Origin of the sequence: Nostoc sp., assembly GCF_036917815.1 — a bacterium.
GTDB lineage: Bacteria > Cyanobacteriota > Cyanobacteriia > Cyanobacteriales > Nostocaceae > Nostoc.
In genome coordinates this window covers 1-57,671 of the sequence record NZ_JBALEK010000023.1, presented here as the reverse complement: position 1 = coordinate 57,671, position 57,671 = coordinate 1, and the positions used below count along the sequence as shown (strand labels likewise).

Sequence of the window (57,671 nt, the reverse complement as noted above, 5' to 3'; positions counted from 1 at the left end):
GACAGCATGGGTAGACTGAGTATGGAATAAGGCTAAAAACGTTGTTGCCAACACAGCAATGAAATATTGTCTTGACTGCATTTTTATCTCCTTGACATAGTGATTCACCGCACAACGATAGTCTTGTATGCGTTCAAAATAAATCGAAATTCCAACTAAAATTCAGTTCTCTAATGGATGAGGTAAAACTCAAGAGGGGGTGTAAAAATCTTACCCACCCAAACATCTTCTATTTTGATAATCTCAGATGGTAGGTAATTATTTATTGGCTGCTTTCGCATTGGCATTAAAGAGATAATTCCATCCCCCCAACTAGCTTGCTCCCAGGCAGGATAAGGATTTTCATATATGACATTAATCGAGTATGTACCAGATTTAAAATTGCCATACCACCAATAGGTAGCATCTTTTCTCAAAAATGCGAACTTCAGTTCATTTTCAAACCATTCAAAATATCCTTCCACTAAGAAAGTTATGCTTTCTCTAGGCATCAGTAATTTAAAATCAGAGAATTCTGGAGATGCAGCTGTGTTAGCATTAGGTCCAAATTGTGACACTTTTTGCTTATTTTTTTGGAGGAATTCTGGAAGCGCTGCGAAGAGTAAGAAATTACGAGGATTTGCCGTATTATTAGTAATCTGAATGCCAAACTGAATCTGAGTTTTAGTATCAGCCAGCTTTGGTGGAATTCGCAGTACACGCTCAGGCATCACCGTTTCAAATTGAATTCCATCTATTTGAACGGTATTATCATTGTTTGATTTAAAAAATGACATATAGGCTACCCTCTCAACTTCTACTTTTTCACGCGCCATCACACTGATTGGTGCATGGCTTAATACTATTATTCCAAAAAACATTTTATTAGTAATACGAATACCAAGCTCTACAGGAGTATAGACACCACGCTTGGCTTCTGGGATGGTTAATACCCTCTGTGATACCACAGTTTCAAACCCGACATTATCCACTTCAACGGCATTAATCTCATTCGATTCAAAAGATGTCATTTTGGCTACCCTCTCTATTTCCAGATTTTCATACGCCGTCAAATTTATTGGCGTATGGCTTAATGCCATTGTCCTGAAAAAGAATGATGATTTGTTGTGAAATACAGATTTTTCAGAAATATTTGTGTCCTTTGCTTCATCTCACCAAGGCAACAACATTAATATTCTCTTAAATGCAGGGCAATCACTTTCTCGAAAAGCTTTATAGAAATGTTATTTGTTTGAGGATTCACAAATGGATAGTAGATGCATAACATAAATTAAATTTTTCGAGGAGGCAAAACTATTCATTGCTGTACTTCGGCGCTACAGCTAATCAGAAAGCATTAAGATAAATATAGGCTCATTTTTGAGTAGCTTATAACCCTAAATTTACTGAATTATTAAAACAGCCTCTACTGACTTAGAAGACGAAACTTTATGAAGTTAATCTAAAGTAACTGAGAACGAAAGAGTTTAATTTAAAGATTAAGCCGAGCATTAAGGATACATTTAGTTTGTTGCAGAAATGTTGAAATGTATAAGGTCGTCTGATTATCTTGGAGAGTCTTCATGAAGATAGCCGCGACTACGTAAGAGATATGCTCAGACTTAGCTAGTGGAAAGGTTTGTAGTACTGTAGGGTGCGTTAGGATGAAATCCGTAACGCACCATTCGTAAGGATTTGGTGCGTTACGCTGTCGCTAACACACCCTACATATCTTTTTGAAAATAAAATAGTAGTCCTATATAGCAATCCTAAATCATTCGTGAACAACGAGATCCCCGACTTCTCTAAGAAGTCGGGGATCTGAGTCTTGTGATTTTCACAAATCAGATAGGATTGCTATAGTTAAAAAACATTAAGAAAAATGTATTATATTTTTTAGGATGTCATAACCCAATATTTACTAGATTGTTAAAAAAAGTATCTACTGAATTAATACATAAATTTTTATCGGAAATCCATGAACTACTTATGAAGTAAATGTCCTCCGAAAAACATCAATTATTAAAATAATATAAAGATGAGAAACTTCCAAAGATTATGAATACATTAAACTTGTTTTATAAATCGTTAATAACTTTCTTAATTAAAACTTGTGTGATTACATTTATCCAAAAAGCAAAAAAGCCACTCCCGCGCAATAAGAGTGAGCAGCAGTGGCTCTCAGTAGCTTGTGTGTAAGGAGTTTTACGAATGTTTACACCCAGGCTTTCCTGACTGGAGTAAACATCAAGTTTTACGCTTTGTCTTTTGACAGCGATCGCAACTTCACGTAAAGTGCCGCACTAGAGGAGTGCTGAGTACTGAGCAAAGAAGAAAAGAATTTCTGATTACTTCTTCAAAATCTTTATTCTGACACTCAAAACTCATGACTCAGGGCTTTTTTATGGTAGATTTATTGCTGATCGCGATCGTGGGATTCCTGGGGAGTTTTGGACATTGCTTTGGGATGTGTGGCCCCCTAACGGTGGCGTTTTCTCTGTCTCATCAGCCGAAACAGACATCACCCTTAGAAAAGTCTGAAACTTGGCAACAGCAATTAAAATTTCATATCCTGCTAAACCTGGGGCGGATGTTGAGCTATGCTCTAGTCGGTGGTGGTATTGGGGCGCTAGGTTCGGTATTGCTGCAAGGTGGACAGCTAGCGGGTGTTGGTAGCGACTTCCGGCGCTGGATGGCAATTGTAACTGGTGTGATGCTGATTTGGTTTGGCTTAGGACAAGTAAAGCCCGATTTGCTGCCGCGCATTCCCGTGTTACATCCCCTATTGCAAGGTACTTTACACGATCGCCTCAGCACCGGAATGGTTAAGCTTTCCTTAAAAACTAAATGGTGGACACCAATGCTTTTAGGGATGACTTGGGGTTTAATGCCCTGTGGTTTCCTCTATGCTGCCCAAATTAAAGCTGCTGAAACGGGCAATTTATGGATGGGTGGGGCAACGATGCTAGCTTTTGGCTTGGGAACCCTGCCGACGATGCTAGGTGTAGGCGTTTCCACATCTTTGGTAAGTAAAGACAGGCGCAGTCAGTTGTTTCGATTAGGGGGTTGGGTGACGCTCACCATTGGCGCTATCACCTTGTTGCGGACTGGTGACACAATGGTAGATTACACCGGACACGCCGCTTTATTTTGCTTAATTTTGGCGTTAATTGCGCGTCCCATTAGTGGCTTGTGGGCATCACCACTGCGTTACCGCCGCGCCTTGGGAGTGGGATCTTTTGTGCTTTCTGTGGTTCACACCGCCCACATGATAGAACACTCATTGCAATGGAATTTTGCCGCCTTTGATTTTATGCCGCCAGAATTTCAGTGGGGTATGGCTGCGGGTGCTGTAGCATTGGTATTAATGTCCCCCGCCGCTTTTACGAGTTGGGAATCCTTGCAGAAATCTTGGGGTAAGCGTTGGCGACAGATTCATCTATTGGGTGTGCCAGCCTTGCTCTTGAGTGTCATTCATACTGTGTTGATTGGTTCCCATTACTTGGGTTCCTTGCAATCAACTTGGGGAAATAAATTAGCGGTAGTACTGATGGGAATTGTGACCCTCAGTGTTTTGCTAGTACGTTCGCGCTTTTTTTGGTCAAAGTTAGCCGTAGAAAAGTTTTATGTTCCCCCAACCAAATCACGGTAAATCATCTTTGTTTTCTGGCTCCATTTCAACGAGTCAAAAACAGAGGCATTACCTATTTAAAGGCATTTCTTGGCACAGTCAAGGAACAATAAAGTATTTATTATTCCTGAGTTGCTTAGTTATATCAATAACTAATCTTAACCCTGCTTTTGCTCATAAGGTGGAAGTAGCTGGAGATGTCGGTGGTACCCTCCACATTGAACCAAATGATAATCCCCGTGCCGGAGAACCCTCCCAAGCCTGGTTTGCACTTACCCGCAGAGGTGGAAAGGTGATTCCCCTGTCACAGTGTAATTGTCAGTTGGCTGTTTATGCCGAACCTTATGCAGCCGGAGAGCCTGCACTGCTAGAACCAGAGTTAAAACCTGTGGCAACTGAACGCTATCAAGGCATCCCAGGTGCGGAAATTGTCTTTCCCAAACCAGGTATTTATGAGTTGCAACTAAATGGTAAACCAATCTCTGGGGCAAGATTCAAACCCTTTCAGTTCAAATTTGAAGTTACTGTGGCAGGAGGATCTACACAAGATACACAAAACCAGCGAGATGTCAATGGCAATTTAGTAGATGGTGAATCTCAGAAATTACCACTTTGGGCGATCGCACTGCCAATCTTCGGATTTATCGCCATCTTAGTTGTAGTACTGCGAAGTATGAGAGGAGAGAGGGAGTAGGGAGTGGGGAGATGAGGGAGAAATCAATTCAAAATTCAAAATTCAAAATTAAAGAATTTATTTCTGCCTCCTGCCTCCTCTTTCCCATTCCCTAGTCCCAATTCCCCATTCCCTCCTACTTATGTCGCTTTTGATGCCACTGCCACGCATGAGCGACAATATCTTGGATAGATGGATACTGAGGTTGCCAGCCTAAGATTGTTCTGGCTTTCTCGCTGGTGCCAATGAGAATTGGGGGATCGCCAGGACGGCGATCGCGTTCCTCGATTGGGATACTAACTCCAGTCACTTCCTCGGCTGCTGCAATGACTTCTCTGACGGAGAAGCCGCTACCATTACCCAAATTGAAAACTTCGCTATCGCCACCTTTTAATAAATATTCCAATCCCAAAATGTGGGCATCTGCTAAGTCGTTAACGTGAATATAATCGCGAATACAAGTACCATCGGGTGTGGGGTAATCGGTGCCAAAAATTGAGATAGATTCTCGTTTACCTAAAGCTGTCATCAGCACCAAAGGAATCAAATGGGTTTCTGGGTTGTGATCTTCGCCCAGTAAGCCACTGGGATTAGCACCAGCAGCATTGAAATAGCGGAAACGCACTGACTGGAAACCGTAAGCAACATCAAAATCAGAAAGAATCCTCTCTACTATTAGCTTTGTAGCGCCATAAGGATTAATCGGATTTTGGGGATGGGTTTCGGGAATGGGTACAAATTCCGGTACCCCGTAAGTGGCACAGGTAGAAGAAAAGACAAATTTCTTCACAGATGCCGTCAGCATTGCTTCTAACAGGGTCAAAGTACCAACAACGTTATTGCGGTAATATTTAGCTGGGTCAGTCACTGATTCTCCTACGTAGGCGTAAGCAGAAAAGTGCATGACAGCCGCAATATCGTGGGTTTTAAATAGGTGATCTAGCAAGGCGCGATCGCCTGTATCCCCGACAATCAGTTCTACCTGTAAAACCTTTTCTACCAGGTCACGATGCCCATAAACCAGATTATCAAGTATAACAACGTTATAACCCGCTTGCTTCAAAGCAAGCACCGTATGGGAACCAATATATCCAGCTCCCCCCGTTACCAAAATGCTAGGCTTTTCAGGCGACATAGTTTTTCCTTTTGAGTGGATTACTCAATTAATTTAGTTTACCGGTGCCACATTACTCTTCTGGAAAATTATAAATAATAGACGCAGTGTTAAAAATTTGAACTAAAATCACTACGACGGTAGTCTTTGGGTGTGAGGTTTGAGGTATTTTAAGTCAAACAGTGCGATTACAATTTGACAATAAAATAAATCTATTTCCCGAAACCTCTAGGTTGACCCTTACGGGTGACGCTCCTAGCGTCGCTACAGCTAAGATGTCGCTAGTTGTTTTATACAGGGAAATCATGCAACGCAGTTCCTCCTGGGGAGCCAATGTGTTACCGGGGTTCTCCCGGTTGTTAGCACAAAGGCAACCACAGGAGAACCAGGTGGCGTCGAAACCCCAATTAAAGCGGACTGCCTCACCACCACACTGGCTCATTGCACCAGAAAATTTGAGAGTTAACCTATGTTTCTATTGTTAAGCCGGGTACTGCTGTGGCTGCTGATTGGCACTATCGTATATTCTCTGTTCCAGCGATTTTATCCCTCTGGAACTTTTGTAGGGCGAACAATCTTAGTCGTTATTTTGGTAATCGTAGCCCTATCATTTCTTAACCCCAGTGAACCAGCTGTGGCCTCGTTATGGAGGATGCTGTCTTTTCCACTTAAGCCTCTAGGAGCCTCTGTTTTGCTGATGATTTTGGCAGCTCAGAAAATCAAAGGAGGTGGGATCGAGAAACCAGGAGGATTCTTGATCGGTTGGGCACTGACAATTTTGCTGTTGGCAAGTACGCCAGCAGTCGCTTATTTCCTTTATAGAGCGCCTTTAGGAGCAATGGCAGGTAATACCCCTGTAGCAACTGCTGCACCAACATCTGGGACACTCGTGGCATTAGGGCAACAAACTACTGCACTGGGTATCTCAGATGTGACTGGCGATCGCATTCTTTCTTATAATTTGAATGTGCCTCCTTACCTATTACAAGTAAGTTCTCCAGCTATTCGCACAGGCGGTTTACGACTTGAAGACTTTGTACCAAACGCGGATACGTTGCAATTTACAACAAGAACTTGGGAAAGTTATCTCGCTTACCTTTACAACTTCTTGCGTGTTCAACGGTAATAAGGCAAGGCAACTTTAATGAGTTCGTAGTCAGCGCTTGAGCGCTCAAACCAAGGACTAAAGTCCTTACCCATTGGGTGACGCTCGATGACTCGCTAACGCCCTTGGCGTGTCGTAGACAAGACTCGCCAAGATTCCGCTATCGTTAGTAGCTCATGGGGGAAACCCCCGCTCGTGGACTCGCTAATGCGACGCTATCGCCCTTGGCATCTCCCCTTCTCCCAAAGGGAGAGGCTAGCGCCAAGGGAGAAGACCGCGCTAACTCACTACGAACTTATTTCTTCATTAAACTTGCTGTGGTGGACTACTAGTAACGAATGGCAATAACTAACTATCCAGTTGAAAGAGGTAACAAAAGCTGAATTTACAAGGGATATTCCCTCCGCATAGCTGCCTTGTTGGAGTAGCAGTTAATCTAGGATGATAAAGTTGCAAAATTGCTTGAATGGCAAAATCTCGACGACTCGCTAAACTCAGTGCTTACTTACGACCCCATTGGCGGGAGGCGTCTTTAGGCATTCTCGCTTTGTTGTCTGTCAATGCACTAGGCGTTTATATCCCTTGGTTGATTCGTGCTGGTGTTGATAAACTCTCGACAACCTTCAGTTGGAACCAAATACTACATTATGTAGTGATTATTGTCTTGCTCAGTTCGGCGATGTGGCTAATGCGGATGGCATCACGCATTTGGCTATTTGGAGTTGGGCGGCAGGTAGAATTTGATCTGAAACAACGAATTTTTGAACACTTACTCAAGCTGGAGCCGGCTTATTTTGCTAGTAATACTGCTGGCGATTTGATTAGTCGGGCTACCAGTGATGTGGACAATATCAAGCGGTTATTGGGTTTTGCGGTTTTGAGTTTGGCAAATACGGTGTTTGCCTACGCCCTGACACTGCCAGTCATGCTGGCAATTAGTGCGGATCTCACAGTAGCAGCTCTGGCAGTGTACCCTTTTATGCTCTTGTTGGTAAGTCTGTTTAGTACTCGCTTACGCAAACAACAAGCAGCAGTCCAAGAGCAACTCTCTGACATCAGCGAACTCATCCAAGAGGATATCAGTGGCATTGCCTTAATTAAAATCTATGCCCAAGAAGCAAACGAGCGTCGAGCCTTCGCCAAGAAAAATCAGCAGCTATTGACTGCTAACTTAGAATTGGCAAAAAGCCGAAATACACTTTTTCCGCTAATTGGCGGGCTAGCTAATATCAGTTCGCTGGTGATCATCTGGCTAGGGGCGGCGCGGATGTCTTCTGGAACCCTTCAGGTTGGCGATTTTTTAGCATTGTTAATTTATGTAGAGCGTCTAGTTTTCCCCACAGCCCTTTTAGGATTCACAATTACTGCCTACCAACGGGGTGAAGTTAGTATCGATAGGCTTGAATCTATTCTCTCTGTCACACCGAAAATTAAAGATCCAGCCGATGCCATGCATCTACCGGTGGCTGAACTTCAAGGGGAAGTGACAGCTAAAAATCTCACCTACACTTACCCTGGTTCCACGACTCCAGCTTTAGAAAATGTTAACTTTACCATTGCAGCTGGAGAAACCGTGGCCATTGTTGGGGCAATTGGTTCGGGGAAATCTACTTTGGCCAATGCTTTGCCGCGCTTGTTGGATATTGAATCAGGGCAATTGTTTTTAGATGGGCTAGATATTACTAAGATCGCTTTGGCAGATTTACGAGGTGCGATCGCCTATGTTCCTCAAGATAGCTTTTTATTTAGCACCACCATCAAAAATAATATCCGCTACGGTGATCCAGTTAGCGAACAAGAGCAGGTAGAATCTGTTGCTAAACTTGCTCAAATTGAATCAGAAATTCACAATTTTCCGCAGCAATACGAAACTCTTGTTGGTGAACGCGGCATTACTCTTTCTGGCGGTCAACGACAACGCACTGCTTTGGCTAGGGCGATGCTGGTCAATGCTCCAGTGTTAATTTTGGATGATGCCCTCTCTAGTGTAGATAATCAAACAGCCACGCAAATCCTCAAAAATCTCTCCGGTGGTACTGAACGAAAAACAGTAATTTTTATTACGCACCAATTATCGGCGGCGGCGGCGGCTGACCGAATTTTTGTGATCGAAAAGGGAAAAATTGTGCAGATAGGCAAACACTTAGAACTTGTACAACAACAGGGTTTATACAGAACCTTGTGGAGCCAACATCAAGTTGAGGAATTACTGCATTAGTACAACATTGAACATTAAGGACAATTGTCGATCCCGCGTGTATAATTTGCCATTCAATATTTGACAAAATATACACACTGGATAATGTCTGCTGGAATTCAAACAACCTCGAAGAATTACAGTATGCCCGTTCTGCTAATGTGACATCTAGCACTAATGGATTTTGATTACCTTGAAAATTGGCGATCGCATGGCTGCGTTCTATTTCCGTAATATCAGGTAGGTCTTGCTGATTCCATTTACACAAAGTCTGACGCTGATTCTGAAAGTAATTTCCGCAAAGTTACCAAAGAATATGAGGATTTATTATTAGAAATAATTGAAAAAGAACCACTAGAGTATGGGTATGAATTTGGTCGTTGGACAGCAGCAAGACTAGCCACATACCTCGAAAAGAACACACTTATAGAGACTGGAACTGTGGCAGGGAGAGGAAATTAATTGGTTTCAAAGCGCGGATATGTAGGTGTACAAAATAAGGGACTCTCTTTGACAACGAGTGGCTTATTTTTTTTGTGAGGTTACGATGAATCATTACACAGGTGAATTTAAACATTGTCAGTTTGAGCTACAACTTCAAAACTCCTTTTTTATTTTCAAGATTCCACAAAATATAACTTTCATCTTCTGTCCAATAAATTTGTGTCAATTTTTTGGCGAAGCCTTTTGGTTTTGTGTGGATAACACCTATCCTTTGTTCGGTAAGAAAGTTATGGCGATAGACAGTATTTACGCCGCCTATTGAATCCCAAGAAACTGTAATTGAGTGTGTACCCCTTGGTGAAACATAAGTATTTTCGGACATCATTCCAGTTAACAATATGAAACTCAAGGCTAGAGTACCTAGCCCGGAAAAAAACACAATAAATCCATGAAAAAGACTAAGTAAAACTTTTAAGTAACGATTCAGAGCAGCTTTTTGTAGAGATATCTCAGCAGGAAAATAGAAAAACAGTGGAAGTGATATTAGGACAAGGTACGTATAAATTCCTCCACGTAAGCGATAGGGATTGTTGCTGGCTCCTACTGACCCGAAAATAAACCACCAGAGAGCAACATAAAATCCTATCTGAAATACTATCAGTATTCGAGAACTCAGTATTTGTGAACGACCTAACCGAAAATTTTTAACCATTGCTGCAATCTGTAATTACTACTTTTACGGTTCCCAGAATTACGGGAAAAAATAACACTCTTCCCTACACCCCACACCCTTTTCTCTCTCCTTAAAATGATTATCATTATTGAAGAAAGGCAGAAGGGATTTATCCCAACTCTTCTGGCCCGATAGCGCAGCGTTAGCGACGCAGGAGCGTCACCATCTGCGCGACGGTCGGTTGCAAGGGTTTAAGACCCCCACAAAACAAGAAAATTTGGTGGCTCTCGAACTCTTTGGGTTTGAGTCCCCATCTGAACGAAACATAAAAGCCTTCTGCCTCCTGCCTTCTGCCTTCTTCAATTTCTGGAAGTCCCTTAATTTGTGATGTAATTACTGATGCCTGACTAAAAACAGAAAGGTCAAGCTGAAAACAGCCAACATCAAAATTACAAATTATTTAAAAGGAGCGAGGTTGTTATGGATTTCTCCGGTCAAAATCTCCGAGGCCGTAACTTTAAAGGTAGGAAAGACCTTGCGGATGCAAACTTCAGCTATGCCGACATCCGAGGGGCAAACTTCACCAACGCTAATCGATAGCAATACTATTAAATCTACGTTACCTAATCTCTGGGAATAATAAGGCTGCAAAAGTTGTTGGAAAGAAGGGCAATTCCCGTACCCGCTTTGAATCCATAGCAATCCCCGGCACTCAACGAGAATTCCTGTTCTCCCAGCACCAAAGTTGGAGTTCCCTCTAGAATAAAAATGAATTCATCCTGCTTTGAGTGACTATGGGCAAGGGCAGACACTGCACCAGGTGAAAGATGGGTCAGATTGACCCCAAACTGAGTTAGCCCAAAGTACTCGCCAAGCTTTCGTTTCAACCGTCCTTTAACCTTTGAGGCATAGGGTTCTGGATAAATCGTTTTGCCCATCGTTGCGGGAACTTTGGAATAATTTATTCTTTGGAAGTCCCTAACTTGATAAAGCTAGTGTCATCTAGTGTGATTATTTCGTTAGTTTTTTCGGGTATGTGGGTAGTATAAATTACCGAAAAAACTAATTTGGCATATAGCAATGTTCAAGACTAAATTATCAGAATCCCGTGCTTTGGGGGAACTTTATACCTCGAAATTAGTGCATCGCCATATTGGGGCGATCGCAGCTTTAATTTTAATTAGCTTACTGAGTTCATTGAGTGGAACACCAGTTGACCATAGCATCTCTAACGGCTGGGAAGGCTTTCTCTGGGGATTGGCAGATCCAGTAATTAGCTTAAATTGTTTAGTTGGTATTGTTGCGATTGGCTTACTCTCATCTGTGTTTGTTCGTGGCGCTGCGATCGCTGGATGTTTTATCTTCGCAACAGTTTTGGGCATTGTAATTCATTTATTGCAGCTAAATTTACCAGGTACAGAAATAGCGATGCCAACGGCGGGCGCAGCCATCGCTATCTTTACCATTGTTTTTGGTACTATGCTGATCGTGCCAAATCAACTAAACTTAATGGTGCTTGCTCTGGTAAGTATTAGTGCTGGTTTATTTCAGGGTTACGCTGATGCTGAATCTATTATTGGGGCAGAAATGATCCCACTAGTTGCATATATACTAGGCATTGCCTTAACTCTGTTTGCAGTTGCTATGAGTGCCAGAGAAATTGGTGTGGCAATGGGTATGGGAGAAATAAACCGAACTTCACCTTGGAAAATGAGCATTGCTGGCTTTGCTTTGTGTGCGATCGGCATCGTGTTTTTGAGCAATTCGATCATTTAAATCACATATTTCAATTCAGTGAAATACATTCAATTCTTGGGGGCGCACACCTATTCGACTGATATCTTTCTTGCTCGGTCGTGGCTGGCAGAAGGGAAAAGTATTGAACCCCTTTCCCTTTTCTATATCTGTAAAAAGTCATGTAATCTTCTTACCGTAAGCATAAATAAAGTAGTTTTCTGTTATTTTCACTTCGGCTTTAAAATGAGCGCTCACCAATTCATTATCCAATTCATCTGGCTCATAGAAAATCTTGACGATCTGAAATTTCTGACCATCATTTAATTTACGAACCTTATAAATACTTTCGTCGTTCTTAAGAATATGGTCTTTTGCAGTAGAGGTTGGTTCAAAGCGAGAATCAATGATAAATATCTCACCTCCAGGGCGAACAGAGCGAGAAATTTTCTGGAGAAACGAATTGAGTCTTATCGGAGGAACGTGAGATAGCCAGAAAGAAAAAAACACTAAATCGTATTGCTGATAGGGTTCCCAAGTGAATAAATCCCATTGCTGATAATTAACTTTGGGAGATTGAAGTTTTTGTTGATTAATCTCAATGACTTCAGAAACGGCATCAATCGCTGTAATTTGCTGACCAATTTTTAAAAGTTCTTGTGTCCAGATTCCTGTACCACAGGCGATTTCTAAGATGTGTTCGACTGGCTTAATTTGGTGTAAGGCGGTTCTGACGATAGCTAATTCATTAAACCAGCGTTGATTGAGTTCTTTACCACGATCATAACGATCAGTTCGATAAAACCACTGATCGTATTCGTTAGCTCTGGCGCGATAATATTCAATTTGTTGTTGAATCACATCATTTGTCATGGTGTATCTCTTTGCTAAATGAACGATGAATTGATTTATGTAGTTACAATTTGATACTTCACTAGTTGAAGTAATAATTTAATTAAGTAACTAGCATCTTCACTATTATTTACTATAAATCAGTCGATTTACCGTATTTAATAGCAAAATATTCTATAATAATTTTTAATATTAAGACCATTAGCTATAAACTGTGTGCAGGGCTGAATATCACAGGTGTAACAGGGTTAACATCTGCACAGGGCGTAGCATTAAAACTAATGGGAGCGATTGAATAAGCTGATGCACCTCTGCGCTAATCTAGAGGCTATATATAAATAAAGCCTTATGACACCTGAAGAAATTGCGGGTACGCTCACAGAATTATTTGGCACATCGGCTGTTGCTGGCATTGATCCTGGATCGTGGCAAGTAGATACTTCTACTTTTCGGCTGTTGGTGCTGCTTTCCGAAGATAATGCTTGGCTGCGAGTTTTACTGCCTATTGTGCCCATCCAAGAAGCCCAACCATTTTTAGAACAGTTCCTAGAAGCCAACTTCGATGACACTCAAGAAGTACGTTACGCTTTGTATGAAGGGGGAATTTGGGGGGTATTTCAACATAATAGTCACACTTTAGCTAGATCAGCAGAAGCCTCACACCCACTTTTAGGGGTGTGAGATGAATGCGCGGGAGTGGTGAGATATGGATTAGATAATGTCTTTAATCGACTAATTGAAAGCCGCATCCGGCAAGTTATTCAGGCAGCAAAACAGCAAGGACAATCTCTGCAAGCTACTATGCAAAGCTTAGAACGCTTTTATGCCGAAGGATTGATGGGTGAAATCAATCAAACTCCAGAAGGGCGAGAAGAAGTGCTGACTGCTTGGCGGCATCAGTTAAAACGTTTATGGAATGAGGGTTGATTTCAACTTTTGATTTTTCAGATTAAACCAATTTACAGATATATTTATGTATCATGGATATTATTGAAATTCTCAAAGAAGACTATCAAAGATTCCCAGTAAATCAAACTTACAGCATTTACGCTCCAGATGTTTTTTTTCAAGACCCGTTGAATAAATTTCGTGGCGTTAAACGTTACAAAGAAATGATTAGTTTTATCCAAACTTGGTTTTTAGATTCCCAGATGGACTTACATAATATTCAACGTTTAGGAGACACAATAAAAACTGAGTGGACACTCAGTTGGAATACTCCTCTCCCCTGGAAGCCAAGAATATCTATTCCCGGTTGGAGTGAATTAGGTCTTAACTCTGATGGTTTGATTGTATCCCATATTGATTATTGGAACTGTTCACTTTTAGATGTGGTGAAGCAGCATTTTTTCTCTCGAAAAAGTCATGATTAAAAAGATGAGATGATTTAACCGTCAGACGTTAAGGTAATTGGACTTTTGTCAAGAGAGCGAATTAACTCCCGAATCACATCAGTTGCTGCTCTGCCTGTGATTGCACAATATTGTTCAAGTTTTTCGTTCTCAGCTGCTGCAAGATTTATGGTGATTCCGACGCGGGAGTACCCGCTAACGCTGCGCTATCATCGACCCACTGCCCTGTCAATCCTGCAGATTGAATTGGTTGTAGGTCAATTCGTCATCACCCAAAAATTCATCCCACACTCCGTAAGCGTGAGTGTGGGGCTTCTTTTCGTTTAAGCTAAAACAGTCCAAGCTATGTTAGATGAAATGGCGGAAGCACGACAGGAACGCCAAGAACTTCGAGAAGCAATGCTTCAAATTCAGAATGCAGTGGCACAATTAACCAACATACAAGAGAGAATAACCAATTTACTAATTTCTCTTGATGGCGATCGCCCCACAATTCTCAAAAAACTCTCAGCCCTGGAAACTAAGCTTGATCAGTTATTGCAGCAAAACCCAACAGACTAGTACCGCAGGGCGGAATTAAAAATTAAAAATTAAAAATTAAAAATGAATACAGCGTAAGCATTTCATTGATTTGGAATGGGTGGTTTATTTACGCCGTGCTGTACTAGTTAGGGTAAATACTGATAATAATGCCTAGAGGTGTTGAAACGACATTTATTTTCCTTAAACAGTCGATAATGGTAAATAAATGTAAAAAATCCTCAGTCAGGACAGAAGCATCTATGCGTGTAATTTTAATGACCGGTAAAGGCGGCGTGGGCAAAACTTCCGTCGCTGCTGCAACTGGACTCCGTTGTGCGGAACTAGGCTATCAGACATTGGTTTTAAGTACAGATCCTGCCCACTCCCTGGCAGACAGTTTTGATATAGAACTGGGACACGCACCCCAAAAAATCCGCCCAAATCTGTGGGGTGCTGAACTGGATGCGTTGCAAGAACTGGAGGGAAACTGGGGTGCTGTGAAACGTTATATTACCCAAGTTTTACAGGCAAGGGGTTTAGACGGCATACAAGCGGAAGAATTGGCAATTTTACCAGGCATGGATGAGATTTTTGGCTTGGTAAGGATGAAACGCCATTACGATGAAGGGGAATTTGATGTCTTAATTATCGACTCAGCCCCTACGGGTACAGCACTGCGCTTACTAAGTTTACCTGAAGTCGGTGGCTGGTATATGCGCCGTTTTTACAAACCATTTCAAAACATCTCGGTGGCACTTCGGCCTTTAGTTGAACCTTTTTTTAGACCGATTGCTGGTTTTTCGCTACCTGACAAAGAGGTGATGGATGCACCTTATGAATTTTATGAGCAAATTGAAGCTCTGGAAAAAGTATTAACAGACAATACTCAAACCTCAGTGCGTCTAGTTACCAATCCCGAAAAGATGGTGATTAAAGAGTCTCTCCGGGCCCATGCTTATCTGAGTTTGTATAATGTTGCAACAGATTTAGTCGTGGCTAATCGGATTATTCCCAGCGAAGTCCAAGATCCATTTTTCCAACGTTGGAAGGAAAGTCAGGAGCAATATCGCCAGGAAATTCATGACAATTTTCACCCTCTCCCCGTGAAAGAAGTTCCCCTATTTTCTGAAGAGATGTGCGGATTGGCTTCATTAGAACGCCTGAAGGAAACCCTTTATCAAGATGAAGATCCAACTCAGGTTTATTACAAAGAAACAACTCTAAGAGTAGTGCAAGAGGAAAACCAATACAGCTTAGAACTTTACTTACCTGGTATTCCTAAAGACCAAGTTCAACTAAGTAAAACCGGAGACGAATTAAACATTACCATTGGCAACCACCGTCGTAATTTAGTTTTGCCACAAGCCTTAGCAGCACTACAACCAGCAGGGGCAAAGATGGAAGATGACTATCTAAAAATCCGCTTTGCTGACCAGACAAAAGTTTAATTTTATTGAAGTTCCTCTGTCAACAAAAAGTTAAAAATACAAAGCCAGAACTTCTCTTTTAGCTAGTACAGACGCGATTCTTTTAGCGTCTGTTTTTATGATTTTTTGCTGAATTTCTAGAAAAGGGAAATAAATATTTTTACTAGTAATTTGACCGTAGTTTTACTGAAGACAAATTCCTCAAATAAATTTCAAAATGTCTTTATATTTAATTATGTCAGTTTGCAAACTACTAATTTATTTTGCTATAAACAATGACCTCCAATCCTGAACAAGATTTGCCCTTATGTAGTCATGAAGAAAGTTTACTACGCCGGATTACAAACCGTATCCGGCGAAGCTTAGAGTTGGAAGAAATTATCACAGTGACGACGGCAGAAATGCGATCGCTCTTAAAAACTGACCGAGTGATAATTTACAAATTTCATCCCGATGGTAGCGGTCAAGTGATTGCTGAATCAATTTATGAAAATCGGTTGCCGTCGCTACTGGGGCTGAATTTCCCTGCTGACGATATTCCCCTCAGCGCCCGTGAACTATTTATCAAATCACGGGTGCGTTCTGTTGTGAATGTTGATACTCAAGAAATTGGTCAAAGTTACCTGCGTGATTTGGATAATGGAGAAACGATTTCAGAGGAGATCCGTTACCGCCCTGTAGACTCCTGCCATATTGAATATTTGACGGCAATGGGGGTAAAGTCCTCTGTAGTAACCCCTATTCTCTATCAAGATGAACTTTGGGGGCTGCTGGTGTCTCATAATTCCCAAGCGCGTTTGATTTCAGAATATGAACTAGAAGCATTACAGATGGTAGTAGATCAGTTGTCAGTGGCGATCGCTCAAAGTACCATTCTGGCTCAAGTCCGCAAAACAGCCGAACGGGAAGCGATCGTTAACCGCATTACGACCCTACTACATTCACTCCCGACGATTGTATTACAACCAGCCCTAGAAACGGCTGTTACTGCCTTTAATGGTGTTGGTGGTAGACTTTGCATTAGAAATGCAGCTTTTGATTTCGACAATGGCAACCTGAGCAGCTTAACAGAATGCTTAATACCAGGAAATACTTGTATCAAGCTTTATATCTGTGGACAGCAACCTGTGATGCCAGAACAAACCATATATCCACTTATAGAGCAGTATAGTATCTGGCAGGAACACTACAAGTCCAGTAACTACGATGTTTGGGCGATTTCAGATATACATGACACTCCTGGGTTGCGAAGTTTACAAGTTGCTTTTCAACCAACTAAAATTCGCAGTATATTAATGATTCCACTCCAGTATCGTCAGCAGCTGTTGGGCTACTTAAGTATTTTCCGCAACGAAGTAGATACAGAAACCCTATGGGCGGGGCAGTATGACAGCGATCAAAGGCAGCTGTACCCCCGGAAATCCTTTGAGGTTTGGCGCGAATCTAAAAAAGCACAAGTTCAAAAATGGACGGTTGAAGAGATTGAACTGGCTAGAAACCTCGGTAAATACTTTGCTTCGGCAATTCAGCAGTGTGAACTCAATGAACAAGTACAAGTCTTCAATGAAAATTTAGAAAAACAAGTTAAAAGACGCACACTTGAGTTAAAACGGACAGCTGAACAAGAACAGGCTGTGTTTAAAGTTATTGCCGAGATTCGGGAATCTCTGGATACAGATACGATTTTTCAAACCACAACTAAAGAGGTTTGTCAATTAATCAAAGCCGATCGCGTTTCTGTTTATCGTTTTGATGCTAATTGGGGTGGTGAATTTGTCGGGGATTTTGAGGCTGCTAGCCCATACTGGTCGAATGAGTCTGAACTAGGTATTAATACAATTTGGAATGACACCTATTTACAAGATACAGAAGGAGGACGCTACCGCAACAATGAAACATTTGCAGTCGATGACATCTACAAAATGGGATTTAATCAGTGTCATATCGAGAATCTAGAGCAGTTTCAAATTCACGCTTTTGTGCTTGCGCCGATTTTTGTTGGGCAAAAACTTTGGGGTTTGCTGGCAACTTATCAACACACTGGTTCCCGGCAATGGAAAGCTTCTGAAGTTAACTTTCTTAGTCAGATTGCAGCTCAAATGGGGGTAGCACTCCAGCAAGCTGAATTACTGACTCAGACACGACAACAGGCCTTAGATTTGCAACAAGCAGCAGAACAACAACGGGTATTGTTTGAAGTGGTTGCGAAAGTTAGAGAATCTTTAGACTTAGATGCAATTTTTCAGACAACCACCCAAGAAATCTGTAAATCACTACAAGCGGATCGAGTTGCAGTCTACCGCTTCCAGGCTGATTGGAGCGGTGAATATATTGCTGAGTCTGTGGGCGATCGCTGGGTAAAGCTAGTAGGCGATCATACCAAGACAGTTTGGCAAGATAGCTATTTGCAGGAAACTCAAGGTGGGCGATATCGTCACAATGAAACCTTTGCAGTTGATGACATCTATCAAGTTGGCCACTCTCAATGTCATGTTGCAGTTCTAGAGCAAATTCAAGCAAGGGCTTATGCGATCGCGCCCATATTTATTGGACAACAGCTATGGGGCTTGCTAGCAGCTTACCAGAATTCTGCACCCCGCCATTGGGAAGCCTCAGAAATTAAATTTATTACTCAAATTGCCAATCAGCTGGGAGTTGCACTCCAACAAGCCCAATTACATAATCAAACCAAAGAGCAGACTCAAAAGCTAGTTCAAGCTTTGCATGATTTACAACAAACTCAAACCCAACTGATCCAAACTGAGAAAATGTCCTCACTGGGTCAACTCGTAGCTGGTGTTGCCCACGAAATTAATAACCCGGTAAACTTCATTTATGGCAACATTAATCATGTCAACGATTACACCCAAGATTTACTTGGTATACTAGACCTCTATTTGCAAAATACCCCTAACCCTAGCCCTGAGATTCGCGATCGCGCATTTGAGATCGACTTAGAATTTCTCATCGAGGATTTGCCCAAAACTTTATCTTCCATGAAAGTTGGAATTGATCGCATCCGGCAAATTGTCTTGGGTTTACGGAATTTCTCGCGCCTTGATGAGGCAGAAAAAAAGCCAGTTGATATTCACGAAGGCATTGATAGCACCTTACTAATTTTGCAGCATCGCTTGAAAGCAAAACCGGAAAGTCCGGCGATTAAATTAGTCAAAGAATATAGTCACCTTCCCTTAGTAGACTGCTATGCAGGACCACTAAATCAGGTATTTATGAATGTTTTAAGCAATGCCATCGATGCTTTAGAAGATTATAGGGAATCTCAATCAAAAACTCATAGCAGTCAAATTACCATCCGTACTGCTGTCGGAGAACTTGAAGGCAATGTCAAAAGCGTAGTAATTCGCATTGCAGACAATGGTCCAGGAATACCGGAGCTTCTGAAGGCGAGAATCTGCGATCCATTTTTTACAACTAAGCCAGTGGGAAAAGGCACTGGCTTGGGGTTATCAATTAGTTACCAGATTGTTGTTGATAAACACGGTGGAGTTTTGAAATGTGATTCTCAGCCAGGGTTAGGTACAGAATTTTGGATTGAAATTCCGATTGGACAAATCGCCAAATCGCACCATTAACTCTCGTAGCTTGGGGAGCTTTTGCTGGGTTTTCCCCACCAAAAGCTCCCCATTGCTGCAAATGTTGTCAGGTTAGCGATTATACGCTATTTACCACTGTCTGGAAGTGACGAGGAAATTTGGAGTGCCATTACCACCATGACTACCAACAGCAGGAATTTCCAGTAGACTATCTGTGGCTTTGCCAGTACCATCATTGATCACGTATGTAGAATCACCCGGATGTCCATTTGGAACAAACAGTTGTGGGTGATCAAATGGCGCCTTTTCATAGCGGACTCGCTCATCAGTGAGCGATTTGAGGAAGGCTACCAAGTCATTTTTTTCGGCTTCAGTTAGTCCCAACACGGCAAGGGCGCTTTGCTGGCGGAAGTCTCCGCCACGACTGTATAAGTCTACCACTTGCTGCAAAGTTAAAGAACCACCATTGTGGAAATAAGGGGCAGTCAGTTCGACATTGCGGAGTCCAGGAGTTTTGAAACTGCCATCCGCAAGTATTGTGTCCTTAGAGCTAACTGTGGTGTTGGATGGGGAACCGAGAAGTTGCTGGAAAGTTCCCAGTAGAGCCAGTTTCGTTTCCGAAAGCGGATTCCCAAATGGGTCATTAGCTCCAACACTAACATCTTCTAATGTCGGTCTGATGCCGATATTGAAAAAGCCATTGTCAAAGACGAATCTACTAAAATTAGGGATGTTAAGAATCCCAATCCTTTGTTTCTGCACAGAACTCACAGAAGCACTGCTAAGTTCTGCCCCATTATGACAAAGGTTGCATTGAGCTTTACCCTCGAACAGTTGTTTCCCCCGTTGCTGTTGCCCAGTTAGGGCAGTGGTGTTTCCTTCCAAGAAGCGATCAAGTGGGGTATCGTTAGCGATGAGCGTAGATTCGTACATTTGAATTGCCAGCCCAAAAAATAGCGAGAAGTTGTACTCTATTAACCTGTACTCATTGGTTTCCAAAGAGCGATCCGGTTTCTTAACAAAAGTTCTCACACCGTTAGCATCAATTTGAATCAGTTGATTAGACTTCCACCACTCCGGCTTGAAGGCATTTTTAATTAGGCGATCATAGCTTTCATTTCTCAGTCCAGGTTCAGGCCATCTGCTATCTGTACCTAAAACACTGTCCTGTGGATGCACAAGTTGTTTCCCTAGCGGTCTCAGAGGAAATAACTTTTTAGCAAGTTTTCTGGGGAGCTTCTTACCCTTGCCAACGCTGGCGGATTTGTGATCAATTGATCCGAACTTATCACCTATTTCTTGAAAGGTAAGACCATCAGAAGATTCCTCGAAGGAGCTAAGTGGTGGATCGACTGCTTGAGAAGCTAAAGACGAATTATTGAGGCTGACTTTGACAAATTTTAGCTGATTTGGAGTCTGTGCTTTCACGACAGAAGCATGAGAATCTCTCAAACCAAAGGAATTCACTCCATTAAAGATGTTTTGCGCCCTACCGTCCCAGAAGTTGCGGAAGTTAAATACTGCATTAATCGCAGTTGGCGCGTTACGTGGCTCGACGCGACGTACATTTATACCTCCCACGTTAAACACGGGATCTGGTTGAAGCGTTACTTGGTCTTCTGCATTACCAGGTATTACATCAACAAACTTGGTATTGATAACTCCTTGGGAGGAGGCGATATCATTCCGGTCAGACACAACTGTTGTCGGATCATTTGGATTTGACAACTTGTGAAAGGGAAAATCTTCTGGCTTGAGCTGGTAGTTCGGCCCACCGCCGACATTAAAAACCGTATCTGGGTTTTCTGTGCCATCGGCGTTGATCCGCATCAGACCAGGAGATATCTGATTTTTTGATCTGCTGTCGGCTCCGGCATGGAAATGGCAAGTAGCACAGGAGGTTAGTCCATCGCTACCAACTTGCATATCCCAAAAAAGAGCCTTTCCTAACTTAATGGCGGCTACTTTGTCTTTTACAAAGTCTCCAAGATTATCAGGCTCTCGAACCGAAACGGTCTTGAGAGAAGCTAGAGGTGGTAACGCCGTAACCTGAGCAGATACAGTATTTCCAGCTATTACTGCTGCCACAACGATCGCAGCAATTGTGATAGTTTTTGAAAGTTTTGATACCAGCCCGTTAGGTTTTACATAACCAGATTCCTCCCTTTTAGGCTTTGGATCAACTGGAAATTTAGATGATGCTCCACGAGACTCTTGGTCATTAAAAGACCATAATTTGAGATTTTTTAGTAAACTCCCAATTCCCTGCTTGATCTGCACTACCATCGATTTGAGCAAAAATCGACCTTTGCCGGTTAGCAGCAAAAACATTGGAAAGGTAGCAAAAAGCAATCCCAAACTGACTATGCGTAAAATTACCATATTTTCATGTTAGAAAACACTTGAGTGATTCTACGACTGATCTAAAGTTTTTCACACACTCCTTTAGGATGATCTTATTTAATTGATCAAGTTAAAATTACACCAAGTTAGATGAGCTTACCCTGGTTTTATCCTTTGTCAAAATGTTACAAGTCTGTTTTTAGCGATTTTTATAGTCTGAATCGATGAACGCACTGGCAATATTTACATTCTGGCTGGAGAGCTATGCTCAATGGTTCGCCAATATGTCGATCTTGTTTTAGAGATTAAATGGGATGTGCTATTCATATTCCTCATAACTACTGCTTAAGATAGAAGAGCTTCTCACAGGTAGAGGATATGGGATGCAGTTCAATCTAGAATTCAAAATTGGTAATAAACCTATTTGAAATTCCTGTTTACTTTTATGTCGGCAAAGTTGAAATTCTTTTTGATTGTGATATTAAGTGTCTTTGCAACTGCTGGTGCTGGAGTTTATATTATCCAGCGCCAGCCATCTGCACAGATTGTTGAGACTACTAATGGGCAAACCCAGCAGGTGCTAGCAATACATCAGTCTCAAGAGGTTGTGGCATACCGAGAGCGTTCCGATTATAAAACTATACCTTTAGAAAAGCTTAACTCATCTCTCCAAGGTAGCGATCCTGCTACCCTTGCCCTGAATGCTTTTGAGGACATAGGAGTGGGAGGAACGCGAAAGGTAGAGGTAGCTTATCCGCAACGAAATCAGTCCTTTGTGACGATTACGCAAATCAAGCGGGGTAATGATTCAGTTGGTACTGTTAGATATCGAGTTGAGATGACCACCTTTGGGCGATCGCTTTTTATTAGCTCTCCTCCAGTGTGGCAAATTGTTTGGGCTGGAGTGAGGAATTAGGAGAGACGCGATTAATCGCGTCTGTACAGGAGTTAGGAATTTAAACTCATAACTCATAACTCCTAACTTTTTAAATGTCGCCGCGAATTTCTTCTACAACGCCATCGCGCAGAATGATTTCGACTTGCATTTTGCTAATCAGGTTATCACCAGTTTCTACCCGAAAAAAGCCTTCCATTTGGAATTGGTTGACTTCCTGATCTTGCTGGAGAAACTGCACTTGCTGGAGGTTTTGCAGCAACTGATTTTTCTGCTCTAGGAATTCACTTTTCTTTTGATTGACTTGGAGTTGGATATTGTCAATTTGTTGGAGGGTCTGGGGGCCAGGTGGTTGCAGACTCTGCTTTTGAATTGCCGCGATCGCTCTTTGTCCTTCAACGTCTAGCTGTTGTAGTTGCTGATCGAGTTGGTTGATCTGCGTTTGCAGCTGTTGTTGTACTTCCTCTTTCCAGAGAGGAGTCACAATAACTTTGACGTTAACGACGCGTTTCAGAAGCAAATTAGATTTGGAGGCATCCATAAACATTTCACGTTCACTCTTTACAGTTAGCAGGTGGAATCAATTATCAGGCAAACATGCCGTCAATAATATCGTGATAGCGTTCCGTTACGATATGTCGTCGAACTTTTAGTGTTTGCGTCATCAAACCATTTTCGATGGAAAACGGTTCCAGAATCAGTTTAAACGTTCCAATGCGGTCATCCGGTCGATATCCTGGACGATTTTGCACTTCCCGATTTAATTCTTGCCGAAATAAATCCTGGATCATTCTACTCTCCAAGTCAATTTTTTGACTATCTGAGGAAGTTACCTGATCGTTCTGTGTCACACTCTGACTTGCTGCCCATTTTTCTATAGCTTCGATATTGGGGACAATTAAGGCTCCCAGGCTGCGCTGATCTTGGCCGACGAGCATAATTTGATCGATGTATGGCGATCGCAAACACGCATCTTCGATCGGCTGTGGCTCGATGTTTTCCCCGTTAGTCAATACAATCGTATCCTTCGCCCTGCCAGTCAGCACCAAGTCATTTTGTGGTGTCAGCCAACCCAAATCGCCGCTATCAAACCAACCTTCCGCGTCAATTGCTTTCGCTGTCGCTTCGGGATTTTGGTAATAGCCTTGCATAATCTGTGGTCCCCTCAAGAATACTAAACCTCGCTTCTCTACTGGTAGAGGCGCTTTGGTCTCAGGATCGACGATTTTAGCTTCTGTGGCCAGAAGTGGTTGTCCTGATGCACCAATCAAATTTCGCCAAGGACGCCGCACATGGGTAACAGGAGAAGTTTCTGTCAAGCCATAGCCTTGCAAAATCTGCACACCAATAATTTCAAAGAAGTTATCGATGTGTCTGGGAAGGGCACCACCGCCGCTAATCATCTGCTTAACTTCTCCTCCTGTGGCTTCCCGCACTTTGGCATAAACCAGGCGTTCTCCCAAGGTGTGGAGGGGTAATAAAGCTGATGCTTGTATCCTAGCTGCTAATCGTTCAATGGCTGAAGCATGAAGATTATTTAAATTCAACCCTTGAGCAACTCGCCGCGCTTTGATATATTTCTCGCTAATACCCAATAAAAAGTTAACTAGGCGTTGCTTATTTGCTGGTTGTTCGCGGAATTGCTTTTGCACTCCTTCATAAATCGATTCCCACAGCCGGGGTACACCCACCATGTAGTTGGGTTTAAATTGTCTCAAATCCCCTTTCACAGAGCGCAAGTTGGTATAAACTTGCGTACACCCTTGAGATAGTAGGTAATATTCAACAGTTCGTTCGTAGCTATGCCAGGAAGGTAGGATGCTGAGAACGATATCGCCCACATTCGGTTGCAATACTGTCCCAAAACTTATTATTTGGTGCATCAAGTTGTTATAAGACAGCATTACACCCTTGGGTTTGCCTGTAGTGCCAGAGGTGTAAATTAGGGTTGCCAGGGCATCACGATTTTGCTTGACTGGCACAAAATTATGATTTACCCCAATTTCGAGCAACTGGGTAAAGTTCAGCACCTTTAGGGTTTGGTCTGTCGGTGGTGATTCATCAGAAAGTAAGATTACCAGTTGAATTGGTAAATCATTGAGACGTTCTTGCAGTTTTTTAAGTGTTTTTAAATCCTCAACGACGATCGCGGTACTGCCACTATTGGCGATGATAAACAGCAGTTCTTCTTTTTCCGCTTGGGAGCTACGCACCACATCAACCCCTCCAGCAGTCATTATGCCTTGATCGGCAATAAACCAGCGAGGACTGTTGTCAGCAATTAGGGAAATGCGATCGCCTACCTTTACTCTCAACGCCTGCAACCCAGTAGCAAATAGTTGGATTTGCTCTGCTAGCTGGGTATAAGTAATCACTATCTCTGGTTTGGCGTGAGGGTTGCGGAGGGCGACAACATCACCAAATTGTTGAGCTGCCAAAGGCCAAACTTCTGGCAGCGATTCTACATTTGTGTAATCTACCAACCGCTTTAATGCCTGCCGTTCCCCCTCACTGATGTTAGATAAAAAAGAAGAGGCGGTTTGGGTTTTTGACATAACATCTTACCTAAAGATTTAAACTGATCGTTCTTACAGCTTATTTTGTTATTCTGCTACAATCACCGTCCTTATTATCCACATTCCCTTCTGTGTATGATAATTCCAGGAATTCCACCTTTATATTTACAAAAATTTATGTTAAAGTTGATTTACATAGAGTGCAAGCAATGATTGTGTTTGCATCTAATAACAGCGATGTCTACGACGCGCTACGCCTACGCCTATTTTTCACAGGAGATAGATTACCTATGAATTTGATAGACGCTATATTGCTAACGCTGCTAAATATTGCTGCTTGCATGGCGTTACCTAAGCTTTTAGCTATCCTTCTGGCTGATAAAACCAAACTTACTGAAGTGCTACCGAATGGTTCCAAATTACAAGCAGCCAAAATTGAACTTACCAGTTTTCCTTATTGTACAGCTTACCAGTTGACAGGTAGCCAATACTGTAAATTCAGTCCTGATTTTTGTGCCAAGTGTTCTCCGAATTAATGGACTGTTTGCAAGTAAAAATTCCTCAGTACTTCCGACAACCAGCTATTCAATTAACTCTTCAACACATATTCATTCTAATTTATACAGGCTCAGATCCCCGACTTTTTCAAGAAGTCGGGGATCTTTTTGTTCGTAACTCCTACATGGATTGCTAAACCTCGTCCATTTTGAAATCTGGAGTAGTGCGGGCAAGATGCCCGCTACTACAATAGGGGAGCAAGATGCTCCCACTACTTTTAAAAAGTATGGTTTTCAAAATAGATGTGGTTTATGTAGCATTACTACGAGAAAATTTAATTAAATTTACATTGCGTAATATAGGTTAATTTATTTTTGCCTACTTAGGTAGATTCAAGTAATTTTTTAGCTGAGTCCGTATAATTACTAATTGAAGTCAAGCTAGAGATATAACTAATATAACAATTGTTAAATCTATTGCATGACAGTCAACCAGCTTGTAATCCTCAAGCAGCAAGAGGTTGGTCAGTTTATTTAGAAACTTCACAAACTTCTAGTAGGCTGTCAATTCAACTATGCTAGGTAAATAAGTTTGTAGTCAGCACTTTAGCTGTTGCGTTAAGCACTTAATTGCTGACTACGTACCAGGAAAAGTTAGCTTTATAAACCACCCCTTGTAAATATCTAAAACCCTTACGAATTACAAAAAACTATTAGTTCAAAATAACAGGTTTCACCATGAATCGGAAACAAATCACAGAATTTTCTCTCCAAGATGGCACGAAGTTTTTAGCCGAAGTTGATGAGCCAGAAAATAGCAATGCTCTTGTACGTGTTGCCAGAGCAGACACAGGACAAATGGTAGTTGAAGCTAAAAAGAAATTTGATGAGGTATTAGATCAAATACAACCTGTAGCTTCAGCAATTATCACCAAACTGAGTCAGCTTAATACACCTGCCGATGAGGTAGAGGTGAAATTTGGTATTAAGTTAAATGCTGTTGCAGGTGCGGTTTTTACTTCTGTGGGTGGTGAAGCTAACTACGAAATTACCTTGAAATGGAAGCAAAATAAGGCATAGCATGGTAGCGATTCCAGATAATTATATTCAAACTTTTCGGTCTGCGATCGCGCGGATTTTTCATCCTAATGGCGCGGTAGTTGGTGTCGGTTTTTTAGTCTCTGGGCGAACTCGAAATTACATCCTGACATGCGCTCATGTTGTTACCTCAGCCCTATCTTTACCAGAGGATATAGTTGAAGCTCCTAGTAATGATATTTACTTGGATTTCCCCCTAATTGCATCAGGGCAAAAACTAAAAGCTAAAGTTCTTTTTTGGCAGCCTGTTATCAGCAATTCATCAACTTCTGAACCTGAAGATATTGCTGGGTTGCAAATAGAAGGGCAGTTGCCTCAAGAAGCCCAACCTATCAAGCTAATCTCAGCTAGCAATATTTGGGAGCATCCTTTTCGCATATTTGGTTTTCCTAACGGACACAATGATGGCGTTTGGGCTACAGGGGTGCTGCGAGACAGCCAAGGAAAGGGATGGGTGCAACTGGAAGACAGTAAGGTAACTGGTTACAGGATAGAACCGGGTTTTAGTGGTGCGCCGATATGGGATGAAACCCTTGCAGCAGTGGTTGGTATGGCTGTAGCGGCGGAGAAGCGGCGAGAAGATACCAAAACTGCTTTTATGATTCCGGCGGATGTATTAATCAAAGTATGGGATGAAATCGCCTTGTCGATGTCGTCAAATGCACATATCCAAAGGATTCTAAGCCGAGTGCAGCAACTTAAAATTAAAACTTTACAAGAGAGATTTGACGTTATAAGTAGTGATTATGAGATAGCTTACAATCAGCTTAACTATACACTTAGTGCTGGCGATCGCAATATCATCCAACGCCAAATCGATAGCATACTACAAGAACTTGAGCAACTAGAAAACAAACTTAATGCCATAATGCAATGACAAATTCTTCAGATTTACGAAAGAACCATCTAGAGCAGTTAATAGCTCATTTAAAAAATGATATTGAAAGTATCGGCAAACAAATAATGCGGACGCTTAATGATGTAGATAAAAATAAATTGCAAAGGTATCTTGACGATAAATTCGATGAAATAGAAAAAGCTGAATTAGAGTTAACCCAGCTAAATAAACAATCTATAGAGATTGAGCTTGATAAAATTCCATTCACTAATCGAGATGCTGCAATTAATGAGATTACAGCAATTAATTCTCCTGTTTATCGTTTGGTAACTGCTCCTGAAGGTTACGGAAAAACAGAATTTCTCAAACAGGTAATGGTGCGTTTTCAAGATTTACAATGGTGTTGTGCTTATGCTTCTATGTCTAGTTATGAAAGTATTGATGACCTAGAAAAACGATTAGCAAGTTCTCTAGAACTTACGCCCCAACAAGGGCATGAATTAAATTGGGGAGAGCGTTTAGGCTTACTATTGCATAGAAATTGGGCTAAATGGCAATCTCAGGGAAAAAAAGGTATTGTGCTGCTAATTGATCTTGATGGAAGCGCCCCAAAAAACCAACGTTTAAATGAACTTTTTAATGACCTTGAGGAATTTAAATGTAGAATTCAAAAATGTTTGAAAGAATTACAGTTCTTTAAAGAGAATTCCGGGAGAATTCGAGTTATTATTGCAGCTCGCTGTCTAATTGATCTCCCCTTAGCTCGGACTTTTAAAAAACTAACACTCCCTCCTTTTAACTGGGAAGTGATTGAAGATACAGCAACCAAATATCTCAAGTCAATCGAAATGACTTCTGAAAGTCTTGCTCTACTAGCAGGACACTTACTATATTTAACTGGCGGACATCCAGGGGGAATTGCTGAAGCACTAAAAGTTTATCGAGGGGGTGGTTACACAGTTAATTTGTTTCTCAACAGTTATGGCAATCAATTATGGGAAAAAAACCTCAAAAAATGTAGAGATCAGATTAAAGAAAGTTTGACTAAAGAAAATAATCATCTATATGAATCCATTGAAAAATTGAGTATATTTCCCATACTAAATGGTCATTGGGTATTAAAGCAAGCCGTTGAGAGATTTCAGTTACCTTTCAGTGGTGATAGTCATAAATTAAATATTGAACTGACAAAGACATCTATTTTCAGTCGTGAGAAAGCGTTTATAAAAGATGGTATGACACGGCGGCTACTAGTTATTGGTCTTCTCCGAGAAAGTTCGCCTGAGAGCTTTAAAGAGCTTTGTAAGGAAGCAGCTAAAATCTGCCGGGAGTATATTGATGAACTGAAATTAAAGAATAATTCTGCTGACGCAGGTACTTGGTCTATGCAGTATTTTTTTCAAACTCTTCAGCAACACGCTGGATTTATCAATCGTGGTGCTGATAGTCTGGCTTATCGACAAAACCTCCGCAAAACTTTCTTTGATAAAACTGTTGAAGAGACTCTAGGAATATTCCGCAATACAGATCGAGAGCAAATCCATGAATTTCTTTCTACGCTGAAATCTGAAGTAGAAACAGACTGGGAATTTCAGTTTGTTGTCAATTACTACCTGCACAATGAGGAATATAATGATGCACCCTATAGATATTTAATTCATAAGCTTGATGAAGCCATTCAAAATAATTAACTAGGGAATGGGGAATAGGGAATAAGTATGTACTGAGTTTTTGCAAAAATCAAATAGGAGTCCTATATTATGTCTGAACTAGATAAATTAGAATTTGTTGGTCGTGAAGAACATCTAAATCGAATCATTTCCCTGGTTCAAGAACCTAATCTCCATGTCGTTTTGGTGGAGGGTAGAGGTGGGATTGGCAAAACTTGGTTGCTTCAAGCATTACAATCGCGCCTAAATCAAGTTGAGATTGGGACAAGTGAAATTATTGATTGCGATATGCCTGTTTTTAATGATGCAGAAGATTTATACACTCAAATCGCCAAACAATTATACGATTCTACATATAAAGAATGGTTGCTCCAGTTACGACAACTGCGAGAAGATGAAAACCGCCTTGGTCGAATTGCATACGAACAAGAACGTAGACAACTTGAAAAGTTCTTGGTCGATGAAATTAATCGAAAATCCAGCCAACAGAGACTAGTATTTATAATTGATACAGTTGAGAAGTTAGGACAAGCAGACGTAAGAGAGGAAGTTTGGAAATATATTAGCGATTTATGCCATCAACTAGATAATGCCGTATTTATTTTAGCAGGCCGCCCTAGTATTGCTCGTCAAGTTCTGAAAAAGTCATTCAAAAAAGAAGAATTAACTTGTTTAGAATTAAATGAATTTACTAATGAAGATGTGCAAACATATATTCTTTCCAAGGAGGAGCAGCTTCATTTTACTATTGGAAAAGAATTGGCTAAAAAGATCATCATTCTTTCTGGTGGTAGCCCGATAATGATTGAATTTGGAGTAGAGTATGCTTATCGGGAAGTCATACCAGATTGGTTAGAGAGTGAAGATATAGAAACTATTCCAGAGAGGTTAGAAAAAACTGGTGGATTTGAAGCTGAGATGGTTCGACATATTACACAGCTTGAGACATCAATGGATAGACTAACCATCTTACTTTCACGCATCTATCCATTAGATAGCTCTGATATTGCTAATTTATTAGAACTATCTACAGAAGAGGCTCAAAAATTATTTATTGATGCACAGAGTTACTTTTTCATCAAACCAGTAATGGGTGGTTCTCAAATATCATTGCATGATATTGTGAGAGACTTAGTTGAGAAATATGTATGGACAGATATTGACCCAGATCAGGAATTGAGAAAACGAGATAGTCGGATTGCTGCTAAATATTTCGAGCAAAAAGATTATGATTTAAGTCCACAAAAAAGGATATTGGAGGTTCAACGTCACTCTGATGATTCTCAGAAAGTCGCTAATATCGAGTTTCTGATTGAAGAAGTGAAACAACTGCGGGAATTCAATACTAGGCGATGGCTCTGGAATGCTTTATATGCCGATCCAACCAAGGGCTTCGCAACTTGGTATAAAGTTACTGAAAGGATACGCAGTCAAGCTAAAAAATTTAGCTTTGTCAAACAATTGGTGGAAATTGCAAAAGAATTTGAAAAAGACCTAGAAACTGCTCAAAAATCTGAACTGATTCTTTTTCAATCAAAGATTGTTCATGCCCTTAAAGATAAGAGTACAACAGAAGATGAGGTGAGAAAGCTAGAGGTAATGCTATCGGAACAATCTTCTAATTCTTCTCTTCAAGCAGATATTTATAATGTCTTGGGAATGCTAAATACCAAGTTACATCTTTATAACGAAGCCTTGAAATATCAGCAAGAGTGTTTATCCCTAGTTCAAGGTAAGAAGCTATCATCTGCTATTCCTAGGGTAGCTAACCAAGTTGGTTATCTGCATCGACAACTCAACAACTTTGAGGAAGCTGAAAAATATTACAAACTAGGTTGGGATGCGGCGATGGAAGTTGATACTCCTGACAAAGGCTTAACTCAAGTTATGGCTAGCATTCAAAATAACTTGGGATTTTTGTATGGGCGAGAAAAAGATTACGTAAAGGCTGAACAATGTTTTAAGGCTGCTATTGATATGTGGTCGAGTGTTGAGAGTGAACGCGAAATAGCCAACGCCGAAATTGCCTCTGCTACTATTTTGGTAGAGAATGGTAACTATGTGAAAGCTAAACAGTTACTTGAGAGAGCATTAAGCCGTTGCGACAATGAGGAAAACGATAATCGAATATTGTGTAGGGCATACTTTCAATTAGGTTTAAATCAGTGGTTTAGTGCCGAGGTAATAAATGAAGCCGTTTGGGATGTGACACAGGTAGAATGGGATCTCAATTTACTAAGTCTTGCTCAAGATGCTTTAGAAGAAAGCCTGAAACTGGCAGAGAAATACGGAATTGAAGAGGAATTACCTGGAATTTTGCACCAAGCTGCTAGTGTCTGTTGGCATCTTGGGTTTCAAAGGTGCGATCGCACTCTACAAGAACAAGCTCTAATACTCAACGAGCGCTCTTATCAGACTAGTTTAGAGTACAATGACACGCGATATGCCATTGACAGCCTTGTAGGTAAAGCTGAGTTTGATTATTATGCCAAAGCCTACGAGCATATTTCAGATTATGCACAAGAACTTAGCGATCGCTTCCAATCATATCAAAATATCCATACACTATACTTTGGCCGTATATTACGGATAGAAGGTGATGTTGCATTTCAACAAGCTAACTACGATTTTGCTTTTAGTAAATATGCTCAAGGAATACCCAAAATCTTTCAGCATGGGGGTTTCGGGCCGTATTCAATCCAACATGAGCTAAATATGCTCCAAAAGAAAATCGAACGTTTGCCTATAGAACTTTCTAAAACCCTGATCCAACAACTCAAATCTCAGTGGAAAGATCATAAAGCTCTCAAGGAATGGTGTGATCAACAAATGTTTTTGACTAGAATACGTGCCACAAAAGAGCCATTTTCTCATGCTTAGTAAAAAAAATGATCGACCCCAAATTTTAGTTTCTCTCAATTCTACCTACGTAGCAACTGGGCAATGTGATTGTGATGGAGGGGATTGTGCCTGTGACTTATCTCCTTTAGCTGAATTAAGCTCAGATATCCGATTATCTTTGGGGATGTTGGAGACAGAGTTTGTGCGAGTTCCTAACTCGCAGATGATGATTTTAGATGATACTTATTCTATCTGTTATGGTACTCATCATAAAGTAGCAGTTCTCAATCAATCAGCAATATATTTACTTAATCAGTTTACAAATTCTCATAAATTAGATGATATTGCAACAGAGTATCCTTATATTGACCCAATAGACTTACATACAGCCATTCAGGAACTATATCAAGCCCGTTTAATAGTACCTAATAATAATTACTCATTTCATCTAAATGAAATACCAGAAACTTTAACAGCATGGTTACATATCACCGATCGCTGTAACTTAAGATGCGATTACTGCTACCTTCCTCATGTAGCAAAGGATATGTCAATAGATATAGGTAAAGCAGCTATTGAATCTATATTTCGCTCTGCTGCCTTAAATCATTACCGCCGCGTCAAACTGAAATATGCAGGAGGAGAAGCATTACTATGCTCTTCTTTAATTAAGGATCTCCATTTGTACGCTCAATCCCTTAGCCAAGAAACAGACATCATATTAGATGGAGTCGTTCTCAGTAATGGAACATTGATTACACCTGAGATTATTGAGATGCTTCAAAGATTGAATCTGCGTCTGATGATTTCACTGGATGGATTATCAGATTTCCATAATATCCAACGTTCTTACGCAGGCGGAAAGGGATCGTTTCCAGATGTTGAACGAGGTATTAAAATTGCTTTGCAAAATCGTCTAATACCAGATATTTCCATTACGGTTACTGGGCGGAATGCAGAAGGATTAGCCGATCTTCTGGAATGGATATTAGAATATAATCTACCATTTAGTTTAAATTTCTATCGTGAAAATGAACTTTCAGCTTCTTACGAAGACTTGCAATTAGAAGAATCTCGGCTGATTGAGGGAATGTTGGCAGCGTTCAAAGTTATTGAATTGAAATTACCTAATCGAAGTTTGCTAGGTTCATTGATTGACCGTGCTAATTTAGCATCTCCTCATAAACGAACTTGTGGAGTTGGGCAAAGCTATCTCGTATTTGATTACAAAGGGCAAATTGCTAAATGCCAAATGCAGCTACATAAAACTGTATCTTCATCTGAGACTCAAGATCCTTTAACTGTTGTGCGCCAAGATAAAACAGGTATTCAAAATTTGTCAGTTGAGGAAAAAGAAGGCTGTCGGACATGTGAGTGGAAGTATTGGTGTACAGGAGGTTGTCCTCTAGCTACATTTAAGGCTACAGGTCGTTACGATATTCAATCTCCAAATTGCAATATTTATAAAGCTCTCTATCCTGAAGCTATCCGACTAGAGGGCTTACGCCTGATAAAATATAGTTGACCTTTGAATCATTCGTGAGAAAAAATATCCCCGATTTATCAAAGAAGTCGGGGATCTGCGGGTTGCAATTCTCACAAATTAAATAAGATTGCTATAGCAGTTATCGTTTACGTGAGGTACACCCGTAGGGGCACGGCATTGCCGTGCCCCTACACCTCGTGATGTAACGTTGTACTGCATCTGAATGGGAACCGCTATATACCGGTTATATGTGGAAAATTTATCGTTGGCAGGTTGCTACTGATATTTTTTTCTGGTACTCTAAAAGCTGCATACTTCCATTCATTGCCCAGAGGGAGTAGTTATTTTCGGTCTGACGATAATAAAAAATGCGATCAAAGTAAAAACTAACATTTGCCAAGTCACCAAATTCCAGCCACCAAGATTCCAGCATAATAAACCAATGCTAGTACCTATAGAACCGCCGATAAAATAGGTAGTCATGTAAACTGTATTGATGCGACTATTCGATTGAGGATCAAGAGTGTATATCCTGGCGACATTGGTAACTTGGGTTGCCTGTACACCTACATCTAGTAACAATACAGCAACAGCGATCGCCAGTGCAGAATTAGCAGCAATTTTAGCAATCACTAAACTTGCAATCACCATCGATACAGCAATAGTCAAAGAACGTTGGGAGTTACCTCGATCGGCTAGTTTACCAAAAACTGGTGCCATCAATGCGCCTGCGATCGCCACAAAGCCATACATCCCAATTGTGTCAGATTGGAAATTAAAAGGCACTCCGCTTAAATGGAAAGTTAGCGTTGTCCAAAATGAGCAAAATACACCAAATAATAACCCGCTAATTAAAGACGCTTCTCTTAATAATGAAAACCGTTTTAATTGCTGAAGTGTTGATTTTAATAATTCCAAATAATAACCATTAAATTCATTTTTTACATTCGGCAAATATATTTTTAGTAAAGCAATAACAATTAAAATCATTCCTGCTGAAAATCCATATACATAACGCCAACTCAACCATTCAGCAATATATCCACTAAAAACCCTTGCTCCTAAAACTCCAATCAATATACCAGTAAAAATATTGCCTACTGTTTGACCTGTAGTTACTCTATCTATACTTGCTGCTAAAGGAAGAATAATCTGAGCGGAGACTGTCGCAATCCCAACTGCTACGCTCAATATCCAAACTTGGACGATGTTTTGTGAAAATGCCATGAATATCAACAAACAGAACAAACATATCAATAAGCAAAGAATTAATTTTTTCTTGTTGATTTTATCGCCTAAGGGGATTAAAAAGAAAAGCCCAAGACCGTAACCGACTTGGGTAAGCACAGAGATGCTACCCGCTTCGCCTTCACTGACTCCAAAAGATGATCCAATATTTTTGAGGATTGGCTGATTATAATAAACGTTAGCAACACAGACACCAGCGGCGATCGCCATAATCAGTACTTGGACTTTAGTTAATGCGTTACTTGAGATTTGTTTTTCCATTTAACCTAAAATTTATACAGGAAAAAACTGGTTTACAATACAGCTAAAACCAGGCAATAAAGGAGAAATTATCATATCACTACTAAATAGGGTTTCTCCCAATGTTTACTCTTAACACTAACGTCTACTGATTTTCTCTCGCTCAGATTTAACATTTAGACAGTTATCGGTATACTAAGCTAAACCACATCTAATTTGCAGATCCAAAATTCATAGAACTCCTGTGGGGTAGGCAACATGAGCGCCCTAATTATGCAAGTTAAATGTGGAACAGCTTAGATTTTCTGATATCATCAACTATTAGTTCTGAATCCGATCGCTATTAGACAAGCTTTGCTGGTTGTTCCCTTGTGACATTCTTTTTCAAATTTGTTCTGTAAAAGCTAAGTTTGTAACGCTGAAAAAATTAGGACTCAATCAATACAAGTTTGCGAACTTGAGAATTGTTTCCTTGAGAGCGGCGTGATGAAACAGCAGTTAGCAAAAACTTCCAAGACTGAGGAGAAAGTATAGACAGATCGATCATTGAAAGAAAACTCTTGATATTTTTTTGCTTTAGTGCTACTAAAATCCAATGAAGTGTTAGGTAATTTTTTATATCTTGAAAGACGGGAATCTTTGAGCGATGTTGGTCATTTACCAAGGCGTAAATTTTCTCCTTCATCAAAATATTTGTTGACAACCGCCGAGACAAAGAAAACTTTTGATTATACGCACCCGGCCAGATAGTCCGGTAAGCAAGACACTGATTGAAGAAAATAGCATCGCCAAACTGGGCAATCCGAATCCAGGAATCGATGTCATCACAGTTAGCATCGAGTGTGGAGTCCCAACCGCCAGTTTGCAGAAAAGCATCACGCCGACAAGCTACTTGTACGGGTGTGCCAAAGGGCAGAAGCTCTAAAAGCATACCATAGTGAATATCGGCTTGTGGGATATAAAAAGCTAAACCGGGGCCAACTTGGGGGGTGCGAGAGAGTTCGACTTCATTGCCATCCACCTGAGCCGCCACACAAGAGCAGATTACAGCATCGGGACAAAGTGCGATCGCCTTTGCCATCTCTTCTATGCAGTTGGGCGCTAAATAGTCATCATCATCTAAAAACTTAATCCAGTCGCCGCTAGCTTTAGCAACTCCAGCATTTACCGTTGCTGCATGACCTTGATTCACCTCGTTACGATGGTAAACAATCTTGTCCCCTAAGCTTTGGAGATATACTTGGGTGTCATCAGATGAACAGTCATCAGCAACAACCACTTCACACTCCATTGTTTGGTTACGAGCCGAGTCAATTGCTCTTTGCAGCAAATTCAAGCGATTATAGGTACTGATGACGACGCTAAATTTCATAAAATTCCCCCTGTGGTACAGCATTCTGCAATATAACTTTGATCTCTAGGCTGTCGGATCAGTAAAATTATCAATCCCAACAAGTAGACTGAAATAGGATTATCGATTTATGATTGATGATTGGGAGTTTTTTTAAGCAGACAGAAAGACTATGAATGCTCAAGAGATTATCCGCTCCATTGAAGCGGAACAGATAAAATCGAATTTGCCCGACATTTATGTGGGCGACACCGTAAAAGTGGGAGTAAAAATCAAGGAAGGCGAAAAATATCGCGTACAACCCTACGAGGGAGTAGTGATTGCCATGCGTAATGGCGGCATCAACGAAACTATTACAGTCCGTAAGGTTTTCCAAGGCGTGGGCGTTGAGCGGGTATTTCTGTTGCATTCTCCCCGGATTGACAGCATCAAAGTATTACGTCGTGGTAAAGTCCGCCGTGCTAAACTTTATTATCTCCGCGATCGCGTAGGTAAGGCAACCCGAATCAAGCAACGGTTTGACCGCCCTTTGTGATTCGTCCTTCAATCATTATGGGAGAAATCTCAAGCCGAAAGCGGCATCTGCCGCTAACTTGTTTTCCCGACAAAGTTGAGGTATGATAGAAATCGCGTGTTGCGTTAAACTGAAATTTAGTTCAGCGCAATGAGTGAATAAAAAACAGCTTGTGCGCTCTTAGTTCAGTTGGTAGAACGCAGGTCTCCAAAACCTGATGTCGGGGGTTCAAGTCCTCCAGGGCGCGCTCAAGAGCAAAAAACAAAGCCCGAAATAATTACGCAGCTGCTAACATAGCAGTTAGCGTTAATAATTTCGGGTAAACTTATTGTATTTGTAGTTGTTTTGCTTTCAGTAGTGAAACAGAGTCGAAACTGCAAACCGGGATAAAGGAATTTTAGATTTGAGTTTTTAGATTAAGAAGAAATTTAAAATCGACAAACCAAAATCTAAAATCAACCACCTTTGCCTAAAGGCATGGGTTAAATCCGAAATCCAAAATCCAAAATTGAGTGATAAATGGGGGATAAACGGTCGTGGCCAAAAAAAGTGAAGCAGAATTGCCAGAAACTACTGGGTTTAGCTTTAACAACTTCATACAGGGAATCAAAGAAGAACTTGAAAAAGTAGTTTGGCCCAGTCGCAAACAGATAGTGAGCGAATCTGCTGCTGTGTTGTTAATGGTGGCACTGTCCGCATCTTTGATATACTTGGTCGATGGATTGTTTCGTTGGGCAGCAAAACAGGTGTTCTAATGAGTTTTGCAACAGATGAACCACGCAACTCAATGTTGCAGTCAGAGGAAACAGCAGAAACAGCAGAAGCAGCGTCAAAAGAAGCACGCTGGTATGCAGTGCAAGTAGCCTCCGGCTGTGAGAAGCGTGTAAAGACTAACTTAGAGCAACGCATTCAAACTTTTGATGTAGCTGACAAAATTATCCAGGTGGAAATTCCGCACACGCCGGCGGTGAAAATCCGCAAAGATGGCAGTCGCCAGCATACAGATGAAAAAGTTTTCCCTGGCTATGTGCTGGTGCGGATGATGATGGATGATGATACCTGGCAGGTGGTAAGAAACACCTCCCATGTAATTAATTTTGTCGGTTCAGAACAAAAACGTGGTAGTAGTAAGGGTCGCGGTCATGTCAACCCCATACCATTGAGTTCTTCAGAAGTTGAACGTATATTCAAACAAACCAGCGAACAAGAGCCGGTTCTTAAAATTGACATGGCTACTGGTGATAAGATAATGGTGCTTTCTGGTCCATTTAAAGACTTTGAAGGCGAGGTGATTGAAGTCTCTCCAGAACGGAGTAAGCTCAAAGCCTTGCTCTCAATTTTCGGCAGGGATACACCAGTAGAATTGGAATTTAATCAGGTAGAGAAACAGAGCTAAATACAAATGGCGAAGAAAGTAGTGGCGGTCATTAAACTGGCCCTGAATGCTGGAAAAGCCAACCCAGCACCGCCAGTGGGTCCCGCATTGGGTCAACACGGCGTTAACATCATGATGTTCTGCAAAGAGTATAATGCCAAAACAGCCGATCAAGCTGGAATGGTAATACCTGTAGAAATTTCGGTTTTTGAAGACCGGAGTTTTACATTTGTACTCAAAACGCCACCAGCATCAGTGTTGATTCGGAAGGCGGCGAAAGTAGAAAAAGGCTCCAATGAACCCAACAAAAAGAAGGTTGGGTCAATTACCAAAGTACAATTGCAAGAAATAGCCCAAACGAAACTCCCCGACCTTAATGCCAACGACATCGACGCGGCAATGAAGATTGTGGCAGGAACGGCTAAAAATATGGGCATCACAGTCACGGATTAGTCATTAGCAAAAAACTAGCAAATGACAAAGGACAAAGGACTCATAATTAAAAATTATCGGGGGAGAGGCGAAGCTTCGGAATTACCCCAGGAGAACAAATGCCAAAAATATCACGTCGTTTGCAGGGACTGCAAGCAAAAGTAGAAGATAAGGACTATCATCCTTTAGAGGCTTTAGCCCTTCTTAAAGACACAGCGACAGCTAAATTTGCCGAAGCTGCTGAAGCACATATCCGGTTGGGAATTGACCCCAAGTATACAGACCAACAGCTGCGGACAACGGTAGCACTGCCCAAAGGTACAGGACAAATCGTGCGGGTGGCGGTGATAGCCAGAGGCGAAAAGGTCAACGAAGCCAGCAACGCTGGTGCTGATATAGTCGGGTCAGAAGAACTGATTGACGAAATCCAAAAAGGTAGAATGGATTTTGACAAGCTGATTGCCACACCCGATGTGATGCCACAGGTGGCAAAGCTGGGTAAATTGCTCGGTCCGCGTGGTTTGATGCCATCGCCCAAGGGTGGAACCGTGACATTTGATTTAGCAGGTGCGATCGCCGAATTCAAAGCTGGTAAATTAGAATTCCGAGCTGATCGAACTGGTATTGTTCATGTTATGTTTGGTAAGGCAACTTTCTCGCCTGATGATTTGTTAGTCAACCTGAAGGCATTGCAAGAGACCATTGACCGTAACCGTCCTTCAGGAGCTAAAGGTCGTTATTGGCGCACATTTTATGTGTCAGCCACTATGGGGCCATCAATTAAAGTTGATATCAGCGCCCTACGAGATTTGAAACTGAGCGGAGCAGCGTAAAAGGTACTGGTGACTAGGGATTGGTGACTGGGGACTGGGGGTAATACCACATCTTCACTATCTAATACCCAGTACCCAATACCCAATCACCAGTACCTAATTAAATAGGCAAAGCCGGAGACAGCAGGTGCTAACAGCTTAAATATCCTGCCGAGGTTAAAACTCTAATTGTCAAAATCATCATGCGTAAAGGTGTGATAACGATGGCATCACGAGTCTTACTACTCAACCCCGGCTATATTAGCTGGGGTTTGTTGTTTTGGTTCAGGTTGAGAAAAAACGCACAAGTAGGGCAATCACCGATTGTTTTAAGGAGGTGAGATTGAAATGGGTAGAACACTAGAAAATAAAAAAGAGATAGTAGCTGACCTCAAAGAAACTTTGAGTGAGTCAACTCTGGCACTGGTAATTGACTATCAGGGGCTAACAGTTTCGGAAATCACAGACTTACGGCGGCGGCTGCGTCCCAGTGGCACTGTTTGTAAGGTGACGAAGAATACTCTGATGGGCATTGCCATTAAAGATGATGAAAAATGGCAACCTTTGTCAGAATTGCTCAACGGTTCTTCCGCCTTTTTGCTGGTAAAAGAAGATTTTTCATCGGCAATTAAGGCATACCAAGAATTCCAAAAAGTCACCAAGAAGACTGAACTTCGCGGTGGTGTTCTGGAAGGTCGCCTACTGAAAGAACCGGATGTCAAGATACTAGGAGACTTGCCATCTAAGGAACAACTGATAGCCCAAATTGCTGGAGCTATCAATGCCTTGGCTACCAAGATTGCTGTGGGTATCAACGAAGTTCCTGGTTCACTGGCTCGTGCTTTGCAGGCTGTGGCCGACCAAGAGCAAAGTGGTGGTAGCACTGAAAGCGCTGCTGTCGAAGATAGCAACACCGAAACCACTGCTGAAGCTGATAGTAGTACCGAAACTGCTGCTGAATAGACTTCGCAACTCATCAGTCAAGAGTCAAAAGTCTATAGTTAAAGACCAATGACCGATGACAAATAAATAATCAAAATTACAGGAGTTATATCAATGTCTGCTGCAACCGATAACATTTTAGAACAACTAAAAACTCTCTCTTTGCTGGAAGCTTCTGAGTTAGTCAAGCAAATTGAAGAAGCTTTTGGCGTGAGTGCTGCTGCACCTGTTGGTGTAGCATTCGCAGGTCCTGGTCCTGCTGCTGCTGTTGAGGAAGTTGTTGAGCAAACCGAGTTTGAAGTAATTCTCGAATCAGTTCCAGCAGATAAGAAGATTGCCGTGCTGAAGATTGTCCGGGAATTGACCGGTTTGGGTCTGAAAGAAGCTAAAGACTTGGTGGAAGCTGCGCCCAAGGCAGTTAAAGAAGGTATTGCTAAGGATGCTGCTGAAGATGCTAAGAAGCGCATCGAAGAAGCTGGCGGTAAGGTGACTGTTAAGTAGTCACAATTACATTACCAGTTTTTTTATTAAGGAGCCTAAGTTAGGCTCCTTTTTTATCGTAGAGTCTTCTGTTAAGTATTACAATGCTCATTTGTTGTTAAAAGAGCAAAGGTTACATTAAGTTGGGTTGATTGGCTTTCTTAACCCATGAGTTAGAAGTTAATCGCCTTCCTTGTAAATCTGTTCCTCCAGCACCACCTAAATTTAATTCAGGTGTTGGTGCAAGGATTTCTATATTAACTGAACCAATGTTCAAACTTCCCGTTTTTGTTGTTGTCAATTCTGATGAAACCTTAGTTCCAAAACGTTGGCGCGCGTCTTTTAAAGCAATACGTAAATCTAACCAAATTGCACTTTTCTTAATTGCATCAGGGTTTATTATGTACGTTGTGAATTTTGATATCCTCATTTGAGAGTAAGTCAATGATACCTCCAATATCATCTGCATCAGAATGAGAAATGAGGATATGTAAAATTTCTTTAATAGATAGATGCTCAAGAGTTTCTGCCAAAGTACCCCCAGGTGGACAGTCAATAACCATCGCATCATTTGCATCTCTGATTAACGCACAATTTCCATGTCCGACATCTAAAATAATCAATTCAGGCAAGTCCATCATCTTCATCGGGTTCAGGTGCTAATTCAAATTTTTCAAAATATAGGTCATCAGATTTTTCTGCTCCTGTGTTTACGTGAGCAAATAAACGGATATTTGATTTTAATACAACTCTAATATTTTCTGGAATCAGAGAAGCTGGAAAACGAACAGCTTTATGAGGATTCCAAGCTGGAACAAATACATCTACAACAGGTTCATGAGATTCTTCATCAATATTAGTAATCCTAACTATCGTTCTACGAGGTTTTCTAGTACTCGGTATTTTACCAGAAAGTTCTAAGGTACAATCTTCTATTCCCTTAGCAATGCTTGAAGCGTCGGCTTCTTCTCGACTTAGTAGTACAGGTATTTTATGTCTCCATTTTCTAATCGAAAAAGATGTATCCATTTCTGTATACTGAGTTATTAACAATGATGGGAATTTAAAATCGTATAGATTTGCAACTAATTCTGCTCCATAAAAATTAGCAAATCCAGAATTACTCAATCGGTGATCGCACACAGCACCTTGAGCATTTTCTCTAATAAGCGATACCAAGTCACTGACATTGTGAAAGTGTCTATTGTCTAATACAAATGTTTGATAGCCTGCTTCTTCTACTTCCCAAGCTGTTACCTCAGCTAGATTTTTATCGTCATCAATTATAGCTATTTTTATATCATTAAAAACTTGTGTCATACTCAGAAAATTTACTCTCTAATAAGTGTTAATTCTACAATAAATTCTGCTCCACCTAATTCACCCTTTGGAATTGCGTCTACCGATCCTCCCAGATCAGTTACAGAATCTCTCACAATTGTCAATCCTAAACCTGTACCATCTTGCCTAGTAGTTGTACCAGGTAGCCAAATTTCGTCTAATTTTATATTATGAATTCCTGAACCGTTATCTAAAACTTTAATTTTTAAATTAGTTCCTTCAGTTTCAGTTCTGATAATTACTTGACGTTCTTCTATGCGTCCACCTTCAACATTAAAAGCATTTATAGTATTTGTTAAAAGATTTGTAATAATTGCTTCTAGCAAAGCATCGCTTCCATAAATGCAAGGTTTAGTATCAACTTTTTCTTTGATAACTTGAATTTCACCTTCATCAAAAAAAGTTTGAAAAAGTGCAACGATATCATCAATAACACTATGGACATCTACAACACCTGCACGACGTTTTTCTCGTTTCAACAGATGCAGGGGAAAATTGGAAAAGCGTTGTAATGACTTACTTACTTGATAAAGCTTTCTAACTGGTTCTCCGAAATATTGTTCATACTTTTCTTTGAGAATTTCTTTACCCTTTTTTTCTATTGGATTTCTTGCTCGTGCATAATTTAAGTTCAACCAATCATCGTCCGAATCTCCATAGGGTTTTACCCGTAAACCTCGATGGTAGAGACGAACATTCCCTACTTGAGCAAGCCATTCTCTAACTTGTGTGGAAGAAACAGAAGTCTTTCTAGCTGAGAAGCTTTGAGGATTTAGCAAGAATACCCACAGATCAAATTCTGTTCGAGGTGTTTTGTAAAGCTCTTGTTGAGAAATAGCACTATGTTTTGCATGAAAAATTACGTTCTTCTGCCAGTCCAGCAAACTGGCTTCAGCAATCCCAAGTTCATTTATACTAGCTTGCAAATGATATTCGGCATCATCAAAGTAAGCATTGTTTACTTGTTTTTCAATTTCAGAAAATTCTGGGGCAATAAGTTTAAGGCTAAAACCTACATGATTGTCAAATGGATCTGCTAGCAGTAAAAGTTCCCTAGCTAGTCTTTGGATATCACGTTTATTAAATATATTTTTAAGATTGCCGACGATAATATCAGTTCCATACTCTTTATCTGTGATACTTTTTTTAACATCAAAAGCAACATCTTCTACTACATCAGCTTCCTGAAAATCATCCCAATTAATTGTTAAAGAATATTCAACTCCTGGTTCATGTTTAGGTCTAGTTTTTAAGAATACTTGAGAACCCATCTGTAGAGCCGCTAACCTACCTAATCCTTTATTACCTACAGGTAAGCGACCTAATTGAGTAACTTCACGGATAGCTTTTTTCGAGCGGCCTAACACCAGCCATCCCTCGCTAATGGTATCTTTATCCATACCAACACCGTTATCTGAAATAATAATCGAGCCACCTATGGTGCTAGTTTTAATAAGTTCTACTGTGCATTCAGTAGCATCAGCATCATAAGAATTCTTAACCAATTCGATGATTCCTTGGTCTGGGTTTGGAATGAGTTCTTCTCCCAGCCTTTGCAGAATTTTGGGTGAAAACTTAAAATGCATCATTGTTTAGCTACAATCTCAATAATTTCTACTTGATTAATTTAATTCGCTATTATTTAGCGAAAAAGTCTAGTCTTATCTAAGGCCAATAACTCAGTAAGGATAAACAGTTGACATAGTGCAGTGAGCCATAGAGATTATTTAGCCTTGATTATCTACCTAAATTTTAAATCTTCCGCTTTAGCCTAGCAAATAAAACCTATCTTTGAGCGATCGCTAATATTCGCCTCGACGCAAGGACGCGCAGAGTTTTTTGATAAGTGTAGGACTTACGCACAGGTAACGGAAAACGAACCACAGAGGACACAGAGTCCACGGAGGAATGAGAGTTTAAGAGGGTTTTTGCGTAAGTCCTAAAGTGATTAAGCGGACATGATATTAATCCCTGCTTATGAATCGCAAACGCTACAAAAGAAGAAAAATCTGCATAAAATCAAGGACACCCACAAGAGGTGTCCTTAAATATAAACTCAATGGATTCTCAACAAATCCAAAATTACTTGCCGTTGCCGTTAGCACCATTACCATTACTTTGAATGACACGTTCAGCAAGCTTTTCCGGCACTTCCTGAAGATGGTCATATTCCCAGTGGAAGGAACCGACGCCGAGGGTGAGCGATCGCAGCTCTACAATAAAATTCTGCATCTCTGCTTGGGGCAAGTATGCAGAGACATTATCCCAGCCTTGCCAATCATTTCTCCCCTCATAACCTAAAATTTGCCCCCGTCTACCACTCACCAGTTGCAGCACCTTGGAGGTAAATTCACTCGGTGTTGTCACCTCCACCCGCAAAATTGGTTCTAACAGCGTAGGTTCCCCTTGGGGTATCCCCGTCTGCATTGCTAATCGGGCAGCTTGCCTAAAGGCTTGTTCGGAACTATCAACGTTGTGATACGAACCATTAGTCAGAGTTACCGCCAAATCCACTATTGGAAAGCCCAAAGGCCCGGATGTCAGAAATTCCCGCACACCCATTTCTACCCCAGGAATGTACTGTTTGGGAATCACGCCGCCGACAATGGTTTCATTAAAATTAAAGCCTGTACCGCGTGGTAAAGGCTTGATGTCAAGAAATACATCACCAAATTGTCCATGACCACCGCTTTGATGCTTGTAGCGTCCATGAACTGAAGCCACCGTTTTGCGGATGGTTTCTTTGTAAGGCACTTGGGGTAAATGAGTTGTCATTGGCAAGTTATACTTGCGGCGCAGTCTGTCTAGGGTAACTTGTAAGTGAATCTCGCCTTGACCCCAAAGAATTACTTCGTGAGTATCGCCGTGTTGTTCCCAAGCAAGTGAGGAGTCTTCTTCTAACAACTTGGTAATAGCACTACTGAGTTTAACTTCATCGTTGCGCTTTTCTGGTGTAATGGCGAGGGCATAGACAGGTTCCAACTGTACAGCTTTGGGTAATTCCATCGCCGCCGGTTGTTCTGTGGAGATTGTATCCCCTGTCTTGATTCCTTCCAAACGGCTCAATGCGACAATTTCACCAGCAAAAACTTCATTAACAAACTGTTGTTGTTGTCCCATGAGGCGGTAAATTCCACCAGTGCGAATGCCATTGAGGACAATGCCATCAGTTAATTTGCCCCGCCAAACACGCACGAGTGAGAGTTTACCACCTTGGGGAGTGTAATAAGTTTTTAACACCTGTGCTAAAGCTGTATCACCTTTGATGTTTTTTAAACGACGTTCTGCTGTGGTTTCTGGTTCGGGGGCTTCCCGTAACAAGGCTTCTAATAGAGGTCTAACACCATAATCTTGTTCTGCCACACCAAAGAAAACGGGCACAACTAAATCTGCCCCTAATTCCATTTTTAAATCTTTGAGAATTTCCTCTTGGGGTGGTTCGATGTCTTCTAAAAGTTCTTCGAGTAAATGGTCGTCAAAATTTGCTAAAGCTTCGAGCATTTCTGCCCGTGCTGTATGTTCTTCTTCTTTTAAACTTTCGGGGAAGGGGATGGGATCAGCAGGTGCGCCGGGATGATATTTATATGCCTGTTCGCTCACCATATCAATAAAGCCGGTGAGTTGTTCCCCGTTCATGATGGGATATTGATGTGCTACCAGGGGACGGCTAGATACTGCTTTCAGGGCGTGTAACGTTTCCAGAACGTGAATATTTGCCCGATCCATTTTGTTGACGAAGACGAGGTGGGGAATTTCCCAATCGTCCAGGAATTTAAATAGAGGGGCAAGGGTCAGGACTCGTTCGCGGATGGGTTCGCAAACTACAATTGCTGCATCGACTCCCATTAAAGCATTGTAAGTTTCTTGGGCAAATTCTACACTTCCCGGACAATCAATAAAAGTGAAGCGAATACCGTTATACTCAGTGCTAGCGGCGCTGACTTCTACACTCATCTGGCGATCGCGCGACTCAGTAGCACTATCTCCCACTGTATTGCTGTCCTTAACATTGCCTTTGCGGGAAATTGCCCCTGTGACAAATAACAAGCTTTCTAGTAAAGTGGTTTTTCCACCTAAATAAGGCCCGACAATTGCAACATTGCGCGAACCCGATTTTACTTTTTCGTTCATAAAACCTCCCTTGCGGTAATTTATTATTAACCGCATGATTTGGTATATATCAAGGGATAAAAAAATGGTTCTCTGGAGTCAAAATTACCCCTTCTTTAATTTGTTATTATGCTCCTTTTAATCGAAATTTAAAAAAAATGTAGCCTGTCGTAAGATTTAGCTTAAGAAAAGTTAAGGATCGCAAACTTTCATGCCGAATAAAAAATTTTTGTAAAAAACTTTTTATGAAGTAAATTTAACTGAAAGTGTTGCGAGTCAGAAAATCAATGAGATTATCATTCTCTAAATATGGCATAGCAGGGTTAGTAAGTTTGACTTTACTGGTTGTGAGTATTTCCTCCCCCTGTCTTTCTCTATCTCCTCCTGTGGCCGCAAAGCTGGCACAATCTCATGCTAAAACTGCCCTAGACTGGTTAAACCAAGGCTTACAAGCAATTCAGGCGGGAAAGGTACAAGATGCGATCGCCGCCTTTAAACAAGCAGCGAAGTTAGATCCGACATTAGCACCAGCGCACTATAATTTAGGGCTAGCATACCGACAAACAGGACAATTACAACCCTCTGCGGATGCATTTTATCGAGCGACGCAAGCTGATCCCAAATTTGCTCCAGCTTTTGCCAATTTAGGCGGAGCGTTATTAGAAGGCAATAATTTACAGTTAGCTAGCGATTATTTACAACGAGCGTTAGAACTTGATCCCAAACTCGGATTTGCCCACTATAACTTGGGATTGGTACGAGAACAGGAAGGAGATTGTAAGCGAGCGATCGCATCTTTTAAAAAAGCCATAGAATATAGCAAAAATGCACCAGAACCTCCTTACCATATAGGGATGTGTTATCTCCAACAAGGCAAAATCGATCAAGCCAGAGATGCCTTTAATCAGGCAGTAAAAATTAATCCGAAGTATCCAGAAGCTTACTACAATCTCGGTTCAATTTGGTTTAGCCAACACAAATCAAAAGAGGCATTAGAGGCTTTTAGAAAATCTGCCGAAGCCAATTCTAACTATCCCAATGCTTATTATGGTGCGGGGTTAGTTTTTATCCAGTTAAAGCAATATGAAGATGCAGTACAAGTATTACAATTTGCTAGAGATTTATATAATTCTCAGGCTAATCCCCAGTGGGCGAAAAATGCCGAGAAATTGTTGCAACAAGCACAAAATTTAAATTACCAACCTCGCTGAGGCGCAAAAACTTAATATTGCATAACATAAAAGTATTGGGTTGACTCGCTGGTGTTGTCTGAACTAGTCACGATTGGAATAAAACGTACATGAAAAAGCGCCTGAAGAGTCGATTTTTATTTGGCGATCGCTGGCTTGATCGGCACTCAATTGTTCGCAACATGGAAGCCTTCCAAGACTTAATTGTGATTGTCTTGTGTTTGGGTTTGTTCGCCGTCATGCTGATCCAATTGTGGGAGATATTTATTACCCTCACGCAGGCACTAGACTATAAACATGTGACTGCAAAAATACTATTTGTGTTGATTTTAGTCGAGTTATTCCGACTATTAATGATCTACTTGCAAGAACATAGTATTTCTGTAGGAGTGGCAGTTGAGGTAACAATTGTATCTCTACTGCGAGAAGTAGTAGTTCACGGAGCGCTGGAAATTTATTGGGTTAATACGCTGGCAATTTGTGGTTTGTTGTTTGTTCTGGGTGGATTACTCGTGGTATGTGCGAAAACACCACACATGGATTGTATGAGCCATAACACTAAATTTTGTCCGGTTGTGCATAGAGGAAGTAGGGAACGGCAAAATGAGTTGGAATTCCAGTATTCACGTCAATGTGATGAGAATCAACCGCTTGGATAAGTTGTTATGAAAATGGGGAGTGGGGAGATGAGGGTAAAAAAGGCGATCGGACTTGCTGATTACATCAGACATCGACCGAATTTCATTATGCGTTGCCCTAAATCCTTGGTAGGCACAATTCATGAATTGTGCCTAGGTCATTTTCACTCATATAGGACTTACGCAAAATATCTCTCAAACTCTGATTTCTCTGTGTCCTCCGTGCCTCTGCGGTTCGTTATTCCATAACTCTTGCGTAAGTCCTATCATATTTCTATTAGACCCAAGCAGAGTCTAATATAGCAACGGATAAGGAGGTTAGGACATTAACTGATGATAAAACTTATATACAAAGAGACTTTCAACCCAGTCCCCAGTCCCCAGCGATGCGTCTATAAAAAGTTGAGTCTAATTGAAACTGGACTTCAACAAAGTAAAGTGGCTGGTTTGTAGTTTCACTTGTGGGGATAAATACCCCATCAATCCTAAAAGCATTTTCTTTGACTTCAACTGAAACAAATTTTAGGCGTTGGCATTAACAGTATTATCGCCAACTATTGCAAAAAATATGCTAGGAAAAGCTTGAAATAAGCTATAAAATATTTTGTCAGTTTTCACCTGGATTTAGTAAAGCAAAAATTGGATATTGAAAGTCTATCAAAAATCGTGTAGACGCGTCTGATTCAGGATTAAAAAAAGCAGATGGAACCATCTGCTTTCATAAAAGATTCGTTATCTCATTTACTTGGATACCAGCTGATTAACTGGAGCAATCCCAGCCAAATCTAAAATTGGCGCGATCGCATCTTCCCGTTTCACCGCCATCAGATGGACCCCCTGACATAATTGCCGCGCTATTTGCACTTGCTCGGCGGCAATTTTTATCCCTTCCTCAAAAGGGTCTTTGGCTTTTGCCAATCTATCAATAATATGTTGGGGAATCTTTACACCCGGAACACATCTATTAATAAACTGGGCATTTTTTGCCGATTTCAACAGAAAAATTCCTGCTAAAATCGGTTTTTTATAGCCAGCAGCGATTGTGTACATAAACTTTTCTAGCAGCTCAAAATCGGTAATCAACTGACTTTGAAAAAACTGCGCTCCGGCTTCGATTTTGCGTTCAAATCGACTTTGCAAACCCGACCAACTCTGACATTGTGGATCTACTGCTGCACCAACAAATAAATCTAACGCTCCATCAGTCAAGGGTTTTTCATTAAAATCAACACCTTGATTCATCTTCCGAATCAGTTGCAGCAGTCGCACAGCTTCTAAGTCAAACACTGCTTTGGCATCTGGATGATCGCCTGCTTTTACTGGATCGCCAGTCAAAGCTAAAATATTACGGATACCTAAAGCATGAGCGCCCATCAAATCAGCTTGTAAACCGATGCGGTTGCGATCGCGGCAAGCAACTTGACAAATTGGCTCTATACCGTTTTGTAACAAAATCACCGACGCGATTAACGAAGACATCCGTAGCACAGCGCGGCTACCATCAGTAACATTGACAGCATGAACCCTTCCCTTAAGAGTCGCCGCCATTTGAATCATGTGCGCTGGATCTCCACCTTTCGGCGGTGCTACCTCGGCGGTAACTACAAATTCACCTGCTTGTACAGCCTTGCGGAAGGCTGTCGGGCTATGGGTGTGATGCATAAGATTAAGAATTTCAATTTCTTAAATGGTATGGCAAATCACACCGAAAAGTAAAAACTTATAGAGGGAGAGAGTAGCCTAAAGCGGTTTTGACTTGTGATAAAGTTTGATTGGCGATCGCCCTTGCTTTTTCTCCTCCATCTCGTAACACAGACTCCAAATAGCCTTTGTCAGCCGTTATCGCCTGATATTTTTCTTGGATTGGTTTCAGGGACTCAATAATTGTGTCCGTCAACAATGGCTTGAATTGTCCCCAGCCCATATCCTGACACTCAACGGCTACATCTTCTTTTCTCTTAAGAGAAAGCAATGTATATAACGTTAACAAATTATTACACTCTGGACGCGCGGGATCGTCGAAAGTCAAGCCACGAATGGGATCAGTTTTACAACGCTTAATCTTGTATTGAACCTCTTCTGGTGAATCTAGCAAACTGATCCGGCTTAAGTCAGAAGGATCAGATTTCGACATTTTGCGTGTACCGTCCGCCAAACTCATCACCCTTGCCCCTTCCTTACGAATCAAAGGATCTGGTAACTTCAGAACAGGTTGATCTGGTTTACCAAATTGGTGATTTAACCGAGCTGCAATATCCCGTGTCAATTCCAAATGTTGCTTTTGGTCTTCACCCACTGGCACTTTATCCGCTTGGTAAAGCAAAATGTCGGCTGCCATTAGCACAGGATAATCCAATAAACCTGCACTCACATTTTCTCCTTGCTTGAGTGCCTTTTCTTTAAACTGGATCATATCTTGCAACCAGTTTAGAGGTGTAATGCAGTTGAGCAACCAGGTGAGTTCACTGTGGGCTGAAACGTGGGATTGGACAAAGATAGTGGAGTGATTTAAATCAAGACCACAAGCTAGATACAGAGCAGCAAGAGTGTAGGTATCAGCCGCCAACTGTGTTGGATTGTGTGGCACTGTAATCGCGTGCAAATCAGCCACAAACAGGTAATTTTCGTATTCGCTCTGACCTTCTACCCAGTTGCGAATAGCTCCCAAGTAGTTACCTAGATGGTAATTGCCGGTTGGTTGAACTCCAGAAAGAACACGTTGCTTGCCCATAAATATTTCAACTTAGTTATCTCAAATCCGCGCTATATCAAGTGGCGATGTCTGGCGACAAGTCACTTCTCTACGAGACGCTGCAAAACTCATTTAATTTTGACATTTTCTCAGTCAACTCGCCGTTGGGGAATGAGAGGTACATCTTAAGCCCCCTCTCGAAGAGCGGGGAGGGGGTTCTTGTACCTCACTCAACCGATAACCGCTATACTAAGTTGATTTAAGTTCAGGACTTACGCAAAAAGATTCTTCATTGTCTATGCGTAAGTTCTAAATCAAATGGTGTATTAAGTATAGCCTTGTGTAAGAATAAACTAGTCCAGAGGTACAGAAGATATACAAAGGTTTAATACTCCTAGGTCGAAGCAAGCTACGCGCAGCGTCTCGTAGAGAGCGTCATTACGAATTATTTCCCCTGCCACAACTGGCGCAACGACTGAAAAATATTTACAAACTTCTCTTCTAGCCAAACCATAACATAATCAAGCCATTCCAGAAGCTGCTCTAAGGGGTGCTTCTCATAACCCGCTGAAGTTGCTTTAGTTTCTATCCAGTCCGGCTGCGCCTCAATTTGACTGCTTTGGTGAAATTGCTGTTGCAGCCTTTCCCCTCTACCACTCTCGCTTTTAGTTTGGGAGATGCTGGTTCGGGTTTGCTTTGTAGAGGCGACTTTTCCAGATGTTTTTTGATTTGAGGCGAGATTACTAGTTGGTTGTTTCCTTCGCACCAAGCCAGATCCGATTTTAGGTTGTTTTACACTCAAATTATTTTGTGGAAAATGCCCTACTGATAAACTTGGGGCTAAAGCAACATTTTTACTTTGAGAAAGTGTAACTGGCTTTTCAGCAACGGTTTCGGTGTCACCAAATAAATCGCCCCAGGTTAGCCAAGGATCGTTTGTAAAATCGTCGTTCTGCAACAGAGGGCTTTTGGACAAGGCTTTTCTCAGGCGTGATGAGAATAGCTTACCTGGCGATTGCTCCTCACTGGTTGTTGGCTCAAGTGTTTTTCTACTACCAACACCAAAAAAGTAATTAAGCGCCGCCTCAATTAAAGCCTGAAAATTCAGTGTATGACTTTCCAAAGCATCAGCATTGGGTGCAATTTCTCCCCTAGCAGCTAATTGCTCTTTGCCATAAAGAAATATATTTAACTGAGTTTGGGCAACTTGCACAATTTCCTGACTACGTTCTTGTACAGGTGCTAAAGCATTTGATTCCAATTTAGCAAAAGCTATATCTAGAAATTCTAATAATCTATCTGTATTTGGTATCCCCTCGGCTAAAACTGTAATTCTAGCTGGATTTCCATCGGTGAGTTTTGCTAATAAACGGTCAATCTGTGGTAATAACTGCGTTTCTTTTTTAGCGATAATCAACCGCCAACACTCCCAGTAATTAGCAACTTCGTTAATAATTCGGTCTTCTAATTTTGCCTGCTGTTGGGTTGTCAAAATATCTAGAATTTCATTATCGGCAGTCACAAGTACTAAATTCCGATTCATCAAATTTGTGGCAATTCCCCGCACTATTGGAAAATGCTGTTGAAGGGCATTCTCTAACTGTGAAGGGTTGAGACTTCCGGCTTGATTGTCTGTAATATTTAATGATTGAGTAAGATGAGAACTATTATCAACGAATTTCAGCCGAAAAACTCCCAAAAAAGCCAAGGGTTTAAAAGGTTCAGATGCTTTCGTAGGAGTGGAAGCAGCTTCATCAGATGAGAGATAATTGACTGCCTCTAATATATTTTCAATGGGGCTGTCAACATTTGGGAGAGTTTGAGGTGGAAAATCGGTATCATTTGGTTGTAACTTTAGTCTAGTTTGTGGTTCTTTGGTGTGTAGCGTTTTTATAGATGATTCAGATGACTGAAACAGTAGATACACTGGGGAAAGTAATACCCCCACACCCCACTTAGTGGCGACTTGCAAATGCCGGAAGGTGTGTTCCCACTGTTCTGTCACCCGCCGAGATTGCTGGTGGACAAAGTTAAATAGTTTGCTTTGATAACGACCAGAGGAACCAGAAGACATAGTAGTAATTTTTTAGTTCAAGTCTTGTTAAGTTGTGAGACTCGCGCCAAACAATAAAAACAACCAACACCTTATTTTAGCGAAAATATGACCCCGATTGTCTCTCAATCCCAGACCAAATTTATCTCACAAGCAATTGAGAAATTGCGCTCTTTTTGTCAAGTTAATCTTCAGTCTAATTGGCTATACCAAGAATCTGACCTGATTATTACTGATGTTATAGCTGCTGATTTGTCTCATTGGCAACCTGTCCAGTTGAGTGCTAAAGAATATATTGCTTGGACAGGCGGCAAAAAAGTGCTGTGGCTAGTGCAAAAATTGGTGGTTCCCCAAGATTTACAGGGTTATCCCTTAACTGGGTTATCTTTACGGCTGGCGCTGGTTTGGTGGGCAGATTTGGCTGAGGTTTATGTGAATGGAGAGTTAGTGCTGGAGGGTGATTTATTTGATTGTTCGCCGAGAGTGCTTCTCAGTCAAGGGGTGAAGCCAGGGGAAGAGTTTATTGTGGCTTTGCGGTTAGTGAGTCCGGGACATTGTGATGGTGCTTTAGTGCGATCGCTCCTAGTTTATGAGTCTACTGTTGATAATAATCCCGATCCGGGTTTTGTGGCCGATGAGTTAGCTGTGGTGCAACTTTATTTGCAAAAATTTGCGCCGGAGAAGTTGGATGTGTTGGCGGCGATGGTGGGGGAGGTTACGAACCGCCTTCGCGCAGCGTCTCGTAGAGAAGACGCCAAGGACGCCAAGGAAGAGTTGGTAAGATCGTTTTTATCTCTACGCCAAAACCTAATTCAATCCGACATCTTAGCCCCCCTTTTTAAGGGGGGTTGGGGGGATCAAAAATCTAAAATTTTTCTGTTGGGTCATGCTCATTTAGATTTAGCATGGTTATGGCCTGTAAGTGAAACTTGGAATGCGGCGCAAAACACTTTTGAGTCGGTTCTGAAGTTGCAAGCAGATTTTCCTGAGTTAATTTTCTGTCATTCGACTCCCGCACTTTATGCTTGGATTGAGGAACATCGGCCAGATTTGTTTGGGGCGATTCAAGCACAGGTAGCCGCCGGACGTTGGGAAGTTGTCGGCGGAATGTGGGTGGAACCAGAACTCAACCTAATTGCTGGTGAATCAATAGTCCGTCAGCTATTGTATGGTCAACGCTACATCCAGGAAAAATTTGGTAAGCTTTCAACTATAGTGTGGGTTCCAGATACTTTTGGTTTCTGTGCAACTTTACCGCAGTTTTTCGCTAATGCCGGAATTGAGTATTTTGTGACGCAGAAGTTGCGGTGGAATGATACTACTAAATTTGATTATGGGGCTTTTTGGTGGCGATCGCCTGACGGTAGCGAAGTCTTTAGTTTGATGTCTGCACCCATCGGTGAAAGCATTGATCCTGTTAAAATGGCAGCTTATGCTCTTGAATGGCAAACCCAAACTGGTTTATCAGAATCCCTTTGGCTTCCCGGTGTCGGCGACCACGGCGGCGGCCCCACCCGTGATATGTTAGAAACTGCCCAACGCTGGCAAAAGTCACCTTTCTTCCCAGACTTAGAATTCACGACGGCTGAAAAGTATTTACAGCAAATCGTAGAGACGCGATTCATCGCGTCTGCCAGTAATTATAATTCCCCCCCTGCCTTCCCCATCTGGAATGACGAACTATACTTAGAATTCCATCGCGGTTGCTACACTACCCATGCAGACCAAAAACGCTGGAATCGCCGTTGTGAAAATTTATTGTATCAAGCTGAACTATTTGCTACCTTGGCAACTGTAAGCTGTGGTGTGATATATCCCAAAGCGGAAATCGAAGCCGCTTGGAAGTTGGTGTTATTTCAACAGTTTCACGATATCCTACCTGGTTCTTCAATTACTCAAGTTTATACCGATGCCTTACCCCAATGGCAGCAAGTGGAACAAGTAGGAACGAGGATATTACAGTCATCACTTTTAGCGATCGCATCTCACATTACCCTATCAGAACCACCAAAACCCGATAGTTTACCTATTTTCGTTTTCAATTCTCTCAATTGGCAACGTTCTGAGGTAGTCTCTGTAGCCTTACCCACACCAGAAGAATGGCAAATTTACGATACTTCTGGAAAGCAACTTCTCTCCCAATTATCCAAACCATCAACCCTACTATTTCTCGCCACCGAAATTCCACCCGTAGGCTACCGCATATTTTGGCTTTCTCCCTCATCCCCCTCATCCCCACTCCTCCCAGACTGGATTTTAGAAAATGAATTCTTGCGAGTTGTTATAGATCCTGACACTGGAGATTTATCAAGTGTTTTTGATAAAACTTATCAACGAGAAGTTTTGAATGGGGCGGGGAATCAACTACAAGCTTTTAAAGATAGTGGTCAATATTGGGATGCTTGGAATATTGACCCCAATTATGCCCAACATCCCTTACCTGCAACAAATCTTCAATCTATTCAGTGGTTAGAACAAGGGCTAGTGCAAAGTCGTGTGCGCGTGGTGCGTCAGTTGGGTGAATCAGAATTTTGCCAAGACTATATTCTGCAAGCTGGTTCACCTCTGCTGAACATAGCGACTACTGTCAATTGGCAAGAAAATCATGTATTGGTGAAAGCTGCTTTTCCTCTGAATATTGAAGCAGACTTTGCTACTTATGAAATTCCCTGTGGTGCGATTCGCCGCCCAACTAAACTGCAAACCCCCACAGAACAAGCCAAATGGGAAGTTCCCGCCTTACGTTGGGCTGATTTGACAGCAGAAGACACACAAGACATCTCCAAAATCCAAAATCATTATGGTGTAAGTTTGCTGAATGATTGTAAATACGGTTACGACAGCAAACCAAATCAACTCCGCCTGACACTGCTACGCAGTCCTAATTGGCCAGACTCACAAGCTGACAGAGGTTTTCACCAGTTCACATATAGCTTGTATCCTCATGGTGGTAGTTGGGAATCAGCCCATACAGTAAGGCGTGGCTATGAGTTGAATATCCCATTGCAAGTGATATTGAATCCCGTTAATCAAAACCCATATAAAAATCTTCCCCTCTCTGCTAGTGGAGAGGGGCTGGGGGTAAGTTTCCTCGATTTATCAGCTGAAAATTTAATCTTGATGGCCTTGAAACCATCTGAGGATGATCCACAGCAGTTAATTCTGCGGTGTTATGAATGTCACGGAGAAACAGCCGAGTTATCTTTGCAAAGTGATTTAGGGTTAAATCTAGGAGATACAGTAGATTTGTTAGAGCGTTCCAATACCACAGAATTCTCATCTCAGCAACAAATCTTGACAATACAGCCTTGGAAAATCGCCAGTTTCAAGGTAATCCCAGCGATTAATCTCAGGCTAGAGTGAGCCAACTATTGCTAGTCAGTGGTCAGTTGTGATTTTCCACAGACCACTGACTAATGACCAATGACCAATGACTCTTTTAATCTTCATGGTCATCAAACGGATCGTTCAATTGCTTGCTAGGAGGGCCAAAGGAGGTATAAATCGACAGTCCAGTGATGGCAACCACCACGGCAGCCATAGAAATGCTAAGAACTATTGCGGGTTCCATAATTGAGAGATAGATGATGAGTGCTATTCTTATAGAATATTACAGAAGATTAAAAAAAGCTTTGGCAAGTAATCTTAGGTGAACTATGGCACAAAGGACTTGGTTGGGAGATATCCTGAAACCCCTGAACTCTGAGTATGGGAAGGTGGCTCCAGGATGGGGTACTACCCCTGTGATGGCTGTTTTTATTTTGCTATTTTTCGTGTTTCTGCTGATTATTCTGCAACTTTACAATAAATCACTGTTGGTTCAGGATGTATTTGTCGATTGGCGGAGTCTAGGACGCTAACGGATAGACAGCGATTAAGTTTGGATAACAAGTTAAGTTACACCCGGTTCTTCCGGGTTTTTTTGTCAGTTGTGATTTGCTACTAGACTAACTATATATGTGAGTTTCTGTAGTGGTTCTATAGTTTAAAGGAGACAAAAATGAATATATTTGGTATCGGTCTGCCGGAAATGGCTGTAATTATGGTAGTGGCGCTCTTAATTTTTGGCCCAAAAAAGCTGCCAGAAATTGGTCGGAGTGTGGGCAAAACAATTCGTAGTTTCCAAGAAGCTTCCAAGGAGTTTCAAAGCGAGTTTCAAAAAGAAGCAGAACAGTTAGAAGAAGTTGTAAAAACTACTGCTGAATTGGAACCTAAGCAAATTTACCCTGCTAAATCTGAGCAGGATACCGCTAATTCTTCCCAACCTAGTTAGGAGACTGCTGCATATCAATTGACTATAGGCAAAATGACAAAAGCAGTTACACAACCAGCTTTGGTAATTCCCCAGCTAATTGTCGGGTTGGGGAACCCAGAAAGCAAGTACGACCAAACACGCCATAATATCGGCTTTGCTGCTGTAGAAAGTCTTTCCCGTTCTTGGCGCATTCCCTTAGCAGAAAACCGCAAGTTTCAGGGTGAGTATGGCGAGGGTGTGGCCTCAGGTGGAGGTAAGATTCGCTTACTGAAGCCGTTAACTTATATGAATCGCTCAGGACAGTCTATACAAGCGGTGACAAGTTGGTATAAATTGGCACCGGAATCAGTGCTGATAATTTACGACGATATGGATTTGCCCTTGGGAAAAACTCGGCTGCGCTTATCTGGTTCGGCTGGGGGACATAACGGCATGAAAAGTGCGATCGCACATCTTAGTACCCGTGCGATTCGTTGATTAGTGAATCACGGTATCCAGCCCGTAAATAACTAATCCAGCCTGACAGCAGATTACTGTCATCAAAAGGCTGAACTCTC

General features: G+C 41.4%; 51 protein-coding genes, 1 tRNA gene, 3 pseudogenes and 1 other annotated feature (1 of these 56 running past the window's edge). Of the genes and pseudogenes, 32 read left to right on the top strand and 23 right to left on the bottom strand.

Translation table 11 applies throughout. The features are described 5' to 3' along the window. Both V7K97_RS06675 and V7K97_RS06670 read right to left on the bottom strand, forming a co-directional pair. A protein-coding gene (locus tag V7K97_RS06675; protein WP_334799994.1) for a hypothetical protein crosses the window boundary here: on the bottom strand, window positions 1-81 show its 5' end (the start). Its footprint begins 261 nt before the window's first position; the window shows 81 of its 342 coding nt (coding positions 1-81); its start codon is at window positions 79-81; the stop codon falls past the left edge of the window. Window positions 82-170: 89 nt separating this feature from the next. After that, window positions 171-1,079, bottom strand: coding sequence for a hypothetical protein (locus tag V7K97_RS06670; protein WP_334799991.1), 909 nt, complete (start codon window positions 1,077-1,079; stop codon window positions 171-173). 1,304 nt (window positions 1,080-2,383) lie between these two features. Between V7K97_RS06670 and V7K97_RS06665 the strand changes: the two genes are divergently transcribed. Continuing rightward, entirely contained in the window at window positions 2,384-3,631 is a 1,248-nt protein-coding gene (locus tag V7K97_RS06665) for an urease accessory protein UreH domain-containing protein (protein ID WP_334800094.1), read from the top strand. Next, window positions 3,606-4,304 (top strand): hypothetical protein, encoded by a 699-nt coding sequence (locus V7K97_RS06660; protein WP_334799989.1) that lies wholly within the window; start codon window positions 3,606-3,608, stop codon window positions 4,302-4,304. The genes V7K97_RS06665 and V7K97_RS06660 overlap by 26 nt, the downstream gene beginning before the upstream one ends. A gap of 115 nt (window positions 4,305-4,419) precedes the next feature. On the opposite strand, the gene galE is transcribed toward V7K97_RS06660, so the two are convergent. Continuing rightward, window positions 4,420-5,418 (bottom strand): UDP-glucose 4-epimerase GalE, encoded by a 999-nt coding sequence (galE, locus tag V7K97_RS06655; RefSeq protein ID WP_334799988.1) that lies wholly within the window; start codon window positions 5,416-5,418, stop codon window positions 4,420-4,422. Between the two features lie 448 nt (window positions 5,419-5,866). Between galE and V7K97_RS06650 the strand changes: the two genes are divergently transcribed. Together V7K97_RS06650 and V7K97_RS06645 are read left to right on the top strand one after the other, a co-directional pair. Beyond that, window positions 5,867-6,523 carry a hypothetical protein gene (locus tag V7K97_RS06650; RefSeq protein ID WP_334799987.1) on the top strand — a complete coding sequence of 219 codons (657 nt, stop codon included), beginning with the start codon at window positions 5,867-5,869 and terminating at the stop codon, window positions 6,521-6,523. Window positions 6,524-6,968: 445 nt separating this feature from the next. Next, on the top strand, window positions 6,969-8,720 hold the full coding sequence (locus tag V7K97_RS06645; RefSeq protein ID WP_334799986.1) for an ABC transporter ATP-binding protein: 1,752 nt from the start codon (window positions 6,969-6,971) through the stop codon (window positions 8,718-8,720). Between the two features lie 568 nt (window positions 8,721-9,288). Here V7K97_RS06645 and V7K97_RS06635 read toward each other — a convergent pair. Continuing rightward, window positions 9,289-9,855, bottom strand: coding sequence for a hypothetical protein (locus V7K97_RS06635; protein WP_334799985.1), 567 nt, complete (start codon window positions 9,853-9,855; stop codon window positions 9,289-9,291). 441 nt (window positions 9,856-10,296) lie between these two features. Between V7K97_RS06635 and V7K97_RS06630 the strand changes: the two are divergent. After that, a pseudogene (locus tag V7K97_RS06630) lies at window positions 10,297-10,410 on the top strand (pentapeptide repeat-containing protein); the annotation flags it as partial. Window positions 10,411-10,439: 29 nt separating this feature from the next. Here V7K97_RS06630 and V7K97_RS06625 read toward each other — a convergent pair. Continuing rightward, window positions 10,440-10,754, bottom strand: coding sequence for a cupin domain-containing protein (locus tag V7K97_RS06625; RefSeq protein WP_334799984.1), 315 nt, complete (start codon window positions 10,752-10,754; stop codon window positions 10,440-10,442). A gap of 142 nt (window positions 10,755-10,896) precedes the next feature. On the opposite strand from V7K97_RS06625, the gene V7K97_RS06620 reads away from it, so the two are divergent. After that, complete coding sequence (locus tag V7K97_RS06620; protein WP_334799983.1) at window positions 10,897-11,592, top strand: HupE/UreJ family protein; 696 nt, start codon at window positions 10,897-10,899, stop codon at window positions 11,590-11,592. A gap of 138 nt (window positions 11,593-11,730) precedes the next feature. On the opposite strand, the gene V7K97_RS06615 is transcribed toward V7K97_RS06620, so the two are convergent. Then, complete coding sequence (locus V7K97_RS06615; protein WP_334799981.1) at window positions 11,731-12,423, bottom strand: class I SAM-dependent methyltransferase; 693 nt, start codon at window positions 12,421-12,423, stop codon at window positions 11,731-11,733. A gap of 327 nt (window positions 12,424-12,750) precedes the next feature. On the opposite strand from V7K97_RS06615, the pseudogene V7K97_RS06610 reads away from it, so the two are divergent. Together V7K97_RS06610 and V7K97_RS06605 are read left to right on the top strand one after the other, a co-directional pair. Then, window positions 12,751-13,329: pseudogene (locus tag V7K97_RS06610) on the top strand (hypothetical protein). 53 nt (window positions 13,330-13,382) lie between these two features. Next, window positions 13,383-13,775, top strand: a complete 393-nt coding sequence (locus V7K97_RS06605) for a DUF2358 domain-containing protein (protein ID WP_334799978.1) — start codon at window positions 13,383-13,385, stop codon at window positions 13,773-13,775. Window positions 13,776-13,789: 14 nt separating this feature from the next. Here the strand turns inward: V7K97_RS06605 and V7K97_RS06600 are convergent, their stop codons facing one another. Continuing rightward, on the bottom strand, window positions 13,790-13,930 hold the full coding sequence (locus tag V7K97_RS06600) for a CopG family transcriptional regulator (protein WP_334800093.1): 141 nt from the start codon (window positions 13,928-13,930) through the stop codon (window positions 13,790-13,792). A 169-nt stretch (window positions 13,931-14,099) separates the two neighbouring features. Between V7K97_RS06600 and V7K97_RS06595 the strand changes: the two genes are divergently transcribed. The 3 genes from V7K97_RS06595 (at window position 14,100) to V7K97_RS06585 (ending at window position 19,296) form a co-directional block, all read left to right on the top strand. Then, a complete protein-coding gene (locus V7K97_RS06595; RefSeq protein WP_334799976.1) occupies window positions 14,100-14,315 on the top strand; it encodes a hypothetical protein in 216 nt (71 codons plus the stop codon). A gap of 221 nt (window positions 14,316-14,536) precedes the next feature. Continuing rightward, complete coding sequence (locus tag V7K97_RS06590) at window positions 14,537-15,724, top strand: TRC40/GET3/ArsA family transport-energizing ATPase (protein WP_334799974.1); 1,188 nt, start codon at window positions 14,537-14,539, stop codon at window positions 15,722-15,724. A 254-nt stretch (window positions 15,725-15,978) separates the two neighbouring features. Next, window positions 15,979-19,296, top strand: a complete 3,318-nt coding sequence (locus V7K97_RS06585) for a GAF domain-containing protein (protein WP_334799973.1) — start codon at window positions 15,979-15,981, stop codon at window positions 19,294-19,296. Window positions 19,297-19,386: 90 nt separating this feature from the next. On the opposite strand, the gene V7K97_RS06580 is transcribed toward V7K97_RS06585, so the two are convergent. Further along, window positions 19,387-21,639 carry a cytochrome-c peroxidase gene (locus V7K97_RS06580; RefSeq protein ID WP_334799972.1) on the bottom strand — a complete coding sequence of 751 codons (2,253 nt, stop codon included), beginning with the start codon at window positions 21,637-21,639 and terminating at the stop codon, window positions 19,387-19,389. 406 nt (window positions 21,640-22,045) lie between these two features. On the opposite strand from V7K97_RS06580, the gene V7K97_RS06575 reads away from it, so the two are divergent. Beyond that, on the top strand, window positions 22,046-22,516 hold the full coding sequence (locus tag V7K97_RS06575; RefSeq protein WP_334799971.1) for a hypothetical protein: 471 nt from the start codon (window positions 22,046-22,048) through the stop codon (window positions 22,514-22,516). Window positions 22,517-22,586: 70 nt separating this feature from the next. Here V7K97_RS06575 and V7K97_RS06570 read toward each other — a convergent pair whose 3' ends face one another. Continuing rightward, entirely contained in the window at window positions 22,587-23,036 is a 450-nt protein-coding gene (locus tag V7K97_RS06570) for a YlqD family protein (RefSeq protein WP_334799970.1), read from the bottom strand. Window positions 23,037-23,082: 46 nt separating this feature from the next. Beyond that, window positions 23,083-25,050: an AMP-dependent synthetase/ligase gene (locus V7K97_RS06565; protein ID WP_334799969.1), complete on the bottom strand. Its 1,968-nt coding sequence runs from the start codon at window positions 25,048-25,050 to the stop codon at window positions 23,083-23,085. Window positions 25,051-25,220: 170 nt separating this feature from the next. Between V7K97_RS06565 and V7K97_RS06560 the strand changes: the two genes are divergently transcribed. From V7K97_RS06560 to V7K97_RS06535, 6 genes are all read left to right on the top strand, one after another. Further along, window positions 25,221-25,547 (top strand): hypothetical protein, encoded by a 327-nt coding sequence (locus tag V7K97_RS06560; protein ID WP_334799968.1) that lies wholly within the window; start codon window positions 25,221-25,223, stop codon window positions 25,545-25,547. A gap of 699 nt (window positions 25,548-26,246) precedes the next feature. Further along, window positions 26,247-26,588, top strand: a complete 342-nt coding sequence (locus V7K97_RS06555; RefSeq protein ID WP_334799967.1) for a CU044_2847 family protein — start codon at window positions 26,247-26,249, stop codon at window positions 26,586-26,588. Window position 26,589: 1 nt separating this feature from the next. Further along, the gene (locus tag V7K97_RS06550) at window positions 26,590-27,483 is read left to right on the top strand and encodes a trypsin-like peptidase domain-containing protein (protein WP_334799966.1); all 894 of its coding nucleotides are present in this window, start codon (window positions 26,590-26,592) and stop codon (window positions 27,481-27,483) included. Next, window positions 27,480-29,135 carry a hypothetical protein gene (locus V7K97_RS06545; protein ID WP_334799965.1) on the top strand — a complete coding sequence of 552 codons (1,656 nt, stop codon included), beginning with the start codon at window positions 27,480-27,482 and terminating at the stop codon, window positions 29,133-29,135. The genes V7K97_RS06550 and V7K97_RS06545 overlap by 4 nt, the downstream gene beginning before the upstream one ends. Window positions 29,136-29,204: 69 nt before the next feature. Continuing rightward, window positions 29,205-31,994 carry a tetratricopeptide repeat protein gene (locus V7K97_RS06540; RefSeq protein WP_334799964.1) on the top strand — a complete coding sequence of 930 codons (2,790 nt, stop codon included), beginning with the start codon at window positions 29,205-29,207 and terminating at the stop codon, window positions 31,992-31,994. Then, the gene (locus V7K97_RS06535; RefSeq protein WP_334799963.1) at window positions 31,987-33,480 is read left to right on the top strand and encodes a radical SAM/SPASM domain-containing protein; all 1,494 of its coding nucleotides are present in this window, start codon (window positions 31,987-31,989) and stop codon (window positions 33,478-33,480) included. Before V7K97_RS06540 ends, V7K97_RS06535 begins: the two co-directional genes overlap by 8 nt. 282 nt (window positions 33,481-33,762) lie before the next feature. Here the strand turns inward: V7K97_RS06535 and V7K97_RS06530 are convergent, their stop codons facing one another. Then, window positions 33,763-34,950 carry an MFS transporter gene (locus V7K97_RS06530; RefSeq protein WP_334799961.1) on the bottom strand — a complete coding sequence of 396 codons (1,188 nt, stop codon included), beginning with the start codon at window positions 34,948-34,950 and terminating at the stop codon, window positions 33,763-33,765. Between the two features lie 406 nt (window positions 34,951-35,356). Then, window positions 35,357-36,301 carry a glycosyltransferase family 2 protein gene (locus V7K97_RS06525; RefSeq protein ID WP_334799960.1) on the bottom strand — a complete coding sequence of 315 codons (945 nt, stop codon included), beginning with the start codon at window positions 36,299-36,301 and terminating at the stop codon, window positions 35,357-35,359. Window positions 36,302-36,452: 151 nt separating this feature from the next. Here V7K97_RS06525 and rplS point away from each other — a divergent pair, with 151 nt between their 5' ends. The 8 genes from rplS (at window position 36,453) to rplL (ending at window position 40,856) form a co-directional block, all read left to right on the top strand. Then, a complete protein-coding gene (gene rplS / locus V7K97_RS06520; RefSeq protein WP_273766612.1) occupies window positions 36,453-36,815 on the top strand; it encodes a 50S ribosomal protein L19 in 363 nt (120 codons plus the stop codon). Between the two features lie 153 nt (window positions 36,816-36,968). Further along, window positions 36,969-37,041: transfer RNA gene (locus V7K97_RS06515), tRNA-Trp, on the top strand. A gap of 289 nt (window positions 37,042-37,330) precedes the next feature. Next, a complete protein-coding gene (secE, locus tag V7K97_RS06510; RefSeq protein WP_334799958.1) occupies window positions 37,331-37,549 on the top strand; it encodes a preprotein translocase subunit SecE in 219 nt (72 codons plus the stop codon). Then, window positions 37,549-38,190 carry a transcription termination/antitermination protein NusG gene (gene nusG, locus V7K97_RS06505; protein ID WP_334799957.1) on the top strand — a complete coding sequence of 214 codons (642 nt, stop codon included), beginning with the start codon at window positions 37,549-37,551 and terminating at the stop codon, window positions 38,188-38,190. Before secE ends, nusG begins: the two co-directional genes overlap by 1 nt. 6 nt (window positions 38,191-38,196) lie before the next feature. Next, window positions 38,197-38,622, top strand: coding sequence for a 50S ribosomal protein L11 (rplK, locus tag V7K97_RS06500; RefSeq protein WP_334799956.1), 426 nt, complete (start codon window positions 38,197-38,199; stop codon window positions 38,620-38,622). 98 nt (window positions 38,623-38,720) lie between these two features. After that, entirely contained in the window at window positions 38,721-39,434 is a 714-nt protein-coding gene (gene rplA, locus V7K97_RS06495) for a 50S ribosomal protein L1 (RefSeq protein WP_334799955.1), read from the top strand. Window positions 39,435-39,530: 96 nt separating this feature from the next. After that, window positions 39,531-39,699 (top strand) — a sequence feature (ribosomal protein L10 leader region). A gap of 62 nt (window positions 39,700-39,761) precedes the next feature. After that, the gene (gene rplJ / locus V7K97_RS06490; protein WP_334799954.1) at window positions 39,762-40,376 is read left to right on the top strand and encodes a 50S ribosomal protein L10; all 615 of its coding nucleotides are present in this window, start codon (window positions 39,762-39,764) and stop codon (window positions 40,374-40,376) included. A gap of 93 nt (window positions 40,377-40,469) precedes the next feature. Then, window positions 40,470-40,856 carry a 50S ribosomal protein L7/L12 gene (rplL, locus tag V7K97_RS06485; RefSeq protein ID WP_292743931.1) on the top strand — a complete coding sequence of 129 codons (387 nt, stop codon included), beginning with the start codon at window positions 40,470-40,472 and terminating at the stop codon, window positions 40,854-40,856. A gap of 112 nt (window positions 40,857-40,968) precedes the next feature. Here the strand turns inward: rplL and V7K97_RS06480 are convergent, their stop codons facing one another. The 5 genes from V7K97_RS06480 to V7K97_RS06460 all read right to left on the bottom strand — a co-directional run bounded on the left by V7K97_RS06480 (window position 40,969) and on the right by V7K97_RS06460 (window position 46,307). Beyond that, on the bottom strand, window positions 40,969-41,136 hold the full coding sequence (locus V7K97_RS06480; protein ID WP_334799953.1) for a hypothetical protein: 168 nt from the start codon (window positions 41,134-41,136) through the stop codon (window positions 40,969-40,971). 88 nt (window positions 41,137-41,224) lie between these two features. Continuing rightward, entirely contained in the window at window positions 41,225-41,476 is a 252-nt protein-coding gene (locus V7K97_RS06475; RefSeq protein WP_334799952.1) for an MBL fold metallo-hydrolase, read from the bottom strand. Next, window positions 41,460-42,155 carry a hypothetical protein gene (locus V7K97_RS06470; RefSeq protein ID WP_334799951.1) on the bottom strand — a complete coding sequence of 232 codons (696 nt, stop codon included), beginning with the start codon at window positions 42,153-42,155 and terminating at the stop codon, window positions 41,460-41,462. The genes V7K97_RS06475 and V7K97_RS06470 overlap by 17 nt, the downstream gene beginning before the upstream one ends. Window positions 42,156-42,166: 11 nt before the next feature. Next, window positions 42,167-43,765, bottom strand: coding sequence for a sensor histidine kinase (locus V7K97_RS06465; RefSeq protein WP_334799950.1), 1,599 nt, complete (start codon window positions 43,763-43,765; stop codon window positions 42,167-42,169). 493 nt (window positions 43,766-44,258) lie between these two features. After that, window positions 44,259-46,307: an elongation factor G gene (locus V7K97_RS06460; RefSeq protein ID WP_334799949.1), complete on the bottom strand. Its 2,049-nt coding sequence runs from the start codon at window positions 46,305-46,307 to the stop codon at window positions 44,259-44,261. Between the two features lie 266 nt (window positions 46,308-46,573). Between V7K97_RS06460 and V7K97_RS06455 the strand changes: the two genes are divergently transcribed. Then, complete coding sequence (locus V7K97_RS06455; protein ID WP_334799948.1) at window positions 46,574-47,497, top strand: tetratricopeptide repeat protein; 924 nt, start codon at window positions 46,574-46,576, stop codon at window positions 47,495-47,497. Between the two features lie 89 nt (window positions 47,498-47,586). Then, the gene (locus V7K97_RS06450) at window positions 47,587-48,135 is read left to right on the top strand and encodes a phosphate-starvation-inducible PsiE family protein (RefSeq protein ID WP_334799947.1); all 549 of its coding nucleotides are present in this window, start codon (window positions 47,587-47,589) and stop codon (window positions 48,133-48,135) included. A gap of 340 nt (window positions 48,136-48,475) precedes the next feature. Here V7K97_RS06450 and V7K97_RS31930 read toward each other — a convergent pair whose 3' ends face one another. The 5 genes from V7K97_RS31930 to V7K97_RS06430 form a co-directional block, all read right to left on the bottom strand. After that, window positions 48,476-48,583 (bottom strand): DUF2887 domain-containing protein, encoded by a 108-nt coding sequence (locus tag V7K97_RS31930; protein ID WP_442938898.1) that lies wholly within the window; start codon window positions 48,581-48,583, stop codon window positions 48,476-48,478. 53 nt (window positions 48,584-48,636) lie between these two features. Next, on the bottom strand, window positions 48,637-48,732 hold the full coding sequence (locus V7K97_RS31925) for a DUF2887 domain-containing protein (RefSeq protein WP_442936910.1): 96 nt from the start codon (window positions 48,730-48,732) through the stop codon (window positions 48,637-48,639). A 123-nt stretch (window positions 48,733-48,855) separates the two neighbouring features. Next, entirely contained in the window at window positions 48,856-49,776 is a 921-nt protein-coding gene (locus tag V7K97_RS06440) for a methylenetetrahydrofolate reductase (RefSeq protein ID WP_334799946.1), read from the bottom strand. A gap of 58 nt (window positions 49,777-49,834) precedes the next feature. Then, window positions 49,835-50,845, bottom strand: coding sequence for a tryptophan--tRNA ligase (gene trpS, locus V7K97_RS06435; RefSeq protein ID WP_334799944.1), 1,011 nt, complete (start codon window positions 50,843-50,845; stop codon window positions 49,835-49,837). A gap of 406 nt (window positions 50,846-51,251) precedes the next feature. Next, window positions 51,252-52,880, bottom strand: a complete 1,629-nt coding sequence (locus tag V7K97_RS06430; RefSeq protein ID WP_334799943.1) for a hypothetical protein — start codon at window positions 52,878-52,880, stop codon at window positions 51,252-51,254. 87 nt (window positions 52,881-52,967) lie between these two features. Between V7K97_RS06430 and V7K97_RS06425 the strand changes: the two genes are divergently transcribed. Beyond that, window positions 52,968-56,222, top strand: a complete 3,255-nt coding sequence (locus tag V7K97_RS06425) for an alpha-mannosidase (protein WP_334799942.1) — start codon at window positions 52,968-52,970, stop codon at window positions 56,220-56,222. 76 nt (window positions 56,223-56,298) lie between these two features. On the opposite strand, the gene psbN is transcribed toward V7K97_RS06425, so the two are convergent. Further along, complete coding sequence (gene psbN, locus V7K97_RS06420) at window positions 56,299-56,430, bottom strand: photosystem II reaction center protein PsbN (protein ID WP_229545906.1); 132 nt, start codon at window positions 56,428-56,430, stop codon at window positions 56,299-56,301. An 85-nt stretch (window positions 56,431-56,515) separates the two neighbouring features. On the opposite strand from psbN, the gene psbH reads away from it, so the two are divergent. The 3 genes and pseudogenes from psbH to pth all read left to right on the top strand — a co-directional run. Next, window positions 56,516-56,719: a photosystem II reaction center phosphoprotein PsbH gene (psbH, locus tag V7K97_RS06415; protein ID WP_334799939.1), complete on the top strand. Its 204-nt coding sequence runs from the start codon at window positions 56,516-56,518 to the stop codon at window positions 56,717-56,719. 140 nt (window positions 56,720-56,859) lie between these two features. Further along, on the top strand, window positions 56,860-57,132 hold the full coding sequence (locus tag V7K97_RS06410) for a TatA/E family twin arginine-targeting protein translocase (protein WP_334799937.1): 273 nt from the start codon (window positions 56,860-56,862) through the stop codon (window positions 57,130-57,132). Window positions 57,133-57,165: 33 nt separating this feature from the next. After that, window positions 57,166-57,579: pseudogene (pth, locus tag V7K97_RS06405) on the top strand (aminoacyl-tRNA hydrolase); the annotation flags it as partial. Window positions 57,580-57,671 lie beyond the last annotated feature (92 nt).

Bases quoted from the DNA above. Each gene is read 5' to 3' on its own strand.
- V7K97_RS06555 (WP_334799967.1), top strand. From the start codon at position 26,247: ATGAATCGGAAACAAATCACAGAATTTTCTCTCCAAGATGGCACGAAG.
- V7K97_RS06605 (WP_334799978.1), top strand. From the start codon at position 13,383: ATGGATATTATTGAAATTCTCAAAGAAGACTATCAAAGATTCCCAGTA.
- V7K97_RS06470 (WP_334799951.1), bottom strand. From the start codon at position 42,155: ATGACACAAGTTTTTAATGATATAAAAATAGCTATAATTGATGACGAT.
- rplK (WP_334799956.1), top strand. From the start codon at position 38,197: ATGGCGAAGAAAGTAGTGGCGGTCATTAAACTGGCCCTGAATGCTGGA.
- V7K97_RS06550 (WP_334799966.1), top strand. From the start codon at position 26,590: ATGGTAGCGATTCCAGATAATTATATTCAAACTTTTCGGTCTGCGATC.
- V7K97_RS06565 (WP_334799969.1), bottom strand. From the start codon at position 25,050: ATGTCAAAAACCCAAACCGCCTCTTCTTTTTTATCTAACATCAGTGAG.
- rplA (WP_334799955.1), top strand. From the start codon at position 38,721: ATGCCAAAAATATCACGTCGTTTGCAGGGACTGCAAGCAAAAGTAGAA.
- rplS (WP_273766612.1), top strand. From the start codon at position 36,453: ATGAATGCTCAAGAGATTATCCGCTCCATTGAAGCGGAACAGATAAAA.
- V7K97_RS06650 (WP_334799987.1), top strand. From the start codon at position 5,867: ATGTTTCTATTGTTAAGCCGGGTACTGCTGTGGCTGCTGATTGGCACT.
- V7K97_RS06580 (WP_334799972.1), bottom strand. From the start codon at position 21,639: ATGGTAATTTTACGCATAGTCAGTTTGGGATTGCTTTTTGCTACCTTT.
- V7K97_RS06540 (WP_334799964.1), top strand. From the start codon at position 29,205: ATGTCTGAACTAGATAAATTAGAATTTGTTGGTCGTGAAGAACATCTA.
- V7K97_RS06625 (WP_334799984.1), bottom strand. From the start codon at position 10,754: ATGGGCAAAACGATTTATCCAGAACCCTATGCCTCAAAGGTTAAAGGA.
- psbN (WP_229545906.1), bottom strand. From the start codon at position 56,430: ATGGAACCCGCAATAGTTCTTAGCATTTCTATGGCTGCCGTGGTGGTT.
- V7K97_RS06530 (WP_334799961.1), bottom strand. From the start codon at position 34,950: ATGGAAAAACAAATCTCAAGTAACGCATTAACTAAAGTCCAAGTACTG.
- V7K97_RS06595 (WP_334799976.1), top strand. From the start codon at position 14,100: ATGTTAGATGAAATGGCGGAAGCACGACAGGAACGCCAAGAACTTCGA.
- V7K97_RS06425 (WP_334799942.1), top strand. From the start codon at position 52,968: ATGACCCCGATTGTCTCTCAATCCCAGACCAAATTTATCTCACAAGCA.
- V7K97_RS06635 (WP_334799985.1), bottom strand. From the start codon at position 9,855: ATGGTTAAAAATTTTCGGTTAGGTCGTTCACAAATACTGAGTTCTCGA.
- rplL (WP_292743931.1), top strand. From the start codon at position 40,470: ATGTCTGCTGCAACCGATAACATTTTAGAACAACTAAAAACTCTCTCT.
- V7K97_RS06645 (WP_334799986.1), top strand. From the start codon at position 6,969: ATGGCAAAATCTCGACGACTCGCTAAACTCAGTGCTTACTTACGACCC.
- V7K97_RS06535 (WP_334799963.1), top strand. From the start codon at position 31,987: ATGCTTAGTAAAAAAAATGATCGACCCCAAATTTTAGTTTCTCTCAAT.
- trpS (WP_334799944.1), bottom strand. From the start codon at position 50,845: ATGGGCAAGCAACGTGTTCTTTCTGGAGTTCAACCAACCGGCAATTAC.
- V7K97_RS06475 (WP_334799952.1), bottom strand. From the start codon at position 41,476: ATGATGGACTTGCCTGAATTGATTATTTTAGATGTCGGACATGGAAAT.
- V7K97_RS06620 (WP_334799983.1), top strand. From the start codon at position 10,897: ATGTTCAAGACTAAATTATCAGAATCCCGTGCTTTGGGGGAACTTTAT.
- V7K97_RS06615 (WP_334799981.1), bottom strand. From the start codon at position 12,423: ATGACAAATGATGTGATTCAACAACAAATTGAATATTATCGCGCCAGA.
- galE (WP_334799988.1), bottom strand. From the start codon at position 5,418: ATGTCGCCTGAAAAGCCTAGCATTTTGGTAACGGGGGGAGCTGGATAT.
- V7K97_RS06660 (WP_334799989.1), top strand. From the start codon at position 3,606: ATGTTCCCCCAACCAAATCACGGTAAATCATCTTTGTTTTCTGGCTCC.
- V7K97_RS06575 (WP_334799971.1), top strand. From the start codon at position 22,046: ATGTCGGCAAAGTTGAAATTCTTTTTGATTGTGATATTAAGTGTCTTT.
- V7K97_RS06545 (WP_334799965.1), top strand. From the start codon at position 27,480: ATGACAAATTCTTCAGATTTACGAAAGAACCATCTAGAGCAGTTAATA.
- V7K97_RS06460 (WP_334799949.1), bottom strand. From the start codon at position 46,307: ATGAACGAAAAAGTAAAATCGGGTTCGCGCAATGTTGCAATTGTCGGG.
- psbH (WP_334799939.1), top strand. From the start codon at position 56,516: ATGGCACAAAGGACTTGGTTGGGAGATATCCTGAAACCCCTGAACTCT.
- V7K97_RS06570 (WP_334799970.1), bottom strand. From the start codon at position 23,036: ATGGATGCCTCCAAATCTAATTTGCTTCTGAAACGCGTCGTTAACGTC.
- V7K97_RS06455 (WP_334799948.1), top strand. From the start codon at position 46,574: ATGAGATTATCATTCTCTAAATATGGCATAGCAGGGTTAGTAAGTTTG.
- rplJ (WP_334799954.1), top strand. From the start codon at position 39,762: ATGGGTAGAACACTAGAAAATAAAAAAGAGATAGTAGCTGACCTCAAA.
- V7K97_RS06670 (WP_334799991.1), bottom strand. From the start codon at position 1,079: ATGGCATTAAGCCATACGCCAATAAATTTGACGGCGTATGAAAATCTG.
- V7K97_RS06440 (WP_334799946.1), bottom strand. From the start codon at position 49,776: ATGCATCACACCCATAGCCCGACAGCCTTCCGCAAGGCTGTACAAGCA.
- V7K97_RS06450 (WP_334799947.1), top strand. From the start codon at position 47,587: ATGAAAAAGCGCCTGAAGAGTCGATTTTTATTTGGCGATCGCTGGCTT.
- V7K97_RS06585 (WP_334799973.1), top strand. From the start codon at position 15,979: ATGACCTCCAATCCTGAACAAGATTTGCCCTTATGTAGTCATGAAGAA.
- V7K97_RS06465 (WP_334799950.1), bottom strand. From the start codon at position 43,765: ATGATGCATTTTAAGTTTTCACCCAAAATTCTGCAAAGGCTGGGAGAA.
- V7K97_RS06410 (WP_334799937.1), top strand. From the start codon at position 56,860: ATGAATATATTTGGTATCGGTCTGCCGGAAATGGCTGTAATTATGGTA.
- V7K97_RS06665 (WP_334800094.1), top strand. From the start codon at position 2,384: ATGGTAGATTTATTGCTGATCGCGATCGTGGGATTCCTGGGGAGTTTT.
- V7K97_RS06590 (WP_334799974.1), top strand. From the start codon at position 14,537: ATGCGTGTAATTTTAATGACCGGTAAAGGCGGCGTGGGCAAAACTTCC.
- V7K97_RS06525 (WP_334799960.1), bottom strand. From the start codon at position 36,301: ATGAAATTTAGCGTCGTCATCAGTACCTATAATCGCTTGAATTTGCTG.
- nusG (WP_334799957.1), top strand. From the start codon at position 37,549: ATGAGTTTTGCAACAGATGAACCACGCAACTCAATGTTGCAGTCAGAG.
- V7K97_RS06560 (WP_334799968.1), top strand. From the start codon at position 25,221: ATGATTGTGTTTGCATCTAATAACAGCGATGTCTACGACGCGCTACGC.
- V7K97_RS06430 (WP_334799943.1), bottom strand. From the start codon at position 52,880: ATGTCTTCTGGTTCCTCTGGTCGTTATCAAAGCAAACTATTTAACTTT.